Origin of the sequence: Nocardiopsis xinjiangensis YIM 90004, assembly GCF_000341145.1 — a bacterium.
Lineage (GTDB): Bacteria > Actinomycetota > Actinomycetes > Streptosporangiales > Streptosporangiaceae > Nocardiopsis > Nocardiopsis xinjiangensis.
Genome location: NZ_ANBE01000014.1, coordinates 1 through 57671, shown reverse-complemented (window position 1 = coordinate 57671; position 57671 = coordinate 1). Strand labels below are relative to the sequence as shown.

Annotated in this window: 48 protein-coding genes (1 of these 48 running past the window's edge); 21 read left to right on the top strand and 27 right to left on the bottom strand. The window is 70.0% G+C overall.

Features of this window, described 5'->3' with window-relative positions; translation table 11 throughout:
* On the bottom strand, window positions 1-833 hold the 5' portion of the coding sequence (locus D473_RS0108890; RefSeq protein ID WP_017608725.1) for a polyprenyl synthetase family protein. 232 nt of this gene lie to the left of the window's left edge; 833 of the gene's 1065 nt are visible here — the first part of the coding sequence; the start codon lies at window positions 831-833; its stop codon lies off the left edge, out of view.
* A gap of 507 nt (window positions 834-1340) precedes the next feature.
* Between D473_RS0108890 and D473_RS0108885 the strand changes: the two genes are divergently transcribed.
* On the top strand, window positions 1341-2927 hold the full coding sequence (locus D473_RS0108885; protein WP_275040644.1) for a BCCT family transporter: 1587 nt from the start codon (window positions 1341-1343) through the stop codon (window positions 2925-2927).
* Window positions 2928-2988: 61 nt separating this feature from the next.
* On the top strand, window positions 2989-3522 hold the full coding sequence (locus tag D473_RS0108880; RefSeq protein WP_017608723.1) for an Hsp20/alpha crystallin family protein: 534 nt from the start codon (window positions 2989-2991) through the stop codon (window positions 3520-3522).
* On the opposite strand, the gene D473_RS0108875 is transcribed toward D473_RS0108880, so the two are convergent.
* The 11 genes from D473_RS0108875 to rimP form a co-directional block, all read right to left on the bottom strand.
* The gene (locus D473_RS0108875; RefSeq protein ID WP_017608722.1) at window positions 3498-4832 is read right to left on the bottom strand and encodes a M16 family metallopeptidase; all 1335 of its coding nucleotides are present in this window, start codon (window positions 4830-4832) and stop codon (window positions 3498-3500) included. The genes D473_RS0108880 and D473_RS0108875 overlap by 25 nt on opposite strands.
* Window positions 4833-4991: 159 nt before the next feature.
* Complete coding sequence (locus D473_RS0108870) at window positions 4992-7307, bottom strand: polyribonucleotide nucleotidyltransferase (RefSeq protein ID WP_017608721.1); 2316 nt, start codon at window positions 7305-7307, stop codon at window positions 4992-4994.
* Window positions 7308-7637: 330 nt separating this feature from the next.
* Window positions 7638-7907 carry a 30S ribosomal protein S15 gene (gene rpsO, locus D473_RS0108865; RefSeq protein WP_017608720.1) on the bottom strand — a complete coding sequence of 90 codons (270 nt, stop codon included), beginning with the start codon at window positions 7905-7907 and terminating at the stop codon, window positions 7638-7640.
* 234 nt (window positions 7908-8141) lie between these two features.
* Window positions 8142-9089, bottom strand: a complete 948-nt coding sequence (locus D473_RS0108860) for a bifunctional riboflavin kinase/FAD synthetase (RefSeq protein ID WP_017608719.1) — start codon at window positions 9087-9089, stop codon at window positions 8142-8144.
* Between the two features lie 127 nt (window positions 9090-9216).
* A complete protein-coding gene (gene truB, locus D473_RS0108855) occupies window positions 9217-10104 on the bottom strand; it encodes a tRNA pseudouridine(55) synthase TruB (RefSeq protein WP_017608718.1) in 888 nt (295 codons plus the stop codon).
* A gap of 115 nt (window positions 10105-10219) precedes the next feature.
* Window positions 10220-10657: a 30S ribosome-binding factor RbfA gene (gene rbfA, locus D473_RS0108850; RefSeq protein ID WP_017608717.1), complete on the bottom strand. Its 438-nt coding sequence runs from the start codon at window positions 10655-10657 to the stop codon at window positions 10220-10222.
* Window positions 10650-10955: a DUF503 domain-containing protein gene (locus tag D473_RS0108845; protein WP_017608716.1), complete on the bottom strand. Its 306-nt coding sequence runs from the start codon at window positions 10953-10955 to the stop codon at window positions 10650-10652. Before D473_RS0108845 ends, rbfA begins: the two co-directional genes overlap by 8 nt.
* A gap of 113 nt (window positions 10956-11068) precedes the next feature.
* Entirely contained in the window at window positions 11069-13918 is a 2850-nt protein-coding gene (infB, locus tag D473_RS26465; RefSeq protein ID WP_026126763.1) for a translation initiation factor IF-2, read from the bottom strand.
* Window positions 13919-14132: 214 nt separating this feature from the next.
* Complete coding sequence (locus D473_RS26460) at window positions 14133-14447, bottom strand: YlxR family protein (RefSeq protein WP_083917940.1); 315 nt, start codon at window positions 14445-14447, stop codon at window positions 14133-14135.
* A 28-nt stretch (window positions 14448-14475) separates the two neighbouring features.
* The gene (gene nusA, locus D473_RS0108835; RefSeq protein ID WP_017608714.1) at window positions 14476-15489 is read right to left on the bottom strand and encodes a transcription termination factor NusA; all 1014 of its coding nucleotides are present in this window, start codon (window positions 15487-15489) and stop codon (window positions 14476-14478) included.
* A 24-nt stretch (window positions 15490-15513) separates the two neighbouring features.
* On the bottom strand, window positions 15514-15987 hold the full coding sequence (gene rimP / locus D473_RS0108830; protein WP_017608713.1) for a ribosome maturation factor RimP: 474 nt from the start codon (window positions 15985-15987) through the stop codon (window positions 15514-15516).
* 368 nt (window positions 15988-16355) lie between these two features.
* On the opposite strand from rimP, the gene D473_RS0108825 reads away from it, so the two are divergent.
* Together D473_RS0108825 and D473_RS0108820 are read left to right on the top strand one after the other, a co-directional pair.
* Window positions 16356-16826 (top strand): hypothetical protein, encoded by a 471-nt coding sequence (locus D473_RS0108825; RefSeq protein ID WP_017608712.1) that lies wholly within the window; start codon window positions 16356-16358, stop codon window positions 16824-16826.
* A gap of 37 nt (window positions 16827-16863) precedes the next feature.
* Window positions 16864-17301, top strand: a complete 438-nt coding sequence (locus D473_RS0108820) for a ferritin-like domain-containing protein (RefSeq protein WP_017608711.1) — start codon at window positions 16864-16866, stop codon at window positions 17299-17301.
* A 131-nt stretch (window positions 17302-17432) separates the two neighbouring features.
* Here D473_RS0108820 and D473_RS0108815 read toward each other — a convergent pair whose 3' ends face one another.
* Window positions 17433-19169: a proline--tRNA ligase gene (locus tag D473_RS0108815; RefSeq protein ID WP_017608710.1), complete on the bottom strand. Its 1737-nt coding sequence runs from the start codon at window positions 19167-19169 to the stop codon at window positions 17433-17435.
* A 183-nt stretch (window positions 19170-19352) separates the two neighbouring features.
* On the opposite strand from D473_RS0108815, the gene D473_RS0108810 reads away from it, so the two are divergent.
* The 7 genes from D473_RS0108810 to D473_RS0108780 all read left to right on the top strand — a co-directional run bounded on the left by D473_RS0108810 (window position 19353) and on the right by D473_RS0108780 (window position 26667).
* A complete protein-coding gene (locus D473_RS0108810; protein ID WP_017608709.1) occupies window positions 19353-20231 on the top strand; it encodes an aldo/keto reductase in 879 nt (292 codons plus the stop codon).
* Between the two features lie 83 nt (window positions 20232-20314).
* Window positions 20315-21172: a spermidine synthase gene (locus D473_RS0108805; RefSeq protein WP_017608708.1), complete on the top strand. Its 858-nt coding sequence runs from the start codon at window positions 20315-20317 to the stop codon at window positions 21170-21172.
* 337 nt (window positions 21173-21509) lie between these two features.
* The gene (locus tag D473_RS0108800; RefSeq protein ID WP_026126761.1) at window positions 21510-22682 is read left to right on the top strand and encodes a sensor histidine kinase; all 1173 of its coding nucleotides are present in this window, start codon (window positions 21510-21512) and stop codon (window positions 22680-22682) included.
* Window positions 22679-23356 (top strand): response regulator transcription factor, encoded by a 678-nt coding sequence (locus tag D473_RS0108795; RefSeq protein ID WP_017608706.1) that lies wholly within the window; start codon window positions 22679-22681, stop codon window positions 23354-23356. Before D473_RS0108800 ends, D473_RS0108795 begins: the two co-directional genes overlap by 4 nt.
* A 218-nt stretch (window positions 23357-23574) precedes the next feature.
* Window positions 23575-24819: a cytochrome ubiquinol oxidase subunit I gene (locus D473_RS0108790; RefSeq protein ID WP_017608705.1), complete on the top strand. Its 1245-nt coding sequence runs from the start codon at window positions 23575-23577 to the stop codon at window positions 24817-24819.
* Window positions 24820-24839: 20 nt separating this feature from the next.
* Complete coding sequence (locus D473_RS0108785) at window positions 24840-25763, top strand: cytochrome d ubiquinol oxidase subunit II (protein WP_017608704.1); 924 nt, start codon at window positions 24840-24842, stop codon at window positions 25761-25763.
* 577 nt (window positions 25764-26340) lie between these two features.
* Window positions 26341-26667 (top strand): hypothetical protein, encoded by a 327-nt coding sequence (locus tag D473_RS0108780; RefSeq protein ID WP_017608703.1) that lies wholly within the window; start codon window positions 26341-26343, stop codon window positions 26665-26667.
* Between the two features lie 252 nt (window positions 26668-26919).
* Here D473_RS0108780 and D473_RS0108775 read toward each other — a convergent pair whose 3' ends face one another.
* The 4 genes from D473_RS0108775 to D473_RS0108760 all read right to left on the bottom strand — a co-directional run bounded on the left by D473_RS0108775 (window position 26920) and on the right by D473_RS0108760 (window position 31320).
* Window positions 26920-27219 carry a Dabb family protein gene (locus D473_RS0108775; protein WP_017608702.1) on the bottom strand — a complete coding sequence of 100 codons (300 nt, stop codon included), beginning with the start codon at window positions 27217-27219 and terminating at the stop codon, window positions 26920-26922.
* Window positions 27220-27644: 425 nt separating this feature from the next.
* Complete coding sequence (locus tag D473_RS0108770) at window positions 27645-27914, bottom strand: DUF6406 domain-containing protein (protein WP_017608701.1); 270 nt, start codon at window positions 27912-27914, stop codon at window positions 27645-27647.
* 183 nt (window positions 27915-28097) lie between these two features.
* Entirely contained in the window at window positions 28098-30596 is a 2499-nt protein-coding gene (secA2, locus tag D473_RS0108765; protein WP_026126760.1) for an accessory Sec system translocase SecA2, read from the bottom strand.
* A gap of 106 nt (window positions 30597-30702) precedes the next feature.
* Complete coding sequence (locus D473_RS0108760; protein WP_017608699.1) at window positions 30703-31320, bottom strand: GTP-binding protein; 618 nt, start codon at window positions 31318-31320, stop codon at window positions 30703-30705.
* 802 nt (window positions 31321-32122) lie between these two features.
* On the opposite strand from D473_RS0108760, the gene hisS reads away from it, so the two are divergent.
* The 4 genes from hisS to D473_RS0108735 all read left to right on the top strand — a co-directional run bounded on the left by hisS (window position 32123) and on the right by D473_RS0108735 (window position 39933).
* Window positions 32123-33436: a histidine--tRNA ligase gene (gene hisS, locus D473_RS0108750; RefSeq protein ID WP_017608698.1), complete on the top strand. Its 1314-nt coding sequence runs from the start codon at window positions 32123-32125 to the stop codon at window positions 33434-33436.
* A 235-nt stretch (window positions 33437-33671) separates the two neighbouring features.
* Window positions 33672-36131: an ATP-binding protein gene (locus D473_RS0108745; RefSeq protein WP_026126759.1), complete on the top strand. Its 2460-nt coding sequence runs from the start codon at window positions 33672-33674 to the stop codon at window positions 36129-36131.
* A 152-nt stretch (window positions 36132-36283) separates the two neighbouring features.
* On the top strand, window positions 36284-38731 hold the full coding sequence (locus D473_RS0108740; RefSeq protein ID WP_017608696.1) for a LuxR C-terminal-related transcriptional regulator: 2448 nt from the start codon (window positions 36284-36286) through the stop codon (window positions 38729-38731).
* A 338-nt stretch (window positions 38732-39069) separates the two neighbouring features.
* A complete protein-coding gene (locus D473_RS0108735; RefSeq protein ID WP_033353028.1) occupies window positions 39070-39933 on the top strand; it encodes an AMP-binding protein in 864 nt (287 codons plus the stop codon).
* A gap of 48 nt (window positions 39934-39981) precedes the next feature.
* Here the strand turns inward: D473_RS0108735 and D473_RS0108730 are convergent, their stop codons facing one another.
* Window positions 39982-40479 (bottom strand): ATP-binding protein, encoded by a 498-nt coding sequence (locus D473_RS0108730; RefSeq protein ID WP_026126757.1) that lies wholly within the window; start codon window positions 40477-40479, stop codon window positions 39982-39984.
* A gap of 292 nt (window positions 40480-40771) precedes the next feature.
* Between D473_RS0108730 and D473_RS0108725 the strand changes: the two genes are divergently transcribed.
* Complete coding sequence (locus D473_RS0108725; protein WP_017608693.1) at window positions 40772-41740, top strand: ATP-binding protein; 969 nt, start codon at window positions 40772-40774, stop codon at window positions 41738-41740.
* A gap of 145 nt (window positions 41741-41885) precedes the next feature.
* On the opposite strand, the gene D473_RS0108720 is transcribed toward D473_RS0108725, so the two are convergent.
* Window positions 41886-42071 carry a beta/alpha barrel domain-containing protein gene (locus D473_RS0108720; protein WP_026126756.1) on the bottom strand — a complete coding sequence of 62 codons (186 nt, stop codon included), beginning with the start codon at window positions 42069-42071 and terminating at the stop codon, window positions 41886-41888.
* Between the two features lie 10 nt (window positions 42072-42081).
* Between D473_RS0108720 and D473_RS0108715 the strand changes: the two genes are divergently transcribed.
* Window positions 42082-42363 (top strand): sialidase family protein, encoded by a 282-nt coding sequence (locus D473_RS0108715; protein WP_017608691.1) that lies wholly within the window; start codon window positions 42082-42084, stop codon window positions 42361-42363.
* 100 nt (window positions 42364-42463) lie between these two features.
* Here the strand turns inward: D473_RS0108715 and D473_RS0108710 are convergent, their stop codons facing one another.
* Window positions 42464-43306, bottom strand: coding sequence for a GNAT family N-acetyltransferase (locus D473_RS0108710; protein ID WP_017608690.1), 843 nt, complete (start codon window positions 43304-43306; stop codon window positions 42464-42466).
* Between the two features lie 93 nt (window positions 43307-43399).
* Complete coding sequence (locus D473_RS0108705) at window positions 43400-45019, bottom strand: alpha/beta fold hydrolase (protein WP_017608689.1); 1620 nt, start codon at window positions 45017-45019, stop codon at window positions 43400-43402.
* Window positions 45020-45158: 139 nt separating this feature from the next.
* Between D473_RS0108705 and D473_RS0108700 the strand changes: the two genes are divergently transcribed.
* Window positions 45159-45617: an Lrp/AsnC family transcriptional regulator gene (locus tag D473_RS0108700; protein WP_017608688.1), complete on the top strand. Its 459-nt coding sequence runs from the start codon at window positions 45159-45161 to the stop codon at window positions 45615-45617.
* A 97-nt stretch (window positions 45618-45714) separates the two neighbouring features.
* Window positions 45715-46428, top strand: coding sequence for a haloacid dehalogenase type II (locus D473_RS0108695; RefSeq protein ID WP_017608687.1), 714 nt, complete (start codon window positions 45715-45717; stop codon window positions 46426-46428).
* Window positions 46429-46449: 21 nt separating this feature from the next.
* Here D473_RS0108695 and D473_RS0108690 read toward each other — a convergent pair whose 3' ends face one another.
* The 6 genes from D473_RS0108690 to dxr form a co-directional block, all read right to left on the bottom strand.
* The gene (locus tag D473_RS0108690) at window positions 46450-48177 is read right to left on the bottom strand and encodes a flavin monoamine oxidase family protein (protein ID WP_017608686.1); all 1728 of its coding nucleotides are present in this window, start codon (window positions 48175-48177) and stop codon (window positions 46450-46452) included.
* A gap of 33 nt (window positions 48178-48210) precedes the next feature.
* On the bottom strand, window positions 48211-49020 hold the full coding sequence (locus D473_RS0108685; protein ID WP_026126755.1) for a carbon-nitrogen hydrolase family protein: 810 nt from the start codon (window positions 49018-49020) through the stop codon (window positions 48211-48213).
* A 210-nt stretch (window positions 49021-49230) separates the two neighbouring features.
* Entirely contained in the window at window positions 49231-50688 is a 1458-nt protein-coding gene (locus tag D473_RS0108680; RefSeq protein ID WP_017608684.1) for an amino acid permease, read from the bottom strand.
* A 340-nt stretch (window positions 50689-51028) separates the two neighbouring features.
* Window positions 51029-52225 (bottom strand): flavodoxin-dependent (E)-4-hydroxy-3-methylbut-2-enyl-diphosphate synthase, encoded by a 1197-nt coding sequence (ispG, locus tag D473_RS0108675; RefSeq protein WP_051043007.1) that lies wholly within the window; start codon window positions 52223-52225, stop codon window positions 51029-51031.
* Window positions 52226-52414: 189 nt separating this feature from the next.
* Window positions 52415-53776 (bottom strand): M50 family metallopeptidase, encoded by a 1362-nt coding sequence (locus D473_RS0108670; RefSeq protein ID WP_017608682.1) that lies wholly within the window; start codon window positions 53774-53776, stop codon window positions 52415-52417.
* A 68-nt stretch (window positions 53777-53844) separates the two neighbouring features.
* Window positions 53845-55089: a 1-deoxy-D-xylulose-5-phosphate reductoisomerase gene (gene dxr / locus D473_RS0108665; RefSeq protein ID WP_017608681.1), complete on the bottom strand. Its 1245-nt coding sequence runs from the start codon at window positions 55087-55089 to the stop codon at window positions 53845-53847.
* Between the two features lie 145 nt (window positions 55090-55234).
* Here dxr and D473_RS0108660 point away from each other — a divergent pair, with 145 nt between their 5' ends.
* The gene (locus tag D473_RS0108660) at window positions 55235-56284 is read left to right on the top strand and encodes a trypsin-like serine peptidase (protein WP_017608680.1); all 1050 of its coding nucleotides are present in this window, start codon (window positions 55235-55237) and stop codon (window positions 56282-56284) included.
* A gap of 190 nt (window positions 56285-56474) precedes the next feature.
* A partial coding sequence (locus D473_RS0108655; RefSeq protein WP_017608679.1) for a hypothetical protein occupies window positions 56475-57671 on the top strand: 1197 nt, incomplete at its 3' end.

Here is a 57671-nt window from a genome sequence, read left to right as displayed (position 1 = left end):
GCGAGTTCGGTCCCCATCGCCAGGAGCAGGGTGGCCTTGCCCTCTCGCAGGTCCTCCCCGTTGGGCCGTCCGGTGGCCTCGGGGGCGCCGAAGGCGTCGCGGAGATCGTCCCGCAGCTGGAAGGCCACACCCACGTCGGCCCCGTAGGAACGCAGAGCGGCGACGGTCCCCTCGGGGGCACCCGCCATGGCCGCGCCCAGGTGCAGGGGGCGTTCGACGGTGTAGGAGGCGGTCTTGAGCCGGTCGATCCGCAGGGCGGTCCCCGCATCCCGCGCCCCCTGCGCCTGCGCGCTCAGGTCGAGGTACTGCCCCACGACCATCTCGGAGCGCAGCTGCCGCCAGACCCCGCGGGCCTCACGGGCGCCCGGCAGCCCCTCCAGCGCATCGGCCACCAGGTCGTCGGCCCGGACCAGGGCCAGATCGCCGGCGAGGATCGCCATGGAGACCCCGTGGCGGCCGGGGTCCCCGAGCAGGCCGCGGTCGCGGTGGGCCCGCGCGTGGGCCGCGTGGCACGAAGGGGCACCGCGCCGGTGCCCGGCCCGGTCCATGATGTCGTCGTGGATCAGCGCGAAGCAGTGGAGCAGCTCCAGTGCCGTGCACGCGCGCAGGGCGGCGTCCGCGCGGTGGCCCTCGCCGGTGCCGCCGCCGGCCGTCCATCCCCACCAGGCCAGGACCGAGCGCATGCGCCGTCCGCTCCCGCGTGCGAACTCGGCCAGCGGGACGACCAGTTCAGCGGCGCAGTCGGCGTCCAGGTCGCGCACAGCCGAGACGAGCTCGTCGAGAGCACGCCCCAGGAAGCGGTCCAAGGTTTCCCGCGTCTCCCCACGGTGCACCGGCCGTGGTGCCCCGGGGCTTCCTTCCCTGACCTTCACGATGAGCGTCCCCAAACTCCTCGTCCGGGTGCTTGCCCGGAGGTTCTCCGTGGGTCGAACTATCGCACCGGCCACACGCGACATCGTGTTGCGAACCACGGTGACGCCCAAGTCCGTGCCCAGGGTGAGGGACTCCTCACCTCCATGGGGGCCACGGAGGGCACCCGTTACCGTCGTTCCAGCGCACGGCGACGCCCCGGCCCGGGCTCCGGCCGGTCGGGAAACGGGTACGGCGTCCCTCTGCCGTCCCGGGGAGTGAGGCACTGCGGACCCGGGGTCATGTCGGTCAAATTACGAACACTCCGCGTTCCACCTCGCACTTTACGTCTGAGAGCAGGGGATCTACGATCCCTGCGGACCACAAGCTCTGCCGGCAGCAGGCCGGCCTGTTACCAGACGACCCGTTCAAGGGATCCATACACCGATCGGGGCTGGGAAGGAGCCACCATCTCATCCCTGCGCACATACATAAGAGAAAATACGAACCCCCTGGTCTTCGGGGTCTCCGGGGTCGTGATCCTCGCCTTCATCCTCGTAGGCGTGATTTTCACCGACCCCATGCTGGAGGCCACTGAGAACACCCGGAACTGGATCGGCGAGAAGCTCGGCTGGGTCTACGTCCTGTCCACGACCTTCTTCGTCGGCACAGCGCTCTTCCTGATGATCAGCCGCTACGGCAGCATCCGCCTGGGGCCCGACGACTCACGACCCGCGTTCGGCACGGTTGCCTGGTTCGCCATGCTGTTCACCACCGGCATGGGGATCGGTCTGGTGTTCTGGGGGGTCGCTGAACCCATCCAGCACCTGCACGGGCCCCGCTCGGCCGATCTCGCCGTTCCCGAGGGGCAGACACCCCCGCCCGAGGGCGCCACCGAATCCCTGGCCCTGAGTTTCTTCCATTGGGGGCTGCACCCCTGGGCCGTCTACATCGCACTCGGTGTCTCGCTCGGTTACTTCGCCTACCGCAAGGGGTTGCCGCTTCGCCCCGCGTCGGCCCTGTACCCGCTCATCGGTGACCGTGCCTTCGGCTGGCCCGGCAACCTGGTCGACATCCTGGCCGTCTTCGGCACCATCTTCGGCATGGCGACCTCGCTGGGTCTGGGCACACTGCAGATCAACGGAGGCCTGAACTCGGTCTTCGGGGTCCCCTTCAACGAGGCCGTCCAGGCGATCATCATCGCCACCATCACCGCCATCGCGCTCTTCAGCGTGCTGTCGGGCATCGACAAGGGACTGCGCCGCCTCTCGGTGATCAACCTGTGGCTGGCGTTCATCTTCCTGGTCTTCGTCTTCTTGGTCGGCCCGAAGCTGTGGATCATGAGCACGATGACCACCGGTGCGGGCGAATACCTCGCAAACGTGGTGCCGTGGAGCCTGTCCTTCCCGAACCCGGCGTTCGATTCCCTGGCCGCCGATTGGACACAGGCCTGGACCGTCTTCTACTGGGGATGGTGGATCTCCTGGGCACCCTTCGTGGGGATCTTCCTGGCCCGTATCTCCTACGGCCGCACCATCCGCGAATTCATCATGGGTGCGCTCTTCGCTCCCACCGCGGTCGGTATCCTCTGGTTCGGTGTGTTCGGCGGCTCCGGGCTCTACTACGACCTCTTCGAGGGCGGCGGCTTCGCCGACGGCGACGAGTCCGAGGCAGCGTTCCACCTGCTGGACCTCCTACCGATCGGTGGAGTGGTGGCCACCGTCGCGGCCGCCTTCCTCATCGTCATCGTCGCGATCTTCTTCATCACCTCTGCGGACTCCGGTTCGCTGGTGGTGGACATGCTCACCAACGGGGGTTCCCGCAATGCCCCCAAGGTCCAGCGCGGATTCTGGGCGGTCGCCCTCGGCGGGGTCACGCTCATCCTGTTGACATTGGGGGGCGAGGACGCATTGTCCGCGCTCCAGGCAGCATCGGTGACCACCGGGCTACCCTTCGCCATCGTCATCATTCTGATGCTCGCGGGCCTGTTCAAGGGGCTGGGGACCGAAGCCCGGCCCGGGGCCCCCAAGCGCAGCCGGGCCGAGGACCGGTTGAGCGGCAAGCCGGTCGAGGACTGAGGACCCGAACGGAACCAAGACACGGCCGGCACATGGCGGCGACCGAGGAAAGGAGGGAACAGTGGCATCGAGGAAGTTCAGCAACCCCTTCCACGGGGTGGCGGACATGATCACTGAGATGAACCGGATGTCCGACTCGATCTCCACGATCGAGACGACACAGGCGGGTGACCGCGAACGCGGGTTCGCCGACGCCTGGAGCCCGGCGACGGACATCCTCGCCAAGGGGACCGATCTGATCGTCCGGTGCGAGCTGCCCGGAACGTACGACAAGGACGTCGCGGTCAGTCTCGCGAACGGCGTCCTGGTCATCAGCGGCGAGCGGCACCGCGAGGAGACCGAGAGCGCGGTGTACTACACGTCCGAGCGCTTCATGGGGTCGTTCCGGCGGGAGATCAGCCTGCCGGAAGGCGTCGAGGAGGACGACATCGAGGCCGCCTACGGGGACGGCCTCCTGGAGGTCGTCGTGCACGGCGCGGCCCACACCGGCGGCCCCCAGGAGATCACGATCAAGAAGCGCGGGCGCCCCAGGGGCCAGCGCNGGGCCCCGTTCTCGTTCGGCGGGTCCGGTCAGAACTCACGGCCCTCGTCGTAGGGACCGATGACTGCGAGCGCGCGCGGACGGTTGAGCAGGTCGGCGGCCACCTCGGCGACGTCGGCGTCGGTGACGGCCTCCAGACGGGCCAGGTCCTCATCGACCGAGAAGTGGCGCGGCTGGTTCAGCTCGTGCGAGAGGATGCGCCCCATGCGGGCGTTGGTGCCCTCGCCGCCGAGCACCATCGCGCCCCGGATCTGGCCCTTGGCGCGGCCGAGCTCCTCAGAGGTCAGGCCGGAGGAGGCGACCTTCGCGAGCTCATCGCGGCACACCCCGATGACCTCGTCGATCTTCTCGGGCAGGCAGCCTGCGTAGATCTGGAAGGACCCGGTGTCGGCGTGGGACATGTGGAAGGCCTGCACCGCGTAGGCCAGGCCGCGCTTCTCCCGCACCTCCTGGAACAGGCGCGAGGACATACCCCCGCCCAGGGCGGCGCTGAGAAGCCTCAGAGCGTACCAGCGCGGGTCGAGCCGGGTCATCCCCTCCATACCCATCAACAGGTGCGCCTGCTCCGTCTCACGGGAGCGCAGGACGGTCCCTCCGTACACGGGGACGGAGGGTTCGGTCGGACGCGGACGGGAGGGGCGGGCGTCCCCCGCGGCGGCGAGCCGGCCGGCGAACATCTCCCGCACCCGCTCCACGACCTCTGCGTGGTCCAGGCTGCCTGCGGCGGTGACGACGAGCTCGCCGGGCACGTAGGCGTCCCGGTACTGCTCCATGATGCGTTCGCGCGGCAGGGCCCGGATGGTGTCGATGGTGCCGAGGATGGGGCGGGCCAGCGGTGAGGACCCGTAGAACTTCTCCGCGAAGACGTCGTCGACCAGGTCGGCGGGCTCGTCCTCGTACATGGCGATCTCCTCGAGGATCACCCCGCGCTCGGTCTCCACCTCCTCCGGGTCGAGGGTGGAGTTGGCGACCATGTCACCGATGACGTCCACGGCCAGGGGCAGGTCGCGGTCGAGCACCTTCGCGTAGTAGCAGGTGTGCTCCTTAGTGGTGTAGGCGTTGTGGTCGGCGCCCACACTGTCGAGCTCGGCTGCGATGTCCAGCGGGGAGCGCCGCGGGGTGCCCTTGAAGAGCAGGTGCTCCAGGAAGTGCGCGGAACCCGCGTGTGCGGCGTCCTCGTCGCGCGAGCCCGTGGTCGCCGAGATCCCGAACGCCGCCGACCGGACGCCGGGCACGCTCTCGGAGAGCACACGCAGGCCGCCGGGCAGCACGGTGCGCTGGACCAGTCCGGAACCGCCGGTGGGCTCCAGCAGGGTCACGGTCGAGCCCGGCTCCTGTTCGGCTGCGATGGGCACAGAGCTCATGAAACCTCTTCTTCGTGTCGCGGGGGAATCGTGCGGGGCCCGGCGCCGCGTGGTCCGGTGGCCCGTGGCGTGGCGCCGTCGAGCGTACGCGTCGGGGGCGGCCGCATCCTTTCCGGATACGGCCGCCCCCGTGGCGTCATGCCCTCAGGACACCCTCGATCAGGTGTTCTCGGAGCGGCTCGTGCTGCGACGGCGGCGACGGCGCGGCGCGGAGTCGTCGTCCTTGCCGTCGTCCTTGCCGTTGTCCTTGGCGCTGTCCTCGCCCTTGCCGTTGTCGGCGGACTCGCCGTCGGACTTGGCGGCCTCGGACTCAACGACCTCGACCGGGACCAGCGACAGCTTGCCGCGGTCGTCGATCTCGCGGATCTCGACCTGGATCTTCTCGCCGATGCCGATGACGTCGTCGAGGTTCTCGATGCGCTGGCCGCCGTGCAGCTTACGGATCTGCGAGATGTGCAGCAGACCGTCCTTGCCGGGCAGCAGCGAGACGAAGGCACCGAACGTGGTCGTCTTGACGACCGTGCCCAGGTAGCGGTCGCCGACCTCGGGCATCGTCGGGTTGGCGATCTGGTTGATGGTGTCCCGGGCGGCCTCGGCGGAGGGACCGTCGGTGGCACCGATGTAGATCGTGCCGTCGTCCTCGATGGTGATGTCGGCGCCGGTGTCGTCCTGGATCGAGTTGATCATCTTGCCCTTGGGGCCGATGACCTCACCGATCTTCTCGGTCGGGACCTGGACGGTCAGGATGCGCGGAGCATTCGGGCTCATCTCGGCCGGACGCTCGATGGCCTCCTGCATGACGTCGAGGATGGCCAGGCGGGCGCCGCGGGCCTGCTGCAGGGCCAGGCTCAGCTGTTCGGCGGGGATGCCGTCGAGCTTGGTGTCCAGCTGCAGCGCGGTGATCAGCTCCCGGGTCCCGGCGACCTTGAAGTCCATGTCGCCGAAAGCGTCCTCGGCGCCGAGGATGTCGGTCAGCGTGACGAACTGGTCTCCTTCGGAGATCAGACCCATCGCGATGCCCGAGACCATCTCCTTGAGCGGCACGCCGGCCGCCATCAGGGACATGGTGGAGGCGCAGACCGAACCCATCGACGTGGAACCGTTGGAGCCCAACGCCTCGGAGACCTGGCGGATCGCGTAGGGGAACTCCTCACGCGAGGGCAGGACCGGCAGCAGGGCGCGCTCGGCGAGGGCACCGTGCCCGATCTCGCGCCGCTTGGGCGAACCCACCCGGCCGGTCTCACCGGTGGAGTAGGGCGGGAAGTTGTAGTTGTGCATGTAGCGCTTGGTCTTGTCCGGGTTGAGCGTGTCGACCGTCTGCTCCATGCGCAGCATGTTCAGGGTGGTGACACCCATGATCTGGGTCTCACCGCGCTCGAAGAGGGAGGAGCCGTGCACCCGCGGCAGCACGCCGACCTCGGCGCTGAGCTGGCGGATGTCCTTGGGCCCGCGACCGTCGATACGGACCTGGTCGCGCAGCACGCGCTCGCGCATGAGCTGCTTGCTCAGCGCACGGAAGGCGGCGCCGATCTCCTTCTCGCGCCCCTCGAACTGCTCGGCCAGCCGCTCGGCGACCCCGTTCTTGACCTCGTCGAGCTTGTTCTCGCGGTCCTGCTTGTCGGCGATGGTGAGCGCCTGGGACAGGTCCTCGCGGACGGAGCCCTCGACGGCCTCGTACACGTCGTCCTCGTGGTCGAGGAAGATCGGGAACTCGCCGGTCTCGCGGGCGGCCTGCTCGGCGACCGCGGCCTGGGCCTTGCACAGGACCTTGATGAAGGGCTTGGCGGCCTCCAGGCCCTCGCCGATGGTCTGCTCGTTGGGGCCCACCGCGCCGTCGGAGACCAGCTTCAGGGTCTGCGGGGTGGACTCGGCCTCGACCATCATGATGGCGACGTCGCCGTCCTCGAGCACACGGCCGGCCACGACCATGTCGAAGGTGGCGTTCTGCAGCTCGGCGTGGGTCGGGAAGCCCACCCACTGGCCCTCGACGAGGGCGACGCGCACGCCGCCGATGGGGCCGGAGAAGGGGATCCCGGAGATCTGCGTCGACATCGAGGCGGCGTTGATGGCCACGACGTCGTAGAGGTGCTCGGGGTGCAGGGCCAGGACCGTCTCGACGACCTGGATCTCGTTGCGCAGGCCCTTCTTGAAGGAGGGGCGCAGCGGGCGGTCGATGAGGCGGCAGGTGAGGACGGCGTCCTCGGAGGGCCGGCCCTCACGACGGAAGAAGGAGCCGGGGATGCGGCCGGCGGCGTACATGCGCTCCTCGACGTCCACCGTCAGGGGGAAGAAGTCGAGGTTGTCCTTGGGGCGCTTCGAGGCGGTCGTGGCCGACAGGACGACGGTCTCGTCGTCCAGGTAGACCGTGGCCGAACCGGCGGCCTGGCGGGCCAGACGCCCGGTCTCGAAACGGATGGTACGGGTACCGAAACTGCCGTTGTCGATGACGGCTTCGGCTGAGTAAACGCCCTCCATGGGCGACCTCCTACTACACGCTTGGCGTCGGGCGGGCACAGTGCCCGCCGACATCTCGGGTCGGTGCCCGTGTCCGTGCCCCGGAGTTGATGACGACCGGTCATCGATCGAAGTCCTCGGCGGCGTGCGCCGGGGACCACTACCGAGGACCGGCCTCGACTCTGCGGCCGAGGAAGCAGATCACGGGCGTGTTCAGCGTCGTGTGCGAAACGACGCGGCCCACCGGGGCGGGCCTTACAACACCTTACTAACAAAGAGGGAGCGGCCGCGGCCACTCCCTCCCACAACACACCTGGGCCCGGTGCTCGCTCCGGACTCGGTGCTCACGTCCTACCGGCGCAGGCCCAGACGTCCGATGAGCGAGCGGTAACGGTTGATGTCCTGCTTCGCAACGTACTTGAGCAGACGGCTGCGGCGGCCGACCATCAGGAGCAGGCCACGACGGGTGTGGTGGTCCTGCTTGTGGGTCTTGAGGTGCTCGGTCAGCTTGGTGATCCGGTGGGTCATCACAGCGACCTGGACCTCGGGGGAGCCGGTGTCACCTTCGGTGGTGCCGTACTCCTTGATGATTTGCTGCTTGGTGGCGGCGTCGATCGACACGTCGCTCCTTCTCGTGATTCGGTACGCGGGAGAGCTCCGGGGCTCGGGCCTCGGATCCGGACACGGTGACCGCGCGTACGAACAGTCACCGTCGCGTGTGCGTACGGCCCGGCGCCGATCGGGCCGAGTGATCCGCTTCCCCCGGCCGATAACGCCATGGGGGGCACACGTGAACGTCTCGATCTTACCGCAGCGCGGACAGTGCTCGGGCGGAGCGCGCTGGTGGCACGGGCCTCACCCGCCGACGAGGACCTTCCGGCAACGGTCGACGTCGCGGTTCATGGCGTGGACGAGCTCGTCCACGGAGTCGAAGCGCTCCTGGCCGCGGATGTGCACGGTGAACTCGACCGCCACGGGAACCCCGTAGAGCTCCAGGTCGTCGCGGTCGAGTGCGTAGGCCTCGACCGTGCGTTCGGCGCCGTCGAAGGTCGGATTCGTGCCGACCGAGATCGCGGCGGGCCACCGGTCCTCCTCCGGAGCGGCGCCCAGGCGGGTCATCCACCCGGCGTAGACCCCGTCACCGGGCACGGCCGTACCGGGGGCCAGGTCCAGGTTCGCGGTGGGGAACCCGAGCAGCTCGCGCCCGCGTGCGGCCCCGTGCACGACGTGGCCCTCGGTCCGGTGGGGGCGGCCCAGGAGTTCGGCGGCGCCGGCCACGTCGCCCTCGGCCAGGAGAGCGCGCACACGTGTGGAGGTGACGGGGCCGCCGTCGTCGGAGACCAAGGGCACCCCGTGGGCGGTGAAACCGTGTTCGGCACCGAGGCCGCGGAGCGCGGCGACGGTGCCGGCGGCGCGGTGGCCGAACCGGAAGTCCTCACCCACGACGACGGCCGCCGCGTGCAGGTGCTCCACGAGGACATGACGGGCGAACTCCTCGGGGGAGAGCGCGGAGAGCTCCTCGGTGAAGGGCAGGACCACGACGGCGTCGGCCCCGCTCCGCCCGAGCAGTTCCACGCGCCGGTCCACCGGGGTGAGCACGGACGGGCCCGTGCCGCGCAGGACGGCCTGCGGGTGCGGCTCGAAGGTCACCGCGACCACGGACGACCCGAGTTCGCGGCCGAGTTCGGCCGCGGTCCCGACGATGGCGCGGTGCCCGCAGTGCACCCCGTCGAAGACACCCACTGCCACCACCGAGCGCTCCCACCCGGAGGGGATACTCTCCAGCCCGTCCCATCGGCGCACGATCGGTCCCCTTGTTCGTCTGCGTGAAGGTCGTCCCCAAGCGTGCCACGCCCGCGCTTCCGTCCGGCACATACGGCCCCGGGCGAACCACCTTCCAGCCAGAGGATCCGGGACCATGAGTCCCGTTTCAGGCCGGGGCGAAGACCACGACGGGTTTCATGTGACCCGGGCGGTTCTCACCCAAGGCGACCACGGTGCCGTCGGGGGCGAACAGCCCGATCGGGCCCTCCCCGAGGGAGCTGGGGCCGATCCGGTTCCCGTGCCGGATCCGCGCGGTCTCACCCTCGTCCAAGGTCCGCACGGGAAACGCTGCGGCCACGGACTGCGCCAGGGGCAGCTGCGTGAACTCCTCGGCGAGCTCGTCGAGGGTACGCGCCTGCGCCAGATCGTAGGGGCCCACACGGGTACGGCGCAGAGCGGTCAGGTGCCCGCCCACACCCAGGTCCTCGCCCATGTCGCGGGCCAGCGAACGGACATAGGTACCGCTGGAGCAGGTCACCACGGCGTCGACATCGACGAAAGCCCCCTCGGGGGCCTCCACACGTCGCACCTCGGTGACGTCGAACTCCGACACGGTGGTCTCCCGGGCCTCGAGAGCGACCTCCTTGCCCTCACGGGCGGACTTGTAGGCCCGCTTCCCGTCCACCTTGATCGCGCTGACCTGCGGAGGGACCTGCTGGATGGTCCCGGTCAGCTGAGCGACCGCGGACCGCACCCCCTCCTCGGTGACGCCCGAGGCGTCACGGCGCTCACCGGACTCGCCCTCGGCGTCGTCGGTGTTGGTGCTCAGCCCCAGACGGAAGGTCGCCTCGTAGGTCTTCTCGGTGAGGGTCAGGTGCCCGAGGAGCTTGGTGCCCTTCTCGATGCCCAGCACCAGCACCCCGGTCGCCATCGGATCCAGCGTCCCCGCGTGTCCGACGCGGCGCGTGCGCGCCAGACGGCGGGTGCGGGCGACCACGTCGTGCGAGGTCCAGTCGGCGGGTTTGTCGACGACCACGACACCGCTGTCGGCCATGGTGCTCCTCATCGAAGAAAGGACGGCGGCACGGGGCCGCCGCCGGTCCTGTCCGGGTCTGTTCGGTGGACGCCTCCCGTCGCGCAGCGGGGAAGCGGTGTCCGCCGAGCAGTCCCTAGTCCTCGTCCTCGGGCTCGCGGGGAGCCTTGTACGGGTCGGCCTCGCCCACCGGGCTGGCGTCGGCGGCCTGCTCGGCCTTTTCCTCGTCCTCGCGGCGTGCCTTGGCCAGCAGCTGCTCGATGTGCTGGGCGTTCTCGTGCACCTCGTCGATGACGAAGGTCAGGGAGGGGGTGTGGCGGATCCCGGTCTGGCGGCCCACCTCGCTGCGGATCACGCCCTTGGCGCTCTCCAGAGCAGCAGCGGAGGCGACCTGCTCCTCGTCGCTGCCGAACACCGTGTAGTACACCGTGGCGTCCCGCAGGTCAGCGGTGATGCGCGCATCGGTCACGGTGACAAAACCCAGGCGCGGGTCCTTGATACGCCGATCCAGCATCTCGGCGACGATGCGCTGGATGCGGTCGGCGATCCTGCGCGCACGTGCGGCGTCAACCATCGTCTTCTTCCTCTTCGTTGAAGAGCCGCTGCCTGGCGGACAGCAGCTCCAGTTCGGGACGGTCCGCGACGAAGCATTCGCAGCTGTCCATCTGGTCCCTGGTGTGGGCAGCCGATGGTGCCACCACCGCCACACCGATCTTGGCCCGCCGGTACAGGTCCTGATCACCCACCTCCGAGACCGCGACCGAGAACTTCCGGCGCAGTTCGGACAGGATCGGACGGACCAGCGAACGTTTCTGTTTGAGCGAATGGACATCACCGAGGAGGACGTCCAGAGTCAGCGCCCCAACGTACAAGTGATCACCCGTGGTGTGTGTGAACCGTCAAAGGCGGGGCCCCGGCCGTGTGCCGGCCGGGGCCCCTCACGGATTCGGGCTCCGTGCGAGCCCGGAGTACGCCCTGCTCCCGATCAGTCGCGGGGCTTCTCCTTCATTTCGTAGGTCTCGATGACGTCCTCGACCCTGAGGTCGTTGTAGCCGACACCGATACCGCACTCGAAGCCGTCGCGGACCTCGGTGGCGTCGTCCTTGAACCTGCGCAGGGACTCCACGTTGAGGTTCTCGGAGATGACGACACCCTCGCGGATGACGCGTGCCTTGGCGTTGCGGCGGATCAGACCGCTGCGGACGATCGAACCGGCGATGTTGCCGATCTTCGGCACCTTGAAGACCTCGCGGATCTCGGCGCTGCCGAGCTGGACCTCCTCGTAGATGGGCTTGAGGAGACCCTTGACAGCGGCCTCGACCTCGTCGATGGCCTGGTAGATGACCGAGTAGTACCGGATGTCCACACCCATGCGGTCGGCCAGCTCGCTGTTCTTGCCCTCGGGCCGAACATTGAAGCCGACGATGATCGCATCGGCGGACGTCGCCAGGTTGATGTCGTTCTGCGTGATCGCACCGACACCGCGACCGATGACGCGGATACTGACCTCGTCACCGCCGGCGTCGATCTTGAGCAGCGACTCCTCGAGCGCCTCGACCGAACCGGAGGTGTCACCCTTGATGAGGAGGAGCAGCTCGGAGCGCTCGCCCTCCTTGAGGTGGTCCTGCCAGGTGTCGAGGGTGACCCGACGGGCCGAACGCGCCTGCTGGGCGAAGCGCTCGCGCGCCTCACGCTGCTGGGCGATCTGCCGCGCGACCCGGTCGTCCTTGACCACCAGGAAGTTGTCGCCGGCGCTGGGCACGTTGGTCAGACCCAGGACCTGCACCGGACGGGACGGCTCGGCGCTCTGCACGTTCTGGCCGTGCTCGTCGAGCATGGCCCGCACACGGCCGTGCGCGTCGCCGCAGACGATGGAGTCACCGACGTTGAGCGTGCCTCGCTGCACCAGGACGGTGGCCATGGAACCTCGACCGCGGTCGAGGTAGGCCTCGATGGCCAGCCCCTGGGCCTCCATCTCCGGGTTCGCCTTGAGGTCGAGCGCCGCGTCGGAGGTCAGCACGACCGACTCCAGCAGGGCGTCGATGTTCTCGCCCTTGAGGGCGGAGATCTCGACGAACTGCACGTCGCCACCGAACTCCTCGGCGACCAGACCGTACTCCGTCATCTGGGAGCGGACCTTTTGCGGGTCTGCGCCCTCGACGTCGATCTTGTTGATCGCGACCACGATCGGCACCTCGGCCGCCTTGGCGTGGTCGATGGCCTCGGCCGTCTGCGGCTTGACGCCGTCGTCGGCCGCCACGACCAGCACGGCGATGTCGGTGGCCTTCGCACCACGGGCACGCATGGCGGTGAACGCCTCGTGGCCAGGGGTGTCGATGAAGGTGAGCTTGCGCTCCTCCTCGTCGACCTCCGTGGCGACCTGGTAGGCACCGATGTGCTGGGTGATCCCGCCGGCCTCGCCGCTGACGACGTTGGTCTTGCGGATGGTGTCCAGCAGTCGGGTCTTACCGTGGTCGACGTGACCCATGACGGTGACCACCGGCGGACGCGGACGCAGGTCCTCGTCGCTGCCCCTGTTCTCACCGAAGTCGATGGAGAAGGACTCCAGGAGCTCGCGGTCCTCGTCCTCGGGGCTGACGACCTCGACCTTGTACTTGAGCTCGTCGCCGAGCAGGACGAGAGCCTCGTCCGGCAAGGACTGGGTCGCGGTGGCCATCTCGCCCAGGTGCATCATGACCTGGACCAGCGACGCCGGGTTGACGTCGATCTTGTCACCGAAGTCCGAGAGCGAGGCGCCCCGCGACAGACGGATCGTCTGGTTGTTCCCACTGGGGATCTTCACGCCGCCGAAGGACGGGGCCTGAAGGTCGTGGAACTCTTGACGACGCTGCTTCTTGGACTTGCGGGAACGGCCCGGACGACCACCGGGACGACCGAACGCACCAGCGGTACCGCCACCGCGGCCACGACCGCCGGGACGGCCACCGAAACCACCGGGACGACCGCCACCGCCGCCACTGCCCGGACGCTGGCCCGCAGGGGCTCCGGGACGTCCGCGGCCACCGCCGCTGCCGGGACGGCCGCCACCGCCACCGCGGCCGCCGCCCGGGGGCGGGGTCGGGCGCGAGGCCGGCATGTTCATCGGGCTGGGGCGCGGACCCCCGGGACGCGGCCCCGGCTTCGGAGCGCCGCCACCGGGACGCGGGGCACCACCGGAGGCACCACCGGAGGCACCACCGGAAGCACCGGCGGGAGGCCCGGGACGCGGCCCCGGCTTCGGAGCGCTGCCACCGGGACGCGGGGCACGCTCGCCACCGCCCTGCGGGCCCGGCTTCGGAGTGCCGCCGGAGCGCGGACCGGGCTTGGGCCCGGGCTTGTTGGAGCCCATGCCGGAGGCGTTGGAGGCGAACGGGTTGTTGCCCGGACGGGGACCGCCCGAGCGCGGTCCCGGCTTCGGACCACGACCGCGCTGCTCACCGTTCTGGGGACGGCCACCCTGCGAGCCCGGCTTCGGGGCGGGCTTGGCGGCCTCACCCTTGGGGGCCTCGGTCTCACCCTGCGGCGCGGGCTTGGGACCCGGCTTCGGCGCGGGCTTGGGGCCCGGCTTCGGGGCGGGCTTGGGGGCCTCGCCCTGCGGCGCGGGCTTGGGACCCGGCTTCGGGGCAGGCTTCTTCTTGGCCTCGGCACCGCTGTCGCCGCTGCCGCCGCCGTCACCGGATTCGTTGAAGGCTTCCTTCAGGCGTCGTACGACCGGAGCCTCTATCGTGGAGGATGCCGAACGGACGAATTCGCCCATGTCACTGAGCTTGGCCAGAACGACCTTGCTCTCTACGCCGAACTCCTTGGCGAGTTCGTATACCCGGACCTTCGCCACTACTCTCCTTCAGCTTCGGTCCGGGGCTGGGCACGTACCGGACCGTCGTTAGCTTGAGTTACTACTCATCGCTGCGTACTCATCAGGCGCTCATCGCAATCTCGACCTGCTTCCTCATCGCTACACAACAATGGGCCGGTTCTGCATGCCCACGCAGCACCGTTTCGCCGACCTCGGTCATAACAACCCTGAGACCGGCCCAGACATTCCCACCCTAACCGGATTCGTGATCCGGCGAGTCACACGGGTCCGGGCCGAAAAGAGCCGCCACGCGTGAGTCGTCCCACGCGCCGACTCCCCGGGGGACCGCGGTGCGGAAGGCCCGCGACCAGGCTCGACGGCGTTGCGCCAGTTCCAGACAGCGCCGGTCCCGATGCAGGTGAGCGCCGCGCCCGGGCAGCCCTCCCCGGGTGTCGGGCGTGACGCGACCGTTGTCGTTGACGAGCCGCACCAGATCTGCCTTCGCGGCACGGGCACGGCAACCGACGCACGTACGCACGGGGTGCTCGGGACCGTCTCCATCCACCATATCGTGTCCGGGCATGGGTACGATCCGATCAGCCCGCCGACGGGGGTACGTCGGAGGGGTCGGCGATCTCGCCCACGCCCTCGCCCTCGGGCTCGGCGTCCGAACGGATATCGATACGCCACCCGGTGAGCCGCGCGGCCAGCCGGGCGTTCTGTCCCTCCTTGCCGATGGCGAGGGACTGCTGGTAATCGGGCACGACGACACGGGCCACACGCGCGGCCAGGTCGAGGATCTCCACCGAGTTCACGCGTGCCGGCGACAGGGCGTTGGCGACGAACTCCGCGGGGTCCTCGGAGGAGTCGACGATGTCGATCTTCTCGCCGTGCAGTTCCGCCATGACGTTGCGGACACGGCTGCCGAGCGGACCGATGCAGGCACCCTTGGCGTTGACGCCGCCCCGGTTGGAGTGCACCGCCATCTTGGTGCGGTGACCGGCCTCGCGGGCGATCGAGGAGATCTGGACGGTGCCGTCGGCGATCTCGGGGACCTCCAGCTCGAAGAGCTTGCGCACCAGGTTGGGGTGGGTGCGCGACAGCGTGACCGACGGGCCGTGGTGGCCCTTGCGGACCTGCACCACGTAGGAGCGCAGCCGTTCCCCGTGGACGTACTCCTCCGTGGGGACCTGCTCCTGCGGGGGCAGGACCGCCTCGACCTTGCCGAGGTCGACCAGGACGTTGCGGGGATCCTTGCCCTGCTGGATGATCCCGGAGACGATGTCGTTCTCACGGCCCGCGAACTCACCCAGGGTCAGCTCGTCCTCGGCGTCGCGCAGGCGTTGGAGGATGACTTGTTTGGCGGTGGAGGTCGCGATGCGCCCGAACCCGGTGGGAGTGCCGTCGTACTCGCCGACGACCTCGTTCTCCTCCCCGGTCTCGGAGACCCAGACGGTCACGTGCCCGCTGGACCGGTTCAGTTCCACGCGAGCGCGCTTGTCGCTGCCCTCCTCGCGGTGGTAAGCGATCAGCAGTGCGTCCTCGATGGCCTTGGCCACCAACTCGACCGCGATGTCCTTCTCGCGCTCCAAGCTGCGAAGGACGCTCATGTCAATGTCCACGGGGCTCCCCCTCTAGCCCGCCGCGTCGTCGCGACGGAATTCCACCTGGACCTTGGCCTTGGCGATATCGGCGTAGGCATAGGTCCGGGGCTGACCCTTGACCTTCAGGGTGGCGCCCTCTTCGTCGGAGTCGACGACACGGCCGGTGACCGGTCCCCCCTCGGCGAGGTGGACCTTGACCATCCGGCCCCGGGAACGGCGCCAGTGCCTGGGCTGCGTCAGCGAGCGCTCGGCTCCGGGTGAGGTGACCTCCAGGACATAGGGCGTCTTGCCCATGACGTCGGAGGCGTCCAGGGCGGTGGATACCTCCTGCGAGACCTCACCGATGGTCTCCAGGCCGACCCCGTCGTCGGAGTCCACGGTCACACGCAGGACCCGGCGTTTGCCGGCCGGGGTCAGCTCGATCCCTTCGAGGTCCAGTCCGGACTGTGCCAGGACCGGCTCCAGCAGCTCGACGATGCGCTCGTCACGCTCCTGCGCTCCCATGTCGTGTTCTGCCCCTCACAACGGCGAAATTCCGCCCGCGAGGCCTGGTGGCCTGTGATCGGGGCGGTCCAGCTCTGTACGTAGTCTGCGACGAATCGGCCCGCTTCCCGGGGGGAATGCGAACCTGCCGCGCATCGCGTGCGACGGCGGCTGTGCTGCACAGGGTATCCACTCCTGAGAGCTGCCAGGTCGCGGTCCGTGGCCGGGGCGCGTCGACGCGTGCTCCGATGGGCCCCGATCGCCTGCGTGCCGGGGCTCTTGCCTGTCCTGGCCCTGCGCGGGGGCGTGGAAAGATGGAACGGGAACGACGGGGAGGAGACCGAGTGGGCCGGGCAGCGGATGGTGTCAGCAGACGTGCGCTCCTGGGGATGACGGTGGCCGGTGCCTCGGTCGCCGCCGTCGCGGGATGCGGCACCGTGGACTGGTATCCCTCGGACACGACCCCGGACGAACACGTGTTGCGTTCACTCCTGCGGGAGAAGGAACGCATGCTCGTGCGGTACGAGCACGCCCTGGTGGAGGGGTCCGGCCCCTCGGACCTGTTGGCACGGGTGTCGGAGAACCACCGCACCCACCTGGATGCGTTGACGGAGGCCCTGCCCGAGGACGCCGAGCCCACCCCGCCGACGGAGGAGGGCTCGCCGGAGCCCGTGCCCGCGGACGAGGACCCCGATCTGGCCGAGGCACCGTCGCCGGCGGCGCTCCGGGCCATGGAGGCCGCGGCTGCGGGGGCGCGGTCCGATCAGGCAGCGGCCGTCACCGACCGGGGCCTGGCACAGCTGATCGGATCGGTCGGCGCGTGCGAGGCGGGGCACGCGTACCTGCTCGACGACGCGTGAGCACCAACGGAGCACGAACGGTGAGGAGCGGTGACGGATGAGCGAAGGGTCCGAGGCCGCCGGTGACGCGGTGTCGGCGCTGGCGGAGGCGTTGCGGGCAGAGAACGCTGCGGTGTACGCGTACGAGTTCGTGGGCGGCTCGGCCGGTGACGAGGACCGGCGTTCCCACGGGCTGGCGCTGGCGAGCGAGCACAAGGTGACACGCGCCGAGCTGCGTGAGGCGATGCTGGACCGGGAGGGCTCTCCCCCGGCCGTGGAACCCACGTACCCGCTGCCCTCGGGCAGGGACGGCGAGACCCTCGACGACTTCGCGGTCGGGGTGGAGAACACGTGCGCGCGGGCCGCCCTGTGGTTGACGGCTGCCGACGACACGGACCTGCGCACGACGGGCGCACGCCTGCTGCAGGAGGCCACGGTGCGCGCTCTGGAGTGGGGCGGTGAGCTGGACTCCCTGCCCGGTTTCGAAGGCGGCTGAGGTCCCGGGCGTGTGCGCACGCGCCCCGAGCACAGCGACGTCTCCGGGCACGGACGCAGGCAACGGCCCTGGGAGGAGACCGCTCGGAAGAGGACCGGGGCCCGTGCCGGACGGCGCAGGCCCCGACCGGGTCAGGCCCTGCAGGCCCGCACGGTACGCTCCACGATCTCGTCGAGGGCCACCTCTTCACGGCCACCGTCGGCGCGGTCGCGCAGTTCCACGACACCGTCCTTGAGGCCGCGGCCCACGATGACGGTCGTGGGGACGCCCAGGAGCTCGGAGTCGGTGAACTTCACGCCCGGGGACACACCCTTGCGGTCGTCGACCAGCACACGCAGTCCACGTTGCTCGAGCTCGCCGGAGATGCGCAGGGCCTCCTCGATCTGGTCGCCCTTGCCGGTGCCGACCACGTGCACGTCGGCGGGGGCGACTGCGCGGGGCCAGACGATGCCCTTGTCGTCGTGGGCCTGCTCCACGATGGAGGCGACCACACGCGAGACGCCGATGCCGTAGGAGCCCATGGTCACGCGCTTGGGCTTGCCGTCGGGGCCGAGCGCGTCGAGCTCGATCGCGTCGGTGTACTTGCGGCCGAGCTGGAAGACGTGGCCGATCTCGATACCGCGCGCGGTGTAGAGCGTGCCCCGACCGTCGGGCGAGGGGTCACCGTCGCGGACGTCGGCCACATCGATGGTCCCGTCCGGCGTGAAGTCCCGGCCTGCGGTGAGGTCGACGACGTGGTGCTCGGGGCGGTCGGCGCCGGTGACCCAGCGGGTACCGGTCACGACGCGCGGGTCGACGAGGTAACGCACCTTGTTGTCGAGCAGGGCACGCGGGCCGATGTACCCCTTGACCAGGAACGGGTTGGCCTGGAAGTCCTTCTCGTCCAGGATGGCGACCTCGGCCGGCTCCAGAGCCGCCTCCAGGCGCTTCATGTCGACCTCGCGGTCCCCGGGCACACCGACGGCGAGGAGCTGCCACTTGTCGGAACCGGGCTCGCGCGTTTTGACCAGGACGTTCTTGAGGGTGTCGGCCTCGCTGAAGTCGCGACCGAGGCCGGCGGCGTTGAGGAAGTCCACGAGGGTCTGGATCGTGGCGGTGTCGGGGGTGTGGTGCTCGGTGGCCTCGGGCAGCCCGTCGACCGGCAGCGCCTGCGGGGCGGGCACCTCCACGGCCTCGACGTTGGCGGCGTAGTCCGATCCGGTGCTGCGGACGAAGGTGTCCTCGCCCGAGGGAGCCACGGCCAGGAACTCCTCGGACTTGGAGCCGCCCATGGCGCCGGCGGTGGCCGAGACGACGACGTACTCCAGGCCCAGGCGTTCGAAGATCCGCACGTAGGCGGCGCGGAAACGCTCGTAGGAGGAGGACAGCCCCTCGTCGTCGATGTCGAAGGAGTAGGCGTCCTTCATGTGGAACTCGCGCCCGCGCAGCACACCGGCGCGGGGGCGGGCCTCGTCGCGGAACTTCTCCTTGATCTGGTACAGCCAGACCGGGAAGTCCTTGTAGGAGGTGTACTCGCCCTTGACGATGTCGGCGAAGACCTCCTCGTGGGTGGGGCCGAGCAGGTAGTCGGCGCCCTTGCGGTCCTGGAGGCGGAACAGGGTGTCGCCGTAGTCGTCCCAGCGGCCCGTGGTCTCGTAGTACTCGCGGGGCAGCAGCGCCGGAAGAAGGAGTTCCTGGGCGTCGATCGCGTTCATCTCCTCCCGGACGATGTCGGCGACGTTGTCCAGGACGATCTTGCCCAGGGGAAGCCACGAGTAGATACCGGGCGCAGCTCGGCGCACGTAACCGCCGCGCACCATGAGCTTGTGGCTCGGCACCTCGGCGTCCGCCGGGTCCTCACGCAGGGTGCGCAGGAACAGGGTCGACATCCGCAGTAGCACGGCCACTCCTCGGTGCATGCGCCCGTCCGGGCGCGATCGGTGTTTTCGGGGAACCCCAGGCTAACGGCTGTCGGGGGGCGTTCGCCCAGAGTTCGTGCGGGGTAGGGCCGTCCCCGGCGGGCGGACGCCCGCACACGGACCCGTCCCCGTTCCCCAGGAGGGCAGTGAGCCATGCGTACCAGGACCATCGGTGGACGGGCGGTCAGCGCGGTCGGCCTGGGTGCGATGCCGCTGTCACGGACAGGGAGCCTGGATCCGGACCTCGCCATGGCGACGGTGCACGCGGCCCTGGACGCCGGTGTGCGCCTGATCGACACCGCCGACGCCTACCACCTGGACGGTTCCGACCCGGGGCACAACGAGTTCTTGGTCGCCGAGGCCCTGCGCGCCCGACCCGGGGACGCCTCGGACGTGATGGTGGCCACCAAGGGCGGGCACACCCGTGACGCCGACGGCGGATGGGGGGTCAACGGGCGGCCGGACCACATCAAGCGGGCGTGCGAGGACTCCCTGCGCCGGCTCGGGGTGGAGACGATCGACCTGTACCAGCATCACCGGCCCGACCCGGCCGTGCCCTACGAGGACACGATCGGGGCCTTCGGCGAGCTCCTGGACGAGGGCAAGGTCGCGATGGTGGGGATCTCCAACGCCGACCCGGCGCAGATCGTGTCGGCCGACCGGGTGCTGGGCGGGCGCCTGGCAGCGGTACAGAACGAGTTCTCGCCCGATTTCCGTTCTTCGGAACCGGAGCTGGAGCTGTGTGCCGAGCGGGGGATCGCTTTCCTGCCGTGGAGCCCGTTCGGCGGCAGCAAGGGCGCGGGCGGGTTGAGCGAACGCCATCCGGTCCTGGCTCAGGTCGGGGAGCGTCTCGGTGCCTCCTCCCACCAAGTGTGCCTGGCGTGGATGCTGGCCAAGTCACCGGTGATGATCCCGATCCCCGGCGCCTCCCGCCCGGAGAGTGTGCGTTCGAGTGCCGTGGCCGCCGACCTGGAGCTGTCGGAGGAGGACTTCGCTCTCGTGGACGCCGAACAGCCGGTGGCGCACTCCTAGACGGCCGGCCCGACTGCTCGCGGCGGAAGGAATCCGCCGAACAGCACTAGGCTTGGTGCGACCGACCGGACGGGGGCAGTGGCATGGGACGACGGCGCGGGGCACGTGAGCGCGGTGACGACGTGCTCACCGAGGCACGGGTGCCGGGTGTGGAACTGCTGGCCGACGCCGACCGGGCCGACTCCTGGTTCCTGGTCGTGGAGGGCACGCCCCAGTCACACGTGGACCTGGCGGACCCCTCCTACCTGGATTTCTCGTACATGCGCCGGATCGCGCACGCCGCCGATCTGGTGGCGCCCGGGCGCGAGCCGATCGACGCGCTGCACCTGGGTGCGGGCGCGCTGTCGCTGGCCCGGTACGTGGCCCACACACGCCGGGGTTCGCGCCAACGTGCGGTGGACTCCGACGCGGCGCTGGTGGAGCTCGTGCGGCGTCACCTGCCCTGGGACCGGCGTGCGCAGCTGCGTGTGGGGATCGGGCACGCGCGGGAGTGGATCGGCGCCCGGCACACCGACAGCGCGGACCTGATCGTCAGCGACGTGTTCACGGGGGCGCGGACGCCGGCCTCGTTGACGTCCGTGGAGTACTACACGGAGGCGGCCCGGGTGCTGCGTCCGGGCGGGTTCCTGGTGGTCAACATCGGGGACGGGTACGCGCTGCGGCACACACGCAGGCAGGTGGCGACCCTGCGGTCGGTGCTGCCGCACGTGGTGCTGACCGCGGAGCCGGGGATCCTGCGCGGGCGCCGGTTCGGCAACCTCGTACTGGTGGCCGGGCACCGCCCGTTGCCGGAGGACGAGCTCGGCCGCCTGGCCCATCGCGACCTGGAGATGGCACGCCTGTTGGCCGAGGAGGAGCTCGACCGGTTCACGGACGGGGTGTCCCCGGTACACGACACCGACGCGGAGGACTCCCCCGCGCCGCCCGAGGGCCTCTTCTGAACCCGGCCCGGACGGCCTGCGCAGCCGGGCGCGGCGGCCGGGTGCGACGAAGGCCGGAGGAGAAGTGCGTGGCCGAAAGTGGACATTCTCCCCCGCGCGGTCCCGGGAACCTCTACGGTGGTCCCCGTGCGCGCCACCCCCACTGGTACCGGGCGCCCGGACCCCCAGCCCGGGCGCCCCGGACCTCTACGCCGGGCCCGCATCCGCAGGACGGCCCCGCCCGCCCCTCAGCAGCATCGTGCGCCGGCCGCCGTACCGCCGACGGAGTAGGCGGCGCTCCGGAAACCCTTCCCTCGGGCGACGACGTCCCGGAGGGGTTCGCCCTAGCGTCGGCGGCGTGCCAACACCACTCCCGCGCCCCACGCGCACCGACCTGTGGATCACTGTTGCCGTGCTGTCGGCGTCGCTGATCAGCACTTTCGTGATCGGGGTCCTCGACCCGAACCCGGCGGACACCGATCCCTGGCCCTGGGGCTACCTGCTCATCGTCGCGGCGTGCCTGCCGCTGCTGCTGCGTTCCGCCCGGCCCGAGGCCGTGGGGCTGGTCTCGACTCCCCTGTCGACCGTGTACTACCCGCTCGGGTTTCCCGACGGCTGCGTGATGCTGTGCTCGGTCGTGATGCTGTACACGCTGGTGCGGTGGGGGAACCGCGCCTTCGGGTGGGCGCTGGGGGTCTCACTGTTCCTGGGGCTCAACGTCTGGGAGCTCTCTGTGGGCGGCGGGCTGCGTGCGGAAGCGGTGGGGACCATCGGTTGGGCCCTGGTGCTCCTCTTCGCAGCCGAGGTGATGCGCCGGCGCGCGGAGTACCGGCAGGCCGAACACGAACGGCTCGGGGAAGCGACGCGGTCCCGCGAGGAGGAGCTCCTGCGGCGGGCCGCGAACGAGCGCCTGCGTTTGGCCCGGGACGTGCACGACACTGTCGCGCACAACATCTCCCTCATCAATGTGCAGGCCGGAACCGCGCTGTACCTGGTCGAGGACCAGCCCGAGCGCGCCGCGCAGGCCCTGGAGACCATCAAGCACACCAGCAAGGACACCCTCGTGGAACTGCGCGCGATGCTCGACGTGCTGCGCGCGGCCGACGAGGCCGCTCCCCGTGCCCCGGTTTCCGGGGTGACGGACCTGGAGGAACTGGCCGACGGCACCCGTGGCGCTGGTGTGCGCGTGGACGTGGAGGTCGAGGGTGATGCGCGGCCGCTCACGCTGGGGGTGGACACCGCCGTCTACCGCATCGTCCAGGAGGCCCTCACCAACGTCGTGCGCCACTCCGGTGCCTCCCACACGCGCGTGCGGGTGGGGTACCGGCCGGGCGGTGTGCGTCTGGAGGTGTCGGACGACGGTCGGGGCGGCCCGGCCGAGCCGGGAAACGGGATCACGGGCATGAGCGAGCGTGCGTCCCTGGTGGGCGGAATGGTGGACGCGCGGCCCGGTGAGGGTGGAGGATTCCTGGTGCGGGCCTGGCTGCCGACCCGTGCGGCCGTACCGTCGGAAGGGACGGGTGGAACGTGATCTCCGTGCTGCTCGCCGATGACCAGGCCCTGGTCCGGGCCGGGTTCCGGGCGTTGTTGGACAGCGCCCCCGACATCCACGTGGTCGCCGAGGTCTCGGACGGGCAGGAGGCGGTCCGTGCCGTGCGCCGGGACCGTCCGGACGTGGTGCTCATGGACGTCCGTATGCCGGGAACCGACGGGCTCACCGCGACCGGACAGATCATGGCCGACCCGGCCCTGGAGCGCACCAAGGTCGTCATCCTGACCACGTTCGACCTGGACGAGTACATCTTCGACGCGTTGCGGGCGGGCGCGAGCGGTTTCCTGGTCAAGGACACCGAACCCCGCGACCTCATCCAGGCGGTGCGTGTGGTGTACGAGGGTGAAGCGCTGCTGTCGCCGGGGATCACGCGCCGGCTCATCGCCGATTACGCGCGCCGCCCCGCGAGCGCCCCCGCGCCCTCGACCCGGTTGAACGGACTCACCGACCGCGAGCGCGAGGTCCTGGCTCTGGTGGGCGCGGGCATGTCCAACACCGAGATCGCCGCCCATCTGGTGGTCAGTCCCGCTACGGCGAAGACGCACGTGAGCCGGACGATGGTGAAGCTGGACGTGCGCGACCGCGCCCAGCTCGTGGTTCTGGCCTACGAGACCGCCCTGGTCGTTCCCAAGTGGAGCGGCCCCGGCTCGTAGAGCCCGTCCCGAGCTCTCCGAGGACGGAGCGAGGGCCCGAGGCGATCACAGCGCGCAGGCCCTGAGACGGCCCGGGGTTTCCCGTAGGCCCGGGGGAGCATGCTTCCGCGGGAGCTACCGCGGAGGAGGGTCCCGGGTTGCCCTCCTGAGGCCGATGCCCGTCCGCGTTCCGGTGACCGAACCTGTCGGCGTCTCCACCGACACAGGCAAGGTCGCACATGCTGGAAGATCCGCTCCTGCTCGCCCGGTTGCAGTTCGCACTGACGGCTGCCACGCACTACACGTTCGTCGCTCTCACGTTGGGGCTGGGCCCCTACATCCTGGTGTCCCAGCTCGTGGCGACCCTGCGCGGTGACCGCGACCGTATGCGCTCGGTGCGGTTCTGGGGCGGGCTCTACCTGGTCAACTACGGCATGGGTGTGCTGTCCGGTCTGGTCATGGAGCTCCAGTTGGCGTTGAACTGGAACGGGCTCCACGAGATGTTCGGATACACGTTCGCGGCTCCGCTCGCTCTGGAGACGATGACGGCCTTCTTCGTGGAGTCGACCTTCTTGGGGCTGTGGGTCTTCGGGTGGGACCGGATGGGCCGCTGGGCACACCTGTTCTGTTTCCTGGTGGTCACCGCGACGGCGTACATGTCGGCGTGGTGGGTGCTGGTCTCCAACGGGTTCCTGCGCAACCCGTCCGGGTTCGAGATGGTCGACGGGGAGGCGCACCTGACCGATCCGGTGGCGCTCATGGCCAATCCGGCCTCGTCCCTGACGTTCGGGCATGTGGTCACGAGTGCGCTGTTGCTGGGCGCGCTGGTCGTGGGGGCGGTCAGCGCCCACCACCTGTTCCGGGGCCATGATCCCTACGGCACGTTCCGCCGGGGTATCCGGTTCTGCACGGTGCTCATGTGCGTCATGCCGATGGTGGTGGTGAGTTTCGGCGGGGCTCAGTTCTCCTACTTCGACACCGCCCCGCCCACGAGCGGCCTGACTTACACGACCGAGGAGGCGGAGGCCATGACCGAGGCCGCCGGCGGGGGCCTCGCGTCGGCGATGAGCCAGGCCGGGTCCGTCACCATGATGCTGATGTGGACCTTGTTGTTCTTCTTGGGCCCGGTGATGGCGCTGGTGTGGCCGTTCGGGGGCCTGGACCGGTGGCGCTGGTTCCTGGCGCCTCTGGTGGTCACCCCGGTCATGCCCTACATAGCGAGTGTGGCCGGGTGGGTGTTCCGGGAGACCGACCGGCAGCCGTGGATGGTCACCCACCATCTGACCACGGCCGACGCGATGACACCGATGCCGGCGGGGGCGGCGGTGGCCTCGTTCTCGTTCTTCACGGCCGCGTTCGCGGCGCTGGCCGCGATCACGCTGTGGCTGCTGGTGCGTTTCGCCCGCCTGGGCCCGGATCTCGGCCCTCTCGCCGAGCGGGGTCCGGAGCAGGAAGAGCCCGCCGCTCCCCGACTCACCTTCTGATCACGTAGGAAGACCCCGTCATGGACATTTTCTCCGCTCTTCTGCTCACCGCCTTCGTGGTCGGATACCTGGTCCTGGCCGGGGCCGATGTCGGCCTGGGCCTGCTGATGCCGCGTGTGGCGCGCTCCACCGGTCAACGCCGGAGCGCCCTGGCAGCGATCGCCCCGTACTTCCTGGCCTCGGAGGTGTGGCTGGTGGCCGCGTTGGGGGTGCTCGCCGGCCTGTTCCCGTCGGTGGAGCACCACGTGGTCGGGCGCCTGTGGCCCGCGCTCGCGGCCTTGGCCCTGGCGTGGCTGATCCGCGACGCGGGTCTGTGGTTGTGGCGGCGTGTGCCCTCGGCCCGGTGGAGAGCGGTGTGGGAAGGCGCCGTGATCGCCGGGAGCTGGGGTCTGGCCCTGAGTTGGGGCCTGATCCTGGCCGGCCTGCTCACCGGCGTCCTGTGGTCGGGGTTGTTCACACCGCTGTGCACGGCGGCGGTCGTCGCGCTCTTCGCCCTGCGGGGCGCTTCGTTCGGGGCGGACCGCCTGGCGGCCGACGACGGCGGGCAGGCGGCCGATGCCTGTGGGGAGCTCACGCGTATCTTGTCCCGGTGGGCGATGGCGGCGGTGGTGCTGGCGGCGGCCGCAGCGGTGCTGCCCGGCGGTCCGCGACCGGAGGACCCTCTGGTGGCGGGGGCCGTGATGCTCCTGCTCCTGGGGTCACTGATGGTGACCACGGGGGTGTACGGGCCGATGATCTCGCGAGTGACGTCGGCGATGGCGATCGCGGCACCCGGGATCCTGGTGGCCCTGGTGGCGGATCTGCCCTCGGCGGCGATCCCCGGCGTGACCGGTACCTTTGTCTGGGCAACGCTCGTCCCAACCGTTCCGGTCATGCTCCTCGGACAGGTTTGGCTCCACCGAATGACCCGGCGTTCGGCGGGGGCGGTGACTTTCTTCGCGTGAGACCGACTCGAAGAATCCCCAGGTCACAGGGGATACGACGGCCGTACGGCCGTTGATCACGGGAAGTAACCGTAGAGTAAGGCGCAATCCCCGGATTGGAAAAGCCAGGGTCGGGCAGGTCATTGTTCGGGAAATTCGCCCGTCGCGCCGCTCCCTCGGGAGGCCCCCGGCGCCGATCGCAGGCGGGCGTCGCGTCGATCCCTGAGGAGGGACTGTGCCCCACCTGACCACTCCCCCGGCGATGAGCGGCTGCAGCTGCGGATCGAGCTGCGGTTGCGGCTGCCAGAGCGGCGGTTCCTGCAGCTGCGGCGGCAACTGCAGCTAGTGCCGCATCAGTCAGGGTTCGCTCCGTAACGGGCAAACCCTGACCGACACAGCACTGGACACCCCGAAGGATCACTGCCCCGGCCTCGGAGGCCCGGGAATCGCAGACCCTCTCCCCCTCCGCGCGGGCTGCCCCTCCCCTTGGGGGCAGCCCGCTTCTCACCACGGCCTTCGTGTGTCGCGACATTCCGCAACTCCGGGTATACGCTATGTAACTACGTGCTGCGTATCCACCCATTGGGGGAGATCAGCGATGCCGTCGAGCGCCCGCTCCACCGCACGACTGTCCGAACACACGAGGCTGCTCCGGTGCGTCCAAGGCATCCAGGAGCGCTGTGACCGGGCGTCCCCTTGGGAACCCGACACTGTCGGGCTGCCCGCGTCCACCTCGCCCAGCGCGCTGTCCCGGATCAACGACCTCGCTTTCTACGCGCACGCGCGCCAGGAGATCTCGGCCCTGGCCGCGGTGTGTGCACATCTGGTGCGCCTGCACCACCCCGACGGCGAGGAGTCCTGCGCGAGCTGCGCCCACCCCTGGCCGTGCGCGACCTTCGTGGAGATCACCCGGCTGCTCGCATGAAGTCCGACGGCCCTCGCCCTGGCCCGAACAGCACGCCGCCCGCCCGGAGTCGGGGCGCGATCCGATTCCGGGCGGGCGACGTTCATCTCTCACCTGGCGTCCGGCGGTGCCCGGCGGAAGAACTGCCGGGCACCCGGATCAGGCACAGTGGGAGCCTACTGGTGAAACGCGTTCTACTACAAGACCTTTTGTGATCCAATTCTCCCATCCTGAACAGGCCACTCCCTCGCTCATCCGGTACTGGAACGCGATCTACCCTGAGAGCGGATACTGGAGCGCGGCGCGGTCGGCCAGCAGCGGTCGGATCACCGCCAGCGCAGCCTGGTGGTCGGGGTGGTCGCGGTAGGCGAGGAAGCCGCCCTCGTCGTCGACGTCGGCGACCACCGCGAAGTCGAAGGCCCCCTCACCGATACCGGCGTCCCGCCCGAAGGTGTAGGAGCGCAGTTCGGGGACGGCATCGGGCAGGGCCCCGAGGAGGCGCTCGACCTCGGCGATCTGAGCGTCGGTGACGTCATCCTTCCAGCGGAAGAGCGCGATGTGTCGAAGAGTCATGGCACGACGCTACTCGTCGGCGGAGGCGGGAACCACGGCGACAGCACGTGCGGCGGTCGGGCCCAGGGGCGGGGGACAGCCCCTGGGCCCGGCCTCCAGGTGGCGCACGCAGCGGCCCGAGCGCTCGAGAGGCGAGTGCTCCCCTACTCACGGCCCGGAGCGCGTGCCGCACGTTCGACGCCGACGATCCGGTGATAACGCGGGAACCCCCGCGTCGGCAACCGGAGCGTCCCGATCAACGAAAGGCACGTTTTTCCGAGGTGGCCCCGCACACGGCAACAGCAGAACCCCAGCCATCACACGAAACCGGAAGGACAGGGGCACGCACAGGAAAAAGAAACAACGAGCACGTCGAGGCAAAAGGTTGCCGGGGGTTGCGATCACCGACGCACCCGGAAAACCCCCGATGGAATCCGCAAAGCAGATCAGCCCACCCTCGTCGCGAGAAGATGAGCGTCCGGGGTGTCGGCCTCGACGATCTCGTTCACCCTCCAGACCTGTCCGCCGACGCTGAAGGTGTCGCCCTCCCGGACGTCGATCATGGGGCGGGGGCGCCACTCCTTGGGACCCCCGATCTTCGCGACGGGCCGACCGCCGTCGTCGATCCAGAAGTGGCCCCCGCCGACGGGCCCTCCATGGAAGCGGTCGTTCCGACCGTACGTGATCTTCTCCTGCGCACCCACTTCGTGGACCACCGTCTATTCATCCCCACACATGTCGCTGACAAAGGAAAACGTAGCCATCATAACGCCGCTACGATCATTGAACCGGCGACTCGACGGCCGGATCAATCGCGTTCCGAATGATCCGACAAAAGTAATGCGCGGCCAGGACCAAAGTCCTGGACCGCGCACGTTTCACAATGGCGATCAATCGCCTCAGCCGGTGCTCTTGTTGCCCTTGAGTTTTCCGGCGAGGGTCTCGATCGGTGAACTGAACGGGTGGTCGTGCACCATGTAGGTCCACGTCATGGACGGGCGTTTGACCCCGACCGCGCCGACGTCGACCGCACCGTCGCGCACCTCGAGCTCCCCGAAGGTCTCGGCCGCCCGCGTACGCGCCTCCTCGAGGAAACCCTTGAAGACCGGTACCGCCTCGCGGTTGAACTCGTCCAGCGGGTCGCGCCGGCCCAGGAAGCGCAGGTGGATGCCCTCGCGCAGCTCCGACAGGAACGCGTTGTGGTCGGTCCAGCCGCGGTCGAGGTGGTACAGGGTGATGAGGCGGGCGGCCCGGGCGACCTGCTCTCGGGCCTGCTCCTCGTGTTCCTCGGTGACCTCGGGGCCCTCCTTCTCGGAGGTCTTCTCCTCTGCTCCGTCGCCCGTGTCCTCGGACCCCGCCTTCTCCTCGGTCCCGGCCCCCGCGCTCTCGCCGACGGCCTCCCCGTTCCCGTCGTCCGTATCGGTCCCGGCCCCCGGATCAGCCCCGGCCTCGATGGCGGCCAGCGCCTGCGCGAGCTCATCGATCAGCTCGGTGTGGCGGGTCGGGCCGTCCTTGCGGATGTGCCGGTCGCCCTCGTCACCGGTGAGCACGAGCTCGCGGTGCTCCAGCACCACGTCGCGCTGCACGTCGATGAGCTGGTTGTAGCGCCAGGTGTTGCGGTGCACCTCCAGCAACTGCCCCTCGGCCACCCGCTGGGCGTGGTCGACCATGGCCAGCCAGCTCTCCTCGGTGATCTCGCCGTCGTCGGCGGCCTTGTACCCGGTGGTCTCCGGAGCGTGGTTGACGAGCAGGTCGTCGTCCATGCTGACGAAGAACAGGGAGTCGCCTGGGTCGCCCTGGCGCCCGGACCGCCCGCGCAGCTGACCGTCCAGCCGACTGCTGGGGTAACGGCCGAAGCCCATGACGAACAGACCGCCGCTCTCCACCACACGCTCGCGGTCGGACATGTCGCTGCCGCCCAGGCGGATGTCGGTGCCGCGGCCGGCCATCTGCGTGGAGACCGTGATGGCGCCGTGGGTTCCCGCCTCGGCGATGATCGAGGCCTCGTCGGCGTCGTTCTTGGCGTTGAGGACCACGCACTCCAGACCGGCCTTGCGCAAGCGCTCGGCCAGGAGCTCGGACTCGGCCACGTCCTGGGTGCCGATGAGGACCGGGCGGCCGCTGTCGTGCACCTTCTCGACCTCGGCGACGAGCGCGTCCTCCTTCTCCTCCTTCGTGGCGTACAAGCGGGTGCCGCGGTCCTCGCGGATGTCCGGCTTGTTGGAGGGCACGACCGCGACCTCGAGCTCGTAGAACTCGCGCAGCTGCTCGGCCACGGCCATCGCCGTACCGGTCATGCCGGCCAGGGTCGGATAGCGCAGGATCAGCGACTGCACCGTGATCGAGTCGAGGACCTCGCCGGTCTCGCTGACGTCGACCCTCTCCTTCGCCTCCACGGCGGCCTGGAGGCCGTCGGGCCAGCGCTGGAGCATGGCGATACGGCCGCGCGACTCGTTGATGATGCGCAGCTCGCCATCGCGCACGACGTAGTGGACATCGCGCTGGAGCAGCACCTGCGCGTGCAGGGCCAGGTTGACCTCGGGCAGGCGGGACTCCTCGTCCTCCGCGTAGAGGTCGACACCGCCGAGGGCCTTCTCGACCCGGTCGATGCCGGTGTCGGTGAGCTGGACGTTGCGCCCCTCGGCGTCGACCTCGTAGTCGACACGGGGTTTGAGGGTGCGCACCAGGTCGGCCATCTCCATGTCGGCCGCGGCGCTCTCGGCGGCCCCGGCCAGCACCAGTGGCACACGCGCCTCATCGACCAGTACGGAGTCGGCCTCGTCGACGATGGCGACCGCGGGCGGGGGTACCACACGGTCGGCGACATCGGTGACCATACGGTCGCGCAGCACGTCGAAACCGAGCTCGCTCACGGCCGCGTAGGTGATGTCCTGGGAGTAGGCCTCACGACGCTCATCGGGGGTGGAGTCCTCGTTGATCCACCCGACCGTGACGCCGAGCAGGTCGTAGAGAGGACGCATCCAGTCCGCGTCACGTTTGGCCAGGTAGTCGTTGACGCTCAGCAGGTGCACACGCCGACCGCGCAGCGCGAACCCGGCCGCCGCCAGGGCACCGGCGAGCGTCTTGCCCTCACCGGTGGCCATCTCGGTCACGTGCCCGTCGAGCAGCGCCATGACGCCGAGCATCTGGACGTCGTAGGGGCGCTCGTCCAGGGCGCGCCGGGCGGCCTCTCGGCCGACCGCGCACAGCATGACGAGGTCGCCGCGTTCATAGGGGAGTTCCGCGTTGCCGAGTTCGATGGCCTTCTCGTTCAGCTCGGCGTCACTGAGCTCGCGAAGACCATCCTCCTCGGCCTCGATCGCCGACAGGAGCTTGGTATAGGGCCGCAGGTCCACCGCTCCGGGTTTACCCAGGAGGCGGCGGACGCTTTCCGCCATTCGTCCGAACACCACGCCAGAGTAACGCCGGACACAACCCTTTCGTTCCTGTGCGCCCGCGCACACACGGTTCCCGGGCACCGGCCGCGAACCCTTGCGGGACGGGTCACTGAGCGACGCGGCTCCCTCCGCGTTGACGGGCCTCCATGGCCATGGCGTGCTTGACCAGCGTGACCAGGACCCGGACGACGGAGGTCTTGTCCCGCGCGTCGCAGTACACGATCGGCACCTCTCCGGGCAGGTCCAGGGCGTCGCGCAGTTCCTCGGTCCCGTAGGGCGGGTCGGGGTCGAACTCGTTGACCGCCACGACGAACGGCATCCGTTGCTGGCGCTCGAAGTAGTCGAGGGCCTGGAAAGTGTCCTCCAGGCGGCGTACGTCGGCGAGCACGACCGCGCCGAGCGCGCCGCGCACCAGGTCGTCCCACATGAACCAGAAACGCTGCTGGCCGGGGGTACCGAACAGGAAGAGGGTGAGGTCGGTCTCCAGGGAGATGCGCCCGAAGTCCATCGCGACGGTGGTGCTCGTCTTGTCCGGCGTGTGGCTGAGGTCGTCGACCCCGGAGCTGGCCGCGGTCACCGCGGCCTCGGTACGGACCGGGGGGATCTCCGAGACGGCGCCGACGAACGTGGTCTTCCCGACCCCGAACCCGCCGGCGATGATGATCTTGGTGGACAGTTCGGAGGGCGCCTGGGTGTTGCTCGTGTTGTTGGCTGGATCGATCACAGTAAGTCCTAGCGGGAATGCCGGGCCTCGCCGGCGTGGTCGAACTCGGCCCGGACGGGAGGGGCACGGCGGCCCCGGTGCCGAACCGTCCCGGGGGCGGCCGCTTCTGGAACCTAACACCGGAAGGGGGAGCGGGAGAGCGGTTACCGGAGACGGAAGCCCGGGCCGGGGACCGACGCGGGGCGCGGACGGATCGGTGCGATGCGGCGACCAGGCACGGAGGCACGGGGGTTGCCCGGGAAGCCGAATGGTGGGATTTACCCCACCCCGGAACGCACCGTGACCAGATAAGCACAGAACACTACCCCCGGAGGGCGACTTTACGACATTGTGAGTGACCGTTTTCGGCCGCTTTCGGCCGCGCCAATCCCTGTCCGGCGAGGGCACGGAAGTCTACGGTGGAGGTAGGGCGCCCGCTTCGACCGAGTACGGACTCCTGGCACGAGGACGCGAGCGGCGCGGGGCCCTGACGGCACACTCGCGCGCTCCGGGTACCCGACGTCTCGCTCTTCGGCGTCGGCACCGGGCGCGAGGGACCGTCGATCGGACTCCACCGGCCCACTCCCGTCCACGTGGGCCGGTGGAATTCGTATCGGACTCCCGGCCCCGCCCCGGCGCCCCTGTTCGGCAACCGCCGGCCCTCGACTGCTCAGTACTGGTCGAAGCGGCGGAAGACTCCACCGGACAGGCACCTTAGGATGGAGACCCTCTCCGACCTGTTCGACCCCGGTCCCTGCCGCGGTCCTGCCCGGGCGGGGAGGACCGAACGCCGTACCTCGCCCGAGGGAGCCGAGAACCACCCATGTCCGATCAGCGCGTCGTCCGCCCCACTCCGATCAGCGGTTTCCCCGAGTGGACCCCTCAGGTCCGGGCCGTGGAGCAGCGCTGGCTGGACCATATCCGCGCGGGTTTCGAGTCCTTCGGTTTCGCCTCGGTGGAGACGCCTTCGGTGGAGAACCTGGACGTGCTCATGGCCAAGGGCGAGACCTCGCAGGAGGTCTACACCCTGCACCGGCTCCAGGCCGACACCGAGGACGACTCCGACGCCAAGCTGGGGCTGCACTTCGACCTGACGGTGCCGTTCGCGCGCTACGTCGCGCAGCACTTCAACGAGCTCACGTTCCCGTTCAAGCGTTACCAGATGCAGCGCGTGTGGCGGGGTGAGCGGCCGCAGGAGGGCCGTTTCCGCGAGTTCACACAGTGCGACATCGACGTCATCAACGTCGACTCGGTACCGCTTCACTTCGATGCCGAGCTTCCGCGCATCGTGCACCGGGTGCTCGCACCGCTGGACATCCCGGCCTGGACTCTCCGCCTCAACAACCGCAAGGTGCTGCAAGGCTTCTACGAAGGCCTGGGCATCAAGGAGCCGATCGCGGTCATCCGCGCCGTCGACAAGCTGCACAAGATCGGCGACGACGGGGTGCGCGAGATCCTGCTGTCGGAAGGGCTGAGCGGGGACCAGGCCGAAGCCTGCCTGCGTCTGGCCCGCATCAAGAGCACCGGCGCCGACGTGGCCGACCGGGTGCGCGAGCTCGGAGTGACTTCGGACCTGTTGGAGGAGGGGCTCGAGGAGCTGACCTTCGTCCTGGAGGACCTGGCCGACGTGCCCGATGTGGTCGCGGACCTGTCGATCGCGCGCGGTCTGGACTACTACACCGGCACCGTGTACGAGGCCTCCTTCGACGAGGACCCCGACTACGGCAGTATCTGCGCGGGCGGCCGGTACGAGGACCTCGCCGGCCAGTTCATCCGCCGCAAGCTCCCCGGTGTCGGCATCTCCATCGGCCTCACCCGGATCTTCGCCAAGCTCGTCGCCGAGGGCAGGATCGAGGAGGGGCCGAAGTGCCCCACCGACGTGATGGTCGTGGTGCCCGGCGCAGAGCGGCGCGCGGAGGCGCTGCGCACCGGTGAGGCCCTGCGGGCGCGCGGATTCGACACCGAGGTCTTCCATTCCACCGCGAAGGTGGGCAAGCAGATCCAGTACGCCTCGAAGAAGGGGATCCCGTTCGTGTGGTTCCCGCCCTTCGACGACGAGGGGACCCACGAGGTCAAGGACATGGCCGCCGGCGAACAGGGTCCCGCCGACCCCGAGACCTGGACCCCCGAGGCCTGAATTCCCGGCCCGCCGTCCCGCACCTCTTCCGCGTGGTGCCGCCCCGGTTCTGCGGCCGGGGCGGCACCACGCTTTTTCTTGTCTACGGGAACCGGGTACCGGACTGCCGGAACCGGCCATTCCCGAGACAACGCGCTCCTCGGGTGGGACACTGTTCCCCAGGATCCTCCCCGTCCCACCTCCGCCGCACGCTCACGACGGGGCGGCCCGCACCGGCGTCCAAGTGAACGAGGCCATGTCCCACCCCCGCCACAACCTGCCGCTCTCCACCGGCGAGTTCCTCCGCTTCGTCGGACGTGAACGCGACATCGTCGACCTGTGCCGGCTCCTCGGCACGTCACGGCTGGTCACTCTCACCGGAACCGGCGGTATCGGCAAGACCCGCCTGGCCCTGCACGTGGCCGAACGCCTGCTACGCCGGTTCCCCGACGGCATCCGCTACATCGATCTCAGCGAGTCCACCCACCACGGCCAGGCCCTGCGCACGGTCGCCAACGGGCTCCAGGCCGTGGAGGACGACGCCCGCACGGCCACCGAGTCGATCATCACGGCCCTGCGCACGCAGAACGTGCTCCTGCTGCTCGACACCTGTGAGTACGCCGTCGGGCCGATGGCGCAGCTGTGCCAGGCGGTCCTGCGCGACTGTCCGCGCGTGCGCATCCTCGTCACCAGCCGCCAACCCCTGCACGTGCCGGAGGAGAACATCTGGCGGGTCCCCCCGCTCTCCCTCCCCACACGCCCCACCCCCACCGACCCGTACGCGTCCTCACCGGCACCGCTCCCCCGCCGCGACATCCAGCGCTACGAGTCCGTGCGCCTGTTCGTCACCCGCGCCCACGCGGCGCGTTCGGGCTTCGAGATGACACGGGAGAACTCCGGCTACGTCGCGGAGATCTGCCGAATGCTCGACGGCATGCCCCTGGCCATCGAACTGGCCGCCGCCCGGGTGCGCGTGCTGTCGGTGCAGCAGATCCTGCGCCGCCTGGACGACCGGTTCCAGCTCCTGACCAGCGACGGCTCCGATGCCCTCCCCGCCCGCCAACGCACCCTGCGGGCGGTCCTGTCCTGGAGCCACGAACTACTCAGCGAACCCGAACGCCTGCTCCTGCACCGGCTGTCGGTCTTCACGACCTGGTACCTGGAGGCGGCCGAGGAGGTGTGCTCCGACGAGGGCGTCGACCCCACCGACGTGCTCTCCCTGCACTTCTCCCTCCTGGACAAGTCCCTCATCGTCATGGATGTGGAACTGGACGGGTACACCCACTACCGCCTGCCCGAGACCGTGCGCGCCTACGCCGCCGAACAGCTGGCCGCCGAGGGCACCGCCGACCACTACTGGGGGCGCTTCCTCGATTTCTGTGTCGGCCAGGCCGAACGGATACTGGCACGTGTGCGCGGTCCCCTGCCCTGGTCGGAACGGGTCAGCCACCTGCGCCTGTACGACCACCACCGCGACAACTTCGGCCGACTGATCATGTGGGCTCTCGCGCACGGCCGCACCGACGACGCCCTGCTCCTGTGCACGGGCCTGCGCACCCACTGGAACATGCGCGGCCTGGCCGCCGAGGGCAGCTGGCGCCTGGAGCAATCCCTCGAGACCGCCCCGGACGAACAGGACCCGCCTCTGCGAGCGCTGGCCCTGGCCCTGTACGCCGAGCTCCGTCTGGACCTCGACCCGGTGCCGGAGGTCACCGCACGCGCCCGCACCGCGCTCGAGGCCGCCCGTGCCTGCCGCGCCCCGGAAGCGGCCGCCACGGCCCTGACGATCCTGGCGCAGCTGAGTCTGCGCACGGGTGATCTCGACGCGAGCGAGCACCAGGCCTCCGCTGCTTGGTCGTGGGCCGAACGTGCCCAGGATCCGGTCACGGAGGGGGCCATCCTCGAGGTCTCGGCGCTCCTGGCCCGTCGACGCGGCAACAGTGACACGGCCCTGCTCCACCTCAAGCGCCGCACCGTCCGCGCCGAGGAGCTCGACGACCAGTGGAGCCGGGCCCGGGGCCTGCACCTGCTCGGAGTGCTCGCGGCCGAGCGGCACGAGTTCGAGTCGGCCCGCGCCCTCATGGACGAGGCCCTGGAGATCTTCACCTACCTGGAGGCCAATCCGACGGCGGCCCGGTGTTCGCGTGCCCTGGGCCGCCTCCACCTCGCGGAGGGCCGTCCGGCGGAGGCGCGCGAGCCCTTGTCGACGTCGCTGCGTGTGAGTTTCGCCTCGGGTCAGCGCATCGCCGTCGCACGTGCCCTGGAGGCCCTGGCGGAACTGGCTCTGGCCGAGGAGGAGGCCGAGCGCGCGGCCGCCCTGGTGGGGGTCGCCGCCGACCTGCGCGAATCCCTGCAGCGCCCGTCGGCCGAGACAGTACGCCTGCGCTCGGCGATCGAGCGCGCCGTCGGGCACACACGCGCCGCCGAGGCGTGGGAGGCCTGGCGTGCTCTGCCTCTGGAGCAGGTGCGCGACCGGGCGCTCGCCTTCCCCTGCCGGCAAGAGACGGCCCCTCCGGCCGAGGAGCTCACCCGACGGGAACGCGAGATCGCCGAGCTGGCGGAGCGGGGCCTGTCCAACCGGGAGATCGCTTCCCGGTTGACCATCAGTCAAGCCACGGCGGCGCGCCACATCGCCAACATCTTCCGCAAACTCTCGATCTCCTCGAGAAGGCAGCTGACCGGCTGGGCCTCTCGGGGAGAGGCCGACGCACCGTGACCGCAACACGCTGAAGCACTTGCACAGTGCGCGTGCACCCGCTAAGACAGGAATCCCACACACCTCCGCCCGCCCCCGACGTGATCGGACCTCGCCCGACCAGCCCCGTGCAGGTGAGGCCCCCACCCTGCCCCTGACTACATGTGAAGGCCATGGCACCTCTGACCGCCCCGGCGCGACACAATCTCCCGAAGCCCAACACGGGTTTCGTCGGTCGCGAGCGGGATTTGAGCGATCTGCTCCGCCTCCTCGGCTCCAGCCGTTCCGTCACCCTCTGCGGCCCCGACGGTATGGGCAAGACTCGGTTGGCCCTCCGTGTGGCGGAGCAGTCCACCGTGTCCTTTCCCGACGGCGTGTGGTTCGCCGATCTCGGTGACACCTGCACACCCATCGACGTCTTCGCGCGCATCGCGGCCGCCGTGGGCGTGGTCGAAGAGCCCGGTAGGCCGTTGTCGAGGACGGTGTCGCAGGCATTGCGCCACCGCCGCCTGCTGTTGGTCCTGGACGGGTGCGGCCACATCGAGGAGGCGGTCGACGAGGTCGGCAGGGAACTGCTGGCCACCTGCCCGCACGTGTCGTTGTTGCTGACCAGTGAGGCCCCGGNCCCCCCCCCGCCGGACCCGGCCGAGTCCGAGGCAGTACGCCTGTTCCTGGACCGCGCCCGCACCCGCGACCCGCGCTTCTCCACCACACCGGACGAGCTGGAGGAGATCGCGCTGCTGTGCGACATGGCCGGCGGGGTCCCGCTGGGAGTGGAGGTCATGGCTGCCTGCGTGCCCGAGATCGGCCCCCGCGCTCTGGCGGAGAACCTGCGCGCGCACCTGTCGTCGCCCTCGGCCCGTCCCGGGCCCGGGCAGGCGGTCTCGCGCAGCCAGGTGCTGCCGCTGGTCCTGGAGCACGCCTACCTGGGACTGTCCGAGCGCGAGCGTGTACTGCTGTGCCGTCTGTCGGTCTTTCGCGGTTGGGACCTGGAACTGGCCGAGCGGGTGTGCGCCGACGAGAGCCTGCCCGAGGGCGAGGTGCTGGACCTTCTCACCTCGCTGCACAGCCGTGCCCTGATCACGGTCACGGGCGAGGTCGAGAACCGGGTCCGCTACAGGCTGCCGGACGCGGTGCGTGCCTTTGCCGCCGGACGTCTGGCCGAGGCCGGGGAGAGCGATCTCCTGCAGCACCGGCTCATGGACCGGATGCTGGAGATGGTCGAGCACCTGGGCCGGCAGCTGGAGTCCAGCCGTGCCATGCCGTGGGCGGAACGGGACGCCGGCCGCCAGCGGGTGCTGGCCGAGTACGACACCCTGAGGGCTCTGATCAGCCACGCCTTGGAGACCGGGGCGGCCGAGCACGGTCTGCGCCTGTGCGTGAACCTGGTGGCGCACTGGGTGAGCCACAACAGCTACGCCGAGGGTGCTCACTGGATGGACCGGCTCATGGCGCTGGACGAGGCCGCCAAGGCCCCGTCGCTGACGCGGGCGTACGTGGCCCGGGCCCAGCTGGCCCGGGTGCAACGCGACCACGCTCAGGCACTCGCTCTGGGTGAGGAGGGCCTGCGTCTGTCCCGGGAGTCCGGCGAGGACCTGTACGTACGCACGGCCCTGAACCTGCTCTCGTTGGTGGAGGTGCGCGAGCGCCGGTCCGAAAGCGCATCGGTACGGGTCGAGGAGGCGTTGCGCTTGAGCCGGGAGACCAGTGATCGGTGGGGCGAGGCGATCTGCCTGGGCACCCGGGCCGCGCTGGTGGCACAGCAGGGCGACTTCCCGGCCGCCGAACAGCACTACAACGCTGCGCTGACCCTGTTGCGGGGCATGGACCACCGTTGGGGGGTCGGGATCACTCTCATCGGTCAGGCCCGCGCAGCCGAGGACGCGTCCGATCTCGTGACCGCGGACCGCTGCTACCGGGAGGCGCTGGACACCCAGAGGCTGATCGGTGCGCCGGGCCAGGAGGCGCTGTGCCTGACGGGGATCGGCCGGATCGCACAAGCGCAGGGCCACATCGGGCAGGCTTACGACTACCTGTCCGAGGGTCTGCTGCTGAGCCTGTCCACGGGACAGCGCTGGGCGGCGGTCCGGGCGCTGACCTCGATCGCCCGGGTGGCCTTCGGTCAAGGTCTGCGCGAACCCGCCTGCCGCCTGGCGGGTGCGGCGATGGCCGTGCGCGAGCGGCTGGACCTGCCCTCTGGTCCGGCTCCGTGGCCTTTCGGGGGCCTCGGGCAGGACGCCGGCGAGCGCGAACGGCTGGCGCACTGGTGGAGGCAGGGTGCCCGGCTCGAGCTGGCCGATGCGGTCCGGGAGGCCGAGCACCTGATCGACGAGGCACGCAAGCCCGCTTCGCAGCGGCGCCTGCGGACCTCCGAGCCGGAGCCGGCCTCCGGTTCCTCCGGGCCCGGGCCCGAGCTCGGGTCCGAGCCACCCGAGAAGTGCCTGACCAAACGGGAGGTCGAGGTCGCGAACCTGGTGAGCCTGGGGCACACCAACCCCCAGATCGCAGAGGAATTGTTCATCTCCCCCTCGACGGCCGCCCGGCACGTGGCCAACATCAACCGCAAGACGGGGTTCAGGTCCCGCGCGCGGATCGGCGAGTGGGTCCGACGGCACCGATAGACGGGGCCGGCTCCGGCCCCGGGCTCGACCGCCGGGCCCCAGCGCCGGATCGCCCGCGTGCAAGGGGTGTAGACAACGCATGTTCTCTGAATCTACATATGCATATGCACCGCATAATGCATATGCATCTGGCCGTGAACACGCTAGGCTGCAAAGCACTGGGGAGACGGGGCCACCGCATCAGGAAGCGGAGGGCCGCGAGCCCCGGGCACGGTCGCCGCGCCCCGACCCGGGGCCGACGGCGGCCCATCGATCCCGGAAGGTCTTCCGGGGACGGTGGGGTCACACGCCGACGTGGGAGACGTTCGGGGAGGGACGGTCCCGCAAAGGTCGGCGCGATGCCACCGGGCTCGTCACGTGGAGGGGGCGTGACGAGCCCGGTGGCGGTCCCGCCGCCACAGAGTCNTGCCCCGATCGGATCCCTCCCCGGCGGGCTGAGCGAGCGCCTGCGCCTGCGTCCGACGCGGGGCGGAACGATCCGCGGCCGGGACCGCCGGGTGGACGGACTGACCTTCGCCGCGACCATCGAGCGGGCCGCCGCCGGGCTCAGCCGCCGCGGCATGTGCCTGGGCGACGTGGTCGGGGTGCTCGCCCCGGTCTCTCCGGAGCGGTTCCTGGCCACGTACACGGTGATGGCCGTGGGCGGGCGTGCTCTGCCACTGTGCCCGTCGACATCAGCGGCCGACCAGGCCGCGGCGCTCGGTGAGACCGACGCACGGCTGATCCTGGCGGACGCGGGACACACCGAGGCCGCGCAGGAGTTGGCCGAACGCTCCCGGGTCCGCCAGATCATCTCCTTCGGTGACTCGCGCGGGGCGACCCCGTTCGAGGAGCTCCTGCTGCCCAGCCCGGACGGCAGCGGCTACAACCCGTCCCGGGGACTGTTCGACAACGGGGTACTGGGCTACGAGACCACACCCGACGGGTTGCTGACGACGCTGTACCCCCACAACGACCTGCTGGCCCGGTTCACGAACCTGCGCGAGCACCTGGAGCTGGGCCCGGAGGACGTCGTGGCGGTGGAGGACGGCGCGGACGAGCCCTCAGGCACGGCGCTGGTGGCGTCGGCGCTGTGGACGGGGGCGTGTGTGATGGCCGGCAGCGACTGCCCACCACCGGAGGGGCGCCGTGTGACGGTGCGCTGCGGACGGGGTGCACCGGTGCGGGTCGCCCTGCCGGAGGGTGACTCGGGGGCTTTCTGAGGGCGCGGGGGAACGCCCGGGCATCGGGGCCGCGCGGGGAGCCGCCGGTCAGTCCCGGGCGTCGTCGATCTCGAACCAGGACACGTGGGTGGCGTCGCTGTCGTACTCGCCGCTCCGGGTGGCGCAGCTGTCGACGATGAGCTTGCCTCGTCCGAAGTCCCCGCCGCCGTCGCGGGTGTGTCCGTCGGTGTCGGCCTCACGCTCGCCCTGGTCGGCCACGGCCACACGCAGACGGGCGCCGTCGGAGCGGATGAACAGGGTCATGACCCCGCCGCTCTGTCCCGAGCGCGAATGCAGGAGGGCGTTGGTGGCCAGCTCGCTCACGGCCAGTTCCGAGTCGTCGAGGGAGCCCTCGCTGTGACCCATGCCGTTGAGGAACTCACGTACCCGGGCACGGATCGAGCGTACGGCCGTCAGGTTGCCCGCACAGCTCCACACCGTGTGATCGGTGGAACCACCGGTGAGCTCACCCGTGTCGATCGTGGGCGCGGCCTCTGCCGCGCCGTTCGCGGGCACATATTCCCGGAGTTGCCTCGCCTCAGCCATCCGGTCACTCCAATCACCCGCGTCGGGCGCGCGGGTCGCGCCGTCTGCCACTCACCTTAGACAAGGGTCTACTGCCCCAAGCACAGCACACCGGGGTTCGTGCCACACGACCCGGGCCACAAAGTCCCGCTCCGTGTCCTCCCCGATGTCCGCCAAGGAAACAGCTGGGACCCCAGACTCCCGCATGTGATGTGTAACACCTTGTTAATCCACGCCTGCTCGGCGGATTCTCCTGACAGCGGCGCAACCAGGAACGATAATCGTTTTCGAATCCGATGCTGGAAGGCTCTACATGAAGATCGCGTTCGCGGGCAAGGGCGGCAGCGGCAAGACCACTCTGTCGGCCCTGTTCACCCGCTATCTGGCCGCGCAGGGACTGCCGGTCGTGACCATCGACGCCGACATCAACCAGAACCTGGGCCACGCCCTGGGCCTGGGCCCGGACGAGCTCGGCGGCATGCGTCCGCTCGGCACGAACCTGGCCGAGATCAAGGAGCTCCTGCGCGGTGACAACCCGCGCATCGCCTCGGCGGACGCCATGGTCAAGACCACCCCGCCCGGCAGGGGCTCGCGCCTGTTGACCGTGGACGGCGACAATCCCGTCCACGCGCGCTTCGGGACGCCGGCCGCCGGGGCCACGCTCATGGTCACCGGCCCCTTCTCCGAGACCGATCTGGGGGTGTCCTGCTACCACTCCAAGGTCGGTGCCGCCGAGATGTACCTGAACCACCTGGTCGACGGCGCCGGGGAGTACGTCGTCGTCGACATGACGGCGGGCGCCGACTCTTTCGCCTCGGGGCTCTTCACCAGGTTCGACGTGACCTTCCTGGTCGCCGAACCCACCGTGCGCGGCGTCGGGGTGTACCGCCAGTACGCCGACCACGCCCGCGACCACGGCGTGTGCATCCGCGTCATCGGCAACAAGGTGCAGGACGGCTCGGACGTGGAGTTCCTGCGCGAGCACGTGGGCGAGGCCCTGGACGCGTACGTGACGCAGTCCGGGTTCGTGCGCGCCATGGAGAAGGGGCACCACCCCGACCTGACCGACCTGGAGGAGGACAACGTCAAGACCCTCGCGGGCATGCGCGACACGGTCGACGCCGCACCCAAGGACTGGGAGCGCTTCACCCGGCAGTCGGCCGAGTTCCACCTGCGCAACGCCCGGGCCTGGGCCAACGACGCCAAGGGGGCCGACCTGACCGCCCAGCTCGACCCGGACTTCCTCATGGGGCCTTCGGCTCTGCAGAAGCAGTCGGGTTGACCCCAGGGAAACCATCGAGTGGTGATCGGCGGAATAAACAGCACGTTTCCGCCACCTGGGGACACCGAGCGGGGTACGACCCGACGCGAACTGCTCGACACACGAAGGGGGCGGTGCACGGCACCGCCCCACTGCCGTACGGGGATCAGCCCCCGCGTGTGCTCGCGGCCGCGAACCGCCGCGTGAGCGTGATTGGATGGGTGATGGCGGTACCGACGACCACCGCGAAAGCGCCCCGCCGGAAGGCCCGGGAGACGTGGTCGGGCTCGTCGAAGCGTCCTTCGGCCGCCAGCGGGCGTTCCAACCGCGCCGACAGGTCTCCGACCAACAACGCCGCGATCGTGCGCTACGACGCCGACGCGCGAGCGGGCACCCCCGAGGCACGCCGGCTCCTGTTCACCAACACCGCCCACGAGACCTCCCGCCAGAACCTGACCGTGCGCATGTCCTGCGACGACGGCGGCAGCTGGCCCGTCTCCCGGACGCTGGAGTCCGGCGCGGCCGGCTACTCCGCCGTGGTGTCGCTGGGCGAGAACGAGTTCGGGGTCCTGTACGAGCGGGGCAACCACGAACACATCACCTTCGCCAGGTTCAGCTCCGCCTGGCTCGGTGGGAGCTGCTGACGAGGGTTCCTGACGAGAGCCCATGACGAAGGAGGGGCGGCGCCGCTCGGGCTCCGCCCCTCCCGTGCTCAGGATGCTGCCGGGCGCGTGTGCCGCCGACTCAGAACAGGACGGACATGACCTCGCCGACCTGGCGGAACCCGACCCGTTCGTAGGTGGCACGGGCGGCGAGGTTGAAGTCGTTGACGTAGAGCGTGACGCGGGGAGCGATCTCGGCGAGGGCGTACTCGACGACAGCGGCCATTCCGGCACTGGAGTAACCGCGTCCACGCAGGTCGGGGTGGACCCACACACCCTGGATCTGGCAGGCGTGGGGGGTGACGGCACCGATCTCGGCCTTGAACACGACCCGGCCGTCCTCGATACGGGCGAGGGCACGGCCGGTACGCACGAGTTCGGCCACGCGGGCGCGGTAGAGGGACCCGCCGTCACCGGAGTCCGGCGGGACCCCGACCTCCTCGGTGAACATGGCGACACAGGCCGGTACGAGGATGTTCAGTTCGGAGGGCCGGACGCGGCGCACGAGCGGATCGGCGGGTACGGCGGGCGCGTGGTCGATCTCCAGGACGGGTTGGCTGGCACGGATGGCGCGGGCCGGCCCCCAGGCGGGGGTGACCTGGTTCCAGAAGTCACTGACCGCCTCGACGGGGCCGACGATGGACGAGCAGCGGCGCCCCCGCCACTTGGCGTGGTCGGCGAAGCTGCGCACGGCCGACGGGCCGGCGTTGACGGGAACGAGATTGGCCCCGGAGTAACACAGGGCGGTGAGACGGCCGCGTTCGACGTGGCCCCACACCTCGGTGCCGACGGAGTTGGACCCGAGGCCGGTCGTCATCAGACGCGAGGTGACGAAGACGTTGCCCACGGGGTCGGTCTCGAGCAGCGCACGGACGGCTTCACGGTCCTCTTCACCGAGGATCCGCACCGGTGAGGTCCGCAACATCGCCTCTCCTCCTCGTCCCTTCCGGGCTGCCGGTCGGCTGCCGCCGCGCGAACGGTCCGTGTGGTTCGCACCAGTTACAGCGTATTCCACCGGTCACTCACCCCCGCCGGGGTGCCCGCCGCCGAGGGAGCCCGCCCGATCCGGCAGGTCCTGCGGTGCGCTCTGGGCGTCGCGGGGCTCGGGTTCGGGCGGGGCCTCGCAGACGGCGTCGTGTTCCCCGTCGGTGCGTTCGGGCAGGGAGCCCTCCCGCAAGTAGGCGGTGACGATCCCGTCGACGCAGGGGTTGTCGCCGAGGGAGACCGCGTGGGTGATGCCGTTCTCCTCGACGGTGAGCGAGGCGCCGGGCATGTGGGCGCGCAGGTTCTCGGCGCCGTGGAGCGGGGTGGCCCCGTCATCGGCCGCGTGCACGAGCAGGGCGTCGCCCTCGTAGGCGGGCCGGTGGCCGGGGCCGTCGCCGAGCCGGTACCACTCGCCGGACTCGGCGGACCAGGACGCACATGCCGCGTTGTACCAGATGTTGTTCCACCCGATGAAGGGCGCCTCGTCATGGGCGCGGTGCCCTTCGCTCTCCCAGATTCCGCGGTCGGAGGGCCAGTGGGAGTCGGTGCACTGGACGGCGTTGTAGCCGCCCCGGTTCTGGTCGTCCCCGGGGCCCTCCCCCATCTCGGTGTCGAGCGCGACCAGGGCGGCGGGGTCTTCGTCGACGATCCGGTCGGCGAGTGCGGCGCCCACCACGGGCCAGGCCCGACCGGTGTAGGCGACGGTGATGGCAAGGTTCTCCAGTTCGGTGGGGCCGACGGTGCCCTCCAGGGGTTCATCGCGCAGTTCCTCGCGCAGGCGGTGATAGGCGCGTTCGACCTCCCCCGCACTGCCCCCGAGGCCGAAGGCGTCGTCGTGGCGGGCGATCCAGTCGAAGAAGTTGTCGGCGGCGCGTTCGACGGCACGGCTCTGGGCGAGGTTGCTCTCGTGCCAGGGGGTGTCGGGGTCGACGACGCTGTCGAGCACCAGGCGGTCGACGCTCTCGGGGAAGAGGGAGGAGAAGACGGCCCCGAGGTAGGTGCCGTAGGAATAACCGAGGTAGTCGACGCTCTCGAGTCCGAGGGCGGCACGCAGGGCCTCCATGTCACGGGCGGTGTCGACGGTGGCCATGTGGTCCAGGAGCCGGCCGGTGTTGTCGGCGCAGGCCCGGGCGTAGGACTCGGCCTCCTCCCAGAGGGCCCCGGTGTCGCCGGGGGGATCGGGGATCGAGGGTGCACGGACGGGTTCGAAGGCCGAGGGGTCGCACTCGACGGCGGGGACGGAGGCACCGCTGCCGCGCGGGTCGAAGCCGACGACGGCGTAGATCTCACGCAGGTCCTCGGGCAGCCCCTGGTGGGTGCGGGAGGCCAGGTCACGGCCCGGGCTGCCGGGGCCGCCGGGGTTGACCAGGAGGGTGCGTTCGCTGTCACCGCCGGCGGAGGCGCGGGAGAGGGCGAGCTCGACGGTCTCGGCGTCGGCGTTCCCCCCGGAGCCGTGGTCCATGGGCAGGACGAGGGTGGCGCACTCGAGGGCCTCCTCCCCCACCGGCAGGAGGTCCTCGCATTCCTGCCAATCGAGGTCGCGCTGGTCGACGCGGAAGGCGGGCGCCACCTCGGCCGCCTGCACGGGCAGTACGGTCACCACCGATGCCAGGAGCGCCCCCGCGGTCGCAGCCGCCCGGGTTCGTGTACGCACTCGCCGTCTCCCCCTCTTCGAAAGCCCCGAGCATTGTTTCCCTTACCGTGAGTAATCAAGGGAAGCGACACGGGGGCCGGTGCAGCATGCGCCGGTAGCATGTGCCCGGAACGCAACAGGCCGGAGAAAAAGGGGCAGAATGCGGCTGGATCGTGTCGATGAGCGCATCATCGCGATACTCGGCGCGGACGCGCGGATGAGCTTCTCCGAGATCGGCGGCGAGGTCGGGCTGAGCCCCTCCGCCGTCAAACGCCGCGTCGACCGCCTCATGGACTCCGGTGCCGTACGCGGCTTCACCGTTGTCGTCGAACCTCGTGCCATCGGATGGACCACCGAGGCCTTCATCGAGCTGTACTGCCGCGCACGCACCTCACCGGGCGAGATCCGCGACGGCCTCACCGGTTACCCCGAGATCACCTCGGCGTGCACCGTCACCGGCGAGGCCGACGCCCTCGTGCAGGTGCGTGCCCGTGACACCCAGCACCTGGAGGACGTCATCGAGCGCATCGGCGCCGAGCCCTTCGTCGTGCGCACCAAGAGCACCCTGGTGCTCTCCCGTCTCGTGGACCAACCGGTCCTGTCGGGTTCCGCCGACTGACCGGACCGTACGGGAGCACCTTTCCGGAGAGGTGGGTACCACCGTGCGGGGTAAGCACGTCCACGACTCGCACGGCATCCGGAGAGGAACCGCAGCCATGGCCGATACACCTGAGATCGTGGCCTTCGACGTCTTGGGGACCGTCGTCGACTGGCACACCGGCATCACCGGCCACCTACGGGAGGTGTTCGCGCGGCGAGGCGTCGACACGGACCCGTCCTCGTTCGCCGTCGCATGGCGGGGCCGGTACCTGCCCGCCCTGCGCAGCATCAACGCCGGGGAACGCCCGTGGGCCCCTCTGGACACCTTGCACCGGGAGTCCCTCGGTGCCCTGCTCGACGAACACGGCATCGGCCCCCGGATCGACGAGGCCGACCGGGAGCAGCTGGTCCGCGCCTGGCACCGGCTTCCCGCCTGGCCCGACAGCGTTGAGCTGATCACCCGGCTGCGGTACCGCTCGACCGTCGTCGCGCTCTCCAACGGCAGCTTCGCTCTCCTGGTGTCCCTGGCCAAGACGGCAGGGCTCCCGTTCGAGGGCATCATCTCGGCGGAATCCACCCGTTCCTACAAGCCCGCCCCCGAGCCCTACGCCAAGGCCGCCGAACTGTTGGAGGTCGACCCGGCAGAGATCCTGCTCGTGGCGGCCCACGGCTGGGACCTCACCGGGGCCGCCTCCGTGGGTCTGCGCACAGCCTTCCTCGAACGCCCCGATGAGTACGGACCCGGTGGGCAGGCCGAAAGCGCCACGGACGTGACGGCCGACCTCGCGGTCACCTCCACCGAAGAACTGGCCCGCCGGCTGGGTTGCTGAGGGCCCGGACCGCCGGGGACCTCAGTTCTCGGGCAGGGCCACCGGGGCGAGGGCGTCGAACTCGTCACCGGGCCCCGGGTTGGCGGGGTCGGTGGCACCGCCGAGGTGGTTCATCACGCCCCACACCGCGTTGAGCGCCGTCTGTACCGCACCCTCGATCCAGCCGGCGGTCCACGACACGTCGTCCCCGGCCAGGAACAGGCCTCGGTGGCGCGGCTCCAGGTCGCGCTGGACGAAGTGGGTGAACAGCCGCCGCTGGTACCGGTAGTGGCCCGGGAGGTTGGCCTTGAACGCACCCAGGAAGTAGGGCTCGTCCTCCCACGAGACGGTGACGGGGTCCCCGGTGATGTGGGACCGGATGTCCACGCCCGGGTAGATCTTGGCCAGCGAGGAGAGCATGACTTCCAGCCGCTCCCCGGCCGACAGCGGCAGCCACTTCAGGGAGTCGTCGCACCAGGTGTAGGACAGGCAGATCGCGGCCGGCCCGTCCGGGTCGGGGCCCTCCAGGAGGTAGGTACCGCGGGTCATCCGGTCGGTCAGGGTCATGCTCATGGCGTCGCGGCCCGTCTCCGGATCCTTGTCGCGCCAGAAGGCGCGGTCGACCGGGACGAAGAGCTTCGCCGACTCCATGTAGTGGGTGCGTTCGACGGCGCTCCAGTGGTCGATGGGCAGCAGGTCCTCGTCGGCGTCGATCTTGGCGAGCAGCATCCAGCTCTGCGCGGTGAAGACGGCGGAGCGGTAGGTGCGGGTGGATCCGGAGGCGTCGGTGACGGTGATGTTTCCGGACGGGTCGCCCTGGGCGTGGGTACGGCGCAACGCGGTCACCGCCGGGCGCGGGCCGTCCGGGTGCAGGGTCTCCAGGGAGGTGCCCGGGGCCCAGTGCACGGTCTTGTCGGGGGCCAGGCTCCACAGGCGCTCGGGCAGGCGCTGGACACCGCCGACGACGCTGCGGTGGTCGTCGTCGGCTCCGGTGTAGGTGATGCGCAGGATCTCCAGGATCGAGTTCGGGAAGTCGGTGTCCCACCCGCCGGTGCCGAACCCGACCTGGCCGAAGATCTCCCGCAGCCGGAAGGAGGACGCGAACCCGGGCGCCTGGCAGAGGAACCCGTAGAAGGTCTGGTCGTCGAGGCGTTCCACGAGCCGGTTCCAGATCTGCTTCTGGGTGGCCACGTCACGGTCGCGGACGGCCTGCTGCATACGGGTGTGCTCGACGCCCTCCAGCGCCTCGTCCCAGGCCCGGGCGACCTCGCGGTAGACCTCGGGCAGGTCGTCGAGGTCGGTGGCGTAGTGCGACTCCCCCTTGAGGTCGACCACGGTGCTGGGCGCGGCGGGCGACAGGGGGTTGGGGAAGGGCTCGGTCTCCAGTCCGACCATGTCGAGGTAGTGCCGGAAAGCGGCCGAGGACGGCGGGAAGCGCATCGCACCCATCTCGGCGACGACCTCGTCGGGGGTGCCCGGGAAACTCTCGCTGCGCAGACGGCCGCCGATGCGGTCGGCCTCGTAGACGACGGGGCGCAGGCCCATCCGCAGGAGCTCGAAAGCGGTGACGATCCCGGACATCCCGCCGCCGATGACGGCGACCTCGGTGCCGTGCGCGGCGGCGGGCACCTGGCCGAGACCGGCCGGGTGGGACAGGAAACGGTCGTAGGCGAACGGGAAGTCGGGGCCGTTCATGGTGAGCGGGGCGCCGCCCTCGGTTCCGGCCCCGGCGGACGCGGTCCCGGCGGACGTGGGCACGGCAGAGGTCATGGTCTCCTCCTTCGGGGGTGACGGGCAGCGGGCTCAGCGGGTGAGCGGCCGGTACAGGTTCGGGCGGCGGTCCTCCAGGTAGGACGGCTCCGCCGAAGAGGCGCGGGCGGCCTCGGTGTCCAGGTCGGCGACCAGTAGCACCTCCTGGCTCCCGGCTCGCAGGAGTTCGGCGCCGTCGGGAGCGACGAAGGTACTCAGGCCGACGTAGTCGAGGCCGGCTTCGCCGTCGCACCGGTTCACGTAGGCCAGATGGAGTTGGTTCTCCAAGGCTCGGGCCGGCACGAGCAGGGTGGCCACGGCGGTGGCGGGCGCCATGAGCGCGGTGGGCACGACGACCAGGTCGGCCCCGGCCAGGGCGTGGGCACGCACGGTCTCGGGGAACTCGACGTCGTAACAGATCAGAAGACCGATGCGGTGGCCGTGCAGGTCGGCCTGGACGAGCAGGTCCGCACCGGGGGCGAAGGCGCCGCGGTCGAGATCGCCGAACAGGTGGGTCTTGCGGTAGGTGGCCAGGACCGCGCCGTGGGCGTCGGTGAGTTGTGCGCTGTTGTACACACGCTCCCCGTCGCGTTCGGGGAACCCGTGCACGATCGCCAGCCCGGCACGTGCAGCGACGTCGGCCACCGCCCTGCTCAGGGGACCGTCGGCGGGTTCGGCCCGGCGGGCGATCTCGTCGGGGCCGAGTGCGTAGCCGGTCATGGACATCTCGGGCGTGATCAGCAGTTGCGCCCCGGCGGCGGCCGCGGCGTGGGCCCGGTCGGCGAGCCGCTCCAGAGCGGCACCGGTGTCACCGCTGGGCCCGGTGCCCTGGTCCAGAGCCACACGCAGTGCCTGTCGTGTCATGGGTGCCACCTCCGTCCACACGTCGGCGTCGGTCGCCGCGCCCACTCTAGGCGGGAGAGCGCGCGTGGATCGTGTGTCGTGCGGGCACTTCGATGCGCAGTTTTCTGTTTTCACGAGGTTCTGTTGTGCACCAAGGGGCTGAAACGCACAAGGCCCCGCGTCTCATTCTTCGAAACGCGGGGCCTGCGGTACTGATTCCCCGAAGAACGCTCAGGCGCGGACCTCGGCCGCGGCGTCCTCCTCCAGGGCCGAGCGGCGCATGCCGTAGGCGAAGTAGATGACCAGGCCGAGGGCGAGCCAGACGCCGAAGGCCACCCACACGCTCATGGACATGCTCACGACCAGGAACACACACGCGAAGACACCCAGCAGCGGGGTGACCGGGGCTCCGGGCACGCGGAAGGCTCGCGGCAGGTCGGGGCGCGTACGGCGCAGCACGAGCACGGCCACGTTGACCAGCGCGAAGGCGAACAGGGTTCCGATCGAGGTGGCGTCGGCGAGCGGGCCCAGCGGGACGAACGCGGCCAGGACCGCGACGAACACGGAGGTGATCAGGGTGTTGGCGCGGGGTGTGCCCTTGGCGTCGAGCTTGGCGAAGAGGGCGGGGATGAGCCCGTCGCGCGACATCGCGTACAGGATCCGGGTCTGGCTGTAGAGGACGACCAGGACGACGCTGGCCAGGGCCAGGACGGCGCCCCCGGCGAAGACGATCGCCCACACGGGGGTGCCGGTGACCGCGGTGAGGATGCCGGCCAGGGTGGTCTCCCCGTCGGAGAACCGGTTCCAGTTCATGGCGCCGACGGCGGTGAACGCGACGAGGCAGTACAGGGCCGTGACCAGGATCAGCGAGAACATGATGGCGCGGGGCAGGTCGCGCTGCGGGTTCTTGGCCTCCTCTCCGGCGGTGGAGACCGAGTCGAAGCCGATGTAGGAGAAGAACAGGGTGGCGCCGGCGGCGCTGACCCCCGCCATCCCCATCGGCATGAACGGGGCGAAGTTGCCCTCCTGCACGGCCGTCACCGCGATCCCGACGAACATGACCAGGATCGCGACCTTGATCAGGACCATGACGGCGTTGGCGCGGGTGCTCTCCCGTACCCCGGCCAGCAGGGCGAACATCGCCAGCAGCACCACGACGGCGGCCGGCACGTTGACGAGGCCGCCCTCCATCGGACCGGACAGGAACTCCTGGGGCAGGGTCAGACCCGTGGTCAGGTACAGGAACTCGTTGATGTACTGGCCCCATCCGACACCGATGGCGGCGACGGAGACCCCGTAGGTGAGCATCAGGCACCAGCCGCACACCCAGGCCACGAACTCGCCCATGGTGGCGTAGCTGTAGGAGTAGGCCGATCCGGAGGCGGGGATCATGCCGGCCATCTCGGCGTAGGCGAGCGCGGAGAAGAGCGCGGTGAGCCCCGCCAGCACGAAGGAGAGGGTGACCGCGGGCCCGGCGACGGGCACGGCCTCGCCCAGGACCACGAAGATGCCGGTGCCCAGAGTGGCTCCGATGCCGATCATGGACAGGTGCCAGAAGCCGAGGTGCCGCCGCAGGCCGCCCGCCTCGGGGCCATCGGTCTCGGCCACGAGTTTCTCGATGGGTTTGCGACGCGCGAGACGTTCCCTGAGCGCGGGGGTGGTGCGCTCAGGGGCCTTCTGGTCGACCACGGGGTTCTCCTCGGCGTTGTGGCTTGTGGGCACGCGTGTCCCGCCTTGTGAGCGGACGTTGGGGAGGGGTGGGCCATTCCTCCGTCGAAGGACCCGAATGTGCCCTTGACAACATTAATGGTGGATATGTGCGATGCACGCCAGGTTTCGTTGCTTCTGTACGCCTCGGGCGCCGTGATCATGCGCAGGCACGCAAGAGAAGGAGCCCCGGCGTGAGCGAGATCATCCACCGTGGGAGAGATCACGGTGCACACGGGCCGGTGCCGTACCCCTGCACACGCCGACGGCCGCCCCGGAGCGTTCCGGGGCGGCCGTCGTGACGAAGGTGTGAGGGACGGGGTCAGCCGACGGCGACCGAGGGCTCACCGTCGCCGACGTCCTCACCCATCTCCTCGGCGATGCGCATGGCCTCCTCGATCAAGGTCTCCACGATCTGCTCCTCGGGCACGGTCTTGACGACCTCGCCCTTGACGAAGATCTGGCCCTTACCGTTGCCGGAGGCCACACCGAGATCGGCGTCACGGGCCTCACCCGGACCGTTGACGACACAGCCCATGACCGCCACACGCAGAGGCACGTCCATGCCCTCCAGACCCGCGGTGACCTCGTCGGCGAGCTTGTACACATCGACCTGGGCACGGCCACAGCTCGGGCAGGAGACGATCTCCAGACCGCGCTCGCGCAGACCCAGCGACTCCAGGATCTGCGCACCGACCTTGACCTCCTCGGCCGGCGGGGACGACAGGGACACGCGGATGGTGTCGCCGATGCCCTCCGAGAGGAGCGCACCGAAGGCCACCGAGGACTTGATGGTGCCCTGGAAGGCCGGCCCGGCCTCGGTCACGCCCAGGTGCAGCGGGTAGTCGCACTTCTCGGCCAGCAGCCGGTAGGCGTTGACCATCACGACCGGGTCGTTGTGCTTGACGGAGATCTTGAGGTCGCGGAACCCGTGCTCCTCGAACAAAGAGCACTCCCACAGCGCCGACTCGGCCAGGGCCTCGGGCGTGGCCTTGCCGTGCTTCTCCAACAGGCGCTTGTCCAGGGAACCGGCGTTGACACCGATCCGGATCGGCACACCCGCCGCGGAGGCGGCCTCGGCGATCTCGGCGACCTTGTCGTCGAACTTCTTGATGTTGCCCGGGTTCACGCGGACCGCGGCACAACCGGCCTCGATCGCGGCGAACACGTACTTGGGCTGGAAATGGATGTCGGCGATCACCGGGATCTGCGACTTCTTCGCGATGATCGGCAGCGCTTCGGCGTCCTCGTTGGTGGGCACCGCCACGCGCACGATCTGGCAGCCCGATGCGGTCAGCTCGGCGATCTGCTGCAGGGTGGCGTTGATGTCGGAGGTCTTGGTGGTGGTCATCGACTGCACGGACACCGGGGCGTCCCCGCCGACGGGGACGTTCCCGACCATGATCTGCCGCGTCTTGCGCCGGGTCGCCAGCGGGCGCGGCGGGGTTGCGGGAATGCCGAGATCGATGGTCGTCACGCTTGATTCACCTCGTCTGCCGCCGGGAGGAGGGCGGCCCATGGATTCGTCCGTTGCGTCAGAGGGCGCCCGGCAGTGCGCGCGGCGCCGCGACCGGGACCTCAGCCGCGCCCGACCTCGTGCTCGGTGGCCGCACCATTGACGTTCCCGGAACGCGACCTCAAGGTTACCTGCTTCCGGCAGGACGACCGGCCAGAGAGACCAGATCCACAACGGGTGTTCAAGTGCAGGTCACCCGAAGATGCGGACGGGGTTGATGAGGTCGGCCACGAGCAGGATCACACTGAACACCAGGAAACACGCCACGACCACATAGGCCACAGGTGTCAACAGGGCCACGTCGACCGGCCCCGGGTCGGGCTTCTTGAACAGCCGGGCGAGATTGCGCTTGAGTGATTCCCAGAGCGCCCCGGCCATGTGCCCGCCGTCCAGCGGCAGGATCGGCAGCATGTTGAAGGCGAACAGGAAGAGGTTCACACCCGCCAGCATCTGCAGCATGATCGCGGCGGTGTCGGCCACCGGAAGGCCCTGCGACATGATCTCGCCGCCGATACGGGAGATACCGACGATGCCGACCGGGGAGTCCTCGGTGCGCTGCTCGCCGAGGAAGGCCGCGCCGAAGACGTCGGGGACCTTGCTGGGCAGGGCCACCAGCGCCTCGCCGACGGCGACGAGCATGGTGCCCATCTCCCCGGCCGACTCGACCGGCCCCAGGCGGGCGCGCTCCTGCTCGAAGACGATCCCGAAGAAACCCACCGTCTCGGTCTGCGGGACCCTGCGGCCGTCCTCGTCGTAGACGTTCTCGCCCTCGGCATCGGTCTCGTACAGGAACTCGCCGTTGCCGTCGCGCGCGGGCAGCTCGTTCTCGACGATGTCGACGTCGGTCCGGAAGGTCTCGCCGTCGCGCTCGATCTCGAAGGCGGTGCTGCCCAGGGAGTGGCGGATCTTCTGGTTGGCGTCGTTCCAGCCGGGGGTGGCCTCGCCGTCGATGGAGACGATGCGGTCACCGGGCAGGATCCCGGCCTCGGCTGCGGGGGTGGGCCGGGCACCGGGGTCATCGCAGCTCTCGATCTGCGTGCCGGCGGGGGCCATGCATTCGCTGACCTCGCCGACGGTGGTGGTCTCCTTGGGGACACCGATGCCCATGAAGAGCACGCCGAGCAGGACCGCCGCCAAGATCACGTTCATACCGGGGCCGGCGAACATGACGATGAGGCGTTTCCAGGGGGAGCGCTGGTAGAACTGCCGGCCTGAGTCCTCGGGGCCGAGCTCGATGTAGGAGGCCTCCCGGGCGTCCTCGGCCATCGCCCGCCACCGGGAAAGCTTCTTGCCGCTGTCGTCGGCGGTGCGCTCGGTCGGCGGGATCATGCCGACCATGCGCACGAAACCGCCGAGCGGCACCGCCTTGATGCCGTACTCGGTCCCCCCTCGACGGAACGACCACAGGGTCTTGCCGAAACCGACCATGTACTCGGTGCACTTGATGCCGAACATCTTGGCCGTCGAGAGGTGGCCGAGCTCGTGCCAGGCGATCGAGAACAACAGTCCGAGAACGAACAGAAGGATCCCGACCACGGTCAGCAGAACGACCATGCACCTCTCCTCAAGCCGAAGTCAGCTCCTCGGCGCCACCGGGACCCGCACGAAGGGGGCCTGAGGCGTCAGGGGCGGCTCGTCAACAATTCACGTGCCCGCGCGCGAGCCCAGGTGTCAGCGGCGTAGACCTCGTCCAGGGTCAAGGCCTTGTCGGAGGGTTCGGCCCCGGGCTGGTCGGTCCGCTGATGTTCAGAGACTACCTGCGCGACGGTGTCCATGATCGAAGTGAACGAGAGCTTTCCTCCCAAGAAGGCATCGACGGCCTCTTCGTTCGCCGCGTTGTAGACGGCCGGGGCGGTACCTCCGGTACGTCCGACCTCCGCGGCCAGGCGCACGGCGGGGAAGGCGTCGTGGTCGAGGGGCTCGAAGGTCCAGCTCTGGGCGCGGGTCCAGTCGAGGGAGGTCCCGGCCCCGGGAACGCGGTCGGGGGCGCCCAACCCCCAGGCGATCGGGATGGTCATACTGGGCGGGCTGGCCTTGGCGAGGGTGGAGCCGTCCACGTACTCGACCATGGAGTGCACGATCGACTGCGGATGGACGACCACCTCGATTCCGTCGAAGGGCACGTCGAAGAGCAGGTTGGCCTCGATGACCTCCAGCCCCTTGTTGACGAGGGTGGCGGAGTTGACGGTGATGACCGGGCCCATGCTCCAGGTGGGGTGGTCCAGGGCCTGCTCGGGGGTGACGTCGGCCAGTTCGGCGCGGGTGCGGCCGCGGAAGGGGCCGCCGCTGGCGGTGACGACCAGCCGGCTCACCTCGTCGCGACGGGCGCGCACCAGGCCGTGGGCGGGACTGGCGAGCTCGTCGTCGGGCAGGTACGGAAAACACTGGGCGAGGGCGAAGTGCTCGGAGTCCACCGGCACGATCTGGCCGGGTTCGGCGAGCTCGCGCACGAGCGGCCCGCCGATGATGAGGGATTCCTTGTTGGCCAGGGCCAAGCGGCGTCCGGCACGCAGGGCGGCGAGGGTGGATTCCAACCCGAGGGCCCCGGTGATGCCGTTGAGGACGACGTCGCACTCGGCTCCGGCGAGTTCGGCGACCCCCTCGGCGCCGACCAGGACGGTGGCGCGTGAACCGTGGGCGGCGAGCGCACGGGTGAGTTCCTGCGCGCGGGAGGGGTCGGCGACGGCGACCCGGTCGACACCGAACTCGGTGGCCTGCTCGGCGAGCAGATCGAGGCGGCCGCCCCCGGCCGCGAGCCCGACCACCCGGAAACGGTCGGGGTTGCTTCGGACGATGTCGAGGGCCTGGGTCCCGATCGAACCGGTGGAGCCGAGGACGACTGCTGTTCGCTGCTGTTCTTCTCGCACGGCTCCAATTGTGGGGCACGGCCCGACCCCCTCGTCCGGTCCCCGAAGACCGCCCCCGGGGACCGGCCCGCCGTTTTCCCGATTCCGGACCGACACAAACTCAAAGTAACTCCACTGCTACACCATGTGTGCAAGGATCGGGGCCATGACGCCGTCCACCACGTACACGCTCCTCGCCCCGATCTCCGCCGCCGCCCTCCTCATGGCCGGGCTCGCTCTCACCGACCATCTGCCCGGCCCCGCCTCCGCCGCCGAACAGGCCGCGCACGTGGCGCACACACCCGGCCAGAGGGACACCCTTCCCGCCGTCGAGGGCGTCGAGCACCGCACCGCCGCCTCCGACGCCGCGCAGGAGCGTGCGGTCCTCGACTACTGGACCCCCCGGCGCATGGCCGACGCCACCCCCATCGCCGGGCTCGTCGGGGACACCGTCGAAAGCGCCGAGGGCCTGCTCGCCCCCGACGACGACGTCGAGCTGCACAGCGACCCGAACGCGGACAGCACCGGCGATCCCTGGACCGGCGGCGGACTCGTCACCCGTACCACCGGCAAGGTCTTCCTGACCATGGACGGACGCGACTTCACCTGCTCGGCCTCGGTGGTGGACTCGGAGAACGCCAGCACCCTGGTCACCGCCGGGCACTGCGCCAAGGACGGTACCGGCGCATGGGCGGAGAACTGGGCCTTCGTGCCCGGCTACTCCGACGGCGAAGCGCCCCACGGCCGCTACGCCGCCCGTGACCTTCTCGTCACCCCGCAGTGGTCGGAGCAGGCCGACGACAGCTACGACTTCGCGATGGCCGTGGTCAACACCGACGAGGGCGAGACGGTACAGGACCGCGTCGGCGCCCAGGACATCTCCTTCGACACCTGGACCGAGGAGCAGATGCAGGCCGGGGTGCAGATCCACGCGTTCGGCTACCCCTCGGCCTCGCCCTTCGACGGCCGTGAACTGCACTACTGCTCCGGTCCCACCACCCCCGACACCGACGGCACCACCGCCAGCGGCATGGGATGCGAGATGACGCAGGGCTCCAGCGGCGGCCCCTGGCTCACCGACTTCGACCCCTCCACCGGCGAGGGCACCGTTTCCTCCGTGGTGAGCTTCAAATACTCCGACGACCTCGGCACCCAGTACGGTCCGCGTTTGAACTCGGAGGCACGACAGCTGTTCGACAACGCCCAGCAGCTCTGAGGCGGTCGGCTGGTCCGGACCGCGGGTGGCGCGCGGTCGTCTGGGTAAACAGCAGTGCAAGAGACCCGGCCCGACCGGCTGACAAGTCCGGCGCCGTCGTCCACAGTGGTGGGGACGAGGGCGCCGTCGACGCCGCTCCCCCGTCGGCCCCCGGGTCCGAGACGCCGATGGGAGCCCGGAGCGTGGTTCGTTGCCACTTGTCTACCGCACACTCGTCAACGTCCCCAGAGAGGACGAGGGCCTGGTCCCCACGGCCGCGCACCTCCTCCACCGGTGGCTGAGCAAACGCGGAAACTCCGGTGCGCAGGTCGCGTTCGACACCTCGGGCTGCCACGAACTCAGCAACCGTTCACGCGCTCTGGTGGTACGCCACGACAACCCCGAGGAAGGGCTCTCGTTCCTGCGACTGACCACCGAGTCCGAGAAACCCGACGGCACCTGGCGCACCACCGTCACCGCGGTCGCCGACCCCGACCTGGCGCCCTGGCAGTACGCATGGCTGGACATGACCGTCGACCCACGTCACGACCTCGCGAAGGAGGGGATCGAACCGCCCCGGTGGGAGGTCATGCCGCCCGAGGCCGCACGCATGCTCTTGGAGGCCGTGCCCGCACACGACGGACGCCACCTGCTGGCCTCCTCCCCCGCGATCGTGCGCGGCCGCGACACGGAAGCGGTCGAGGCCTTCCTCTCCACCGTCCTCGACCCCGCACGGCGCCTGGCCGTCGTCGCCACCGGAACACCACCCGACGTGACCGTGCCCGCCTGGCGCGAAGCCATCGCCGGCGCCCTCAACCGCAGCACCGGGATGTGTGCCTCCTACGTGCTCGACGCCGCCGCGCGCACCCGCGTCGACGACCTGCTGCCGGAAGGGCTGGACGTGCCTACAGGCGGGGTCCGGACCCTGTTGCCACTGGACGGCGAGGCGCCCGACCCCGAACAGCACCCGCGCATGAGCCCCGCCGGACTGGGCGCCGCCCGCGACGGCGACCGTCTGCGTACCTGGGTGGGTGCGGCGCTGGCCCGCAAGGTGCGCGACAACGCGCTCACCGTGCCCCTTCCCGAACCGCTGCGCGCCATCGACGCGCTGCTCTCAGAGGAGACCGCCGACCTGCGTGCCACACCGCGCCGCCCCGTTCCCGCACGGTCATCCACCTCCGGGGAGGGCACACCGAACCCGGCGGCCCCGCCCGAGGGGTGGGTCTCGGCGGCCGAACTACAGCAGCACGAGCAACAGGTCCAACGGCTGCGTGAGGAGGTCAAGCGCCTCAACTCGCGGGTGGAGGAACTCACCGACGAACGCCAGGACCTGCTCGTGGGCAACAACGACCTCACCGAAGAGGTCGGAACCGCCAATGACCAGGCACGGGCCGCCCTCCACGAAGTG

Coding starts and splice junctions, on each gene's coding strand:
- D473_RS0108725 (WP_017608693.1), top strand. CDS start 40,772: ATGAAGATCGCGTTCGCGGGCAAGGGCGGCAGCGGCAAGACCACTCTG.
- D473_RS0108870 (WP_017608721.1), bottom strand. CDS start 7,307: ATGGAGGGCGTTTACTCAGCCGAAGCCGTCATCGACAACGGCAGTTTC.
- truB (WP_017608718.1), bottom strand. CDS start 10,104: ATGGCCGACAGCGGTGTCGTGGTCGTCGACAAACCCGCCGACTGGACC.
- D473_RS0108810 (WP_017608709.1), top strand. CDS start 19,353: ATGCGTACCAGGACCATCGGTGGACGGGCGGTCAGCGCGGTCGGCCTG.
- D473_RS0108785 (WP_017608704.1), top strand. CDS start 24,840: ATGGACATTTTCTCCGCTCTTCTGCTCACCGCCTTCGTGGTCGGATAC.
- D473_RS26460 (WP_083917940.1), bottom strand. CDS start 14,447: ATGGTGGATGGAGACGGTCCCGAGCACCCCGTGCGTACGTGCGTCGGT.
- D473_RS0108815 (WP_017608710.1), bottom strand. CDS start 19,169: ATGTCGACCCTGTTCCTGCGCACCCTGCGTGAGGACCCGGCGGACGCC.
- D473_RS0108670 (WP_017608682.1), bottom strand. CDS start 53,776: ATGGTCGTTCTGCTGACCGTGGTCGGGATCCTTCTGTTCGTTCTCGGA.
- D473_RS0108710 (WP_017608690.1), bottom strand. CDS start 43,306: ATGTTGCGGACCTCACCGGTGCGGATCCTCGGTGAAGAGGACCGTGAA.
- D473_RS0108775 (WP_017608702.1), bottom strand. CDS start 27,219: ATGACTCTTCGACACATCGCGCTCTTCCGCTGGAAGGATGACGTCACC.
- D473_RS0108660 (WP_017608680.1), top strand. CDS start 55,235: ATGACGCCGTCCACCACGTACACGCTCCTCGCCCCGATCTCCGCCGCC.
- D473_RS0108745 (WP_026126759.1), top strand. CDS start 33,672: ATGTCCCACCCCCGCCACAACCTGCCGCTCTCCACCGGCGAGTTCCTC.
- D473_RS0108690 (WP_017608686.1), bottom strand. CDS start 48,177: ATGACCTCTGCCGTGCCCACGTCCGCCGGGACCGCGTCCGCCGGGGCC.
- D473_RS0108875 (WP_017608722.1), bottom strand. CDS start 4,832: ATGAGCTCTGTGCCCATCGCAGCCGAACAGGAGCCGGGCTCGACCGTG.
- D473_RS0108730 (WP_026126757.1), bottom strand. CDS start 40,479: ATGGCTGAGGCGAGGCAACTCCGGGAATATGTGCCCGCGAACGGCGCG.
- D473_RS0108685 (WP_026126755.1), bottom strand. CDS start 49,020: ATGACACGACAGGCACTGCGTGTGGCTCTGGACCAGGGCACCGGGCCC.
- D473_RS0108780 (WP_017608703.1), top strand. CDS start 26,341: ATGCCGTCGAGCGCCCGCTCCACCGCACGACTGTCCGAACACACGAGG.
- rimP (WP_017608713.1), bottom strand. CDS start 15,987: ATGGGAGCGCAGGAGCGTGACGAGCGCATCGTCGAGCTGCTGGAGCCG.
- D473_RS0108790 (WP_017608705.1), top strand. CDS start 23,575: ATGCTGGAAGATCCGCTCCTGCTCGCCCGGTTGCAGTTCGCACTGACG.
- D473_RS0108825 (WP_017608712.1), top strand. CDS start 16,356: ATGACGGTGGCCGGTGCCTCGGTCGCCGCCGTCGCGGGATGCGGCACC.
- ispG (WP_051043007.1), bottom strand. CDS start 52,225: ATGGGCCGCCCTCCTCCCGGCGGCAGACGAGGTGAATCAAGCGTGACG.
- secA2 (WP_026126760.1), bottom strand. CDS start 30,596: ATGGCGGAAAGCGTCCGCCGCCTCCTGGGTAAACCCGGAGCGGTGGAC.
- nusA (WP_017608714.1), bottom strand. CDS start 15,489: ATGAGCGTCCTTCGCAGCTTGGAGCGCGAGAAGGACATCGCGGTCGAG.
- D473_RS0108820 (WP_017608711.1), top strand. CDS start 16,864: ATGAGCGAAGGGTCCGAGGCCGCCGGTGACGCGGTGTCGGCGCTGGCG.
- D473_RS0108695 (WP_017608687.1), top strand. CDS start 45,715: ATGGCCGATACACCTGAGATCGTGGCCTTCGACGTCTTGGGGACCGTC.
- D473_RS0108700 (WP_017608688.1), top strand. CDS start 45,159: ATGCGGCTGGATCGTGTCGATGAGCGCATCATCGCGATACTCGGCGCG.
- D473_RS0108805 (WP_017608708.1), top strand. CDS start 20,315: ATGGGACGACGGCGCGGGGCACGTGAGCGCGGTGACGACGTGCTCACC.
- hisS (WP_017608698.1), top strand. CDS start 32,123: ATGTCCGATCAGCGCGTCGTCCGCCCCACTCCGATCAGCGGTTTCCCC.
- rbfA (WP_017608717.1), bottom strand. CDS start 10,657: ATGGTTGACGCCGCACGTGCGCGCAGGATCGCCGACCGCATCCAGCGC.